The organism is Dermacoccus sp. BD5 (assembly GCF_044878485.1).
GTDB lineage: Bacteria > Actinomycetota > Actinomycetes > Actinomycetales > Dermatophilaceae > Dermacoccus > Dermacoccus nishinomiyaensis.
Genome location: NZ_JANJER010000004.1, coordinates 113,997 through 170,081 on the forward strand (window position 1 = coordinate 113,997; position 56,085 = coordinate 170,081).

General features: G+C 70.0%; 51 protein-coding genes, 1 tRNA gene and 3 pseudogenes (2 of these 55 running past the window's edge). 36 read left to right on the plus strand and 19 right to left on the minus strand.

All coding sequences use genetic code 11. The features are described 5' to 3' along the window. The 3 genes in view from NQ706_RS04945 to NQ706_RS04955 are tightly spaced (at most 13 nt apart) and all read left to right on the plus strand, a layout consistent with a single transcriptional unit that may run on beyond the window. Window positions 1-230, plus strand: the 3' portion of a protein-coding gene (locus tag NQ706_RS04945) for a RidA family protein (RefSeq protein ID WP_038569573.1). It extends 235 nt beyond the left edge of the window; only the last 230 of its 465 coding nucleotides appear in the window; the start codon falls outside the window, past its left edge; the stop codon is at window positions 228-230. 8 nt (window positions 231-238) lie between these two features. Then, window positions 239-1,135, plus strand: a complete 897-nt coding sequence (locus NQ706_RS04950) for an NUDIX domain-containing protein (RefSeq protein ID WP_051806203.1) — start codon at window positions 239-241, stop codon at window positions 1,133-1,135. A 13-nt stretch (window positions 1,136-1,148) separates the two neighbouring features. Then, window positions 1,149-1,970 carry an MBL fold metallo-hydrolase gene (locus NQ706_RS04955; RefSeq protein ID WP_051806201.1) on the plus strand — a complete coding sequence of 274 codons (822 nt, stop codon included), beginning with the start codon at window positions 1,149-1,151 and terminating at the stop codon, window positions 1,968-1,970. A 72-nt stretch (window positions 1,971-2,042) separates the two neighbouring features. Here NQ706_RS04955 and NQ706_RS04960 read toward each other — a convergent pair whose 3' ends face one another. Next, window positions 2,043-2,720: a Crp/Fnr family transcriptional regulator gene (locus NQ706_RS04960; protein ID WP_006943962.1), complete on the minus strand. Its 678-nt coding sequence runs from the start codon at window positions 2,718-2,720 to the stop codon at window positions 2,043-2,045. A gap of 215 nt (window positions 2,721-2,935) precedes the next feature. On the opposite strand from NQ706_RS04960, the gene nth reads away from it, so the two are divergent. Then, complete coding sequence (gene nth / locus NQ706_RS04965) at window positions 2,936-3,769, plus strand: endonuclease III (RefSeq protein ID WP_038569571.1); 834 nt, start codon at window positions 2,936-2,938, stop codon at window positions 3,767-3,769. Continuing rightward, window positions 3,769-4,449: a CoA pyrophosphatase gene (locus tag NQ706_RS04970; protein ID WP_038569568.1), complete on the plus strand. Its 681-nt coding sequence runs from the start codon at window positions 3,769-3,771 to the stop codon at window positions 4,447-4,449. The genes nth and NQ706_RS04970 overlap by 1 nt, the downstream gene beginning before the upstream one ends. 127 nt (window positions 4,450-4,576) lie before the next feature. Here NQ706_RS04970 and NQ706_RS04975 read toward each other — a convergent pair whose 3' ends face one another. The 3 genes from NQ706_RS04975 to acs all read right to left on the minus strand — a co-directional run bounded on the left by NQ706_RS04975 (window position 4,577) and on the right by acs (window position 8,759). After that, window positions 4,577-4,981 carry a phage holin family protein gene (locus NQ706_RS04975; RefSeq protein ID WP_006943992.1) on the minus strand — a complete coding sequence of 135 codons (405 nt, stop codon included), beginning with the start codon at window positions 4,979-4,981 and terminating at the stop codon, window positions 4,577-4,579. A 152-nt stretch (window positions 4,982-5,133) separates the two neighbouring features. Continuing rightward, the gene (gene nhaA, locus NQ706_RS04980) at window positions 5,134-6,501 is read right to left on the minus strand and encodes a Na+/H+ antiporter NhaA (RefSeq protein ID WP_081873747.1); all 1,368 of its coding nucleotides are present in this window, start codon (window positions 6,499-6,501) and stop codon (window positions 5,134-5,136) included. A gap of 308 nt (window positions 6,502-6,809) precedes the next feature. After that, window positions 6,810-8,759, minus strand: a complete 1,950-nt coding sequence (gene acs, locus NQ706_RS04985; RefSeq protein WP_200874220.1) for an acetate--CoA ligase — start codon at window positions 8,757-8,759, stop codon at window positions 6,810-6,812. A gap of 223 nt (window positions 8,760-8,982) precedes the next feature. Here acs and NQ706_RS04990 point away from each other — a divergent pair, with 223 nt between their 5' ends. From NQ706_RS04990 to NQ706_RS05025, 8 genes and pseudogenes are all read left to right on the plus strand, one after another. Then, complete coding sequence (locus tag NQ706_RS04990) at window positions 8,983-9,843, plus strand: hypothetical protein (protein ID WP_038569563.1); 861 nt, start codon at window positions 8,983-8,985, stop codon at window positions 9,841-9,843. Between the two features lie 401 nt (window positions 9,844-10,244). Next, window positions 10,245-11,219: a hypothetical protein gene (locus tag NQ706_RS04995; protein ID WP_051806197.1), complete on the plus strand. Its 975-nt coding sequence runs from the start codon at window positions 10,245-10,247 to the stop codon at window positions 11,217-11,219. Further along, window positions 11,210-12,328: a TadA family conjugal transfer-associated ATPase gene (locus NQ706_RS05000; protein ID WP_235181950.1), complete on the plus strand. Its 1,119-nt coding sequence runs from the start codon at window positions 11,210-11,212 to the stop codon at window positions 12,326-12,328. Before NQ706_RS04995 ends, NQ706_RS05000 begins: the two co-directional genes overlap by 10 nt. After that, entirely contained in the window at window positions 12,325-13,023 is a 699-nt protein-coding gene (locus NQ706_RS05005) for a type II secretion system F family protein (protein WP_051806195.1), read from the plus strand. Before NQ706_RS05000 ends, NQ706_RS05005 begins: the two co-directional genes overlap by 4 nt. Then, window positions 13,020-13,640 (plus strand): type II secretion system F family protein, encoded by a 621-nt coding sequence (locus NQ706_RS05010; RefSeq protein ID WP_006943927.1) that lies wholly within the window; start codon window positions 13,020-13,022, stop codon window positions 13,638-13,640. Before NQ706_RS05005 ends, NQ706_RS05010 begins: the two co-directional genes overlap by 4 nt. 78 nt (window positions 13,641-13,718) lie before the next feature. Next, window positions 13,719-13,931 carry a DUF4244 domain-containing protein gene (locus NQ706_RS05015; RefSeq protein WP_006943941.1) on the plus strand — a complete coding sequence of 71 codons (213 nt, stop codon included), beginning with the start codon at window positions 13,719-13,721 and terminating at the stop codon, window positions 13,929-13,931. Between the two features lie 209 nt (window positions 13,932-14,140). After that, entirely contained in the window at window positions 14,141-14,461 is a 321-nt protein-coding gene (locus NQ706_RS05020) for a TadE family type IV pilus minor pilin (protein ID WP_038569562.1), read from the plus strand. Next, a pseudogene (locus NQ706_RS05025) lies at window positions 14,458-14,961 on the plus strand (Rv3654c family TadE-like protein); the annotation flags it as partial. The gene NQ706_RS05020 and the pseudogene NQ706_RS05025, both read left to right, overlap by 4 nt. A 93-nt stretch (window positions 14,962-15,054) precedes the next feature. On the opposite strand, the gene NQ706_RS05030 reads toward NQ706_RS05025, so the two are convergent. Beyond that, the gene (locus NQ706_RS05030) at window positions 15,055-17,595 is read right to left on the minus strand and encodes a DEAD/DEAH box helicase (RefSeq protein WP_038569556.1); all 2,541 of its coding nucleotides are present in this window, start codon (window positions 17,593-17,595) and stop codon (window positions 15,055-15,057) included. Window positions 17,596-17,747: 152 nt separating this feature from the next. On the opposite strand from NQ706_RS05030, the gene NQ706_RS05035 reads away from it, so the two are divergent. Together NQ706_RS05035 and NQ706_RS05040 are read left to right on the plus strand one after the other, a co-directional pair. Next, a complete protein-coding gene (locus NQ706_RS05035) occupies window positions 17,748-18,098 on the plus strand; it encodes an STAS domain-containing protein (protein ID WP_038569554.1) in 351 nt (116 codons plus the stop codon). Window positions 18,099-18,167: 69 nt separating this feature from the next. Next, on the plus strand, window positions 18,168-19,721 hold the full coding sequence (locus NQ706_RS05040; RefSeq protein WP_404360502.1) for a methyltransferase: 1,554 nt from the start codon (window positions 18,168-18,170) through the stop codon (window positions 19,719-19,721). 104 nt (window positions 19,722-19,825) lie between these two features. Here the strand turns inward: NQ706_RS05040 and NQ706_RS05045 are convergent, their stop codons facing one another. Further along, window positions 19,826-20,638, minus strand: coding sequence for a dioxygenase (locus NQ706_RS05045; RefSeq protein ID WP_038569549.1), 813 nt, complete (start codon window positions 20,636-20,638; stop codon window positions 19,826-19,828). 315 nt (window positions 20,639-20,953) lie between these two features. Here NQ706_RS05045 and topA point away from each other — a divergent pair, with 315 nt between their 5' ends. Next, window positions 20,954-23,776 carry a type I DNA topoisomerase gene (gene topA / locus NQ706_RS05050; RefSeq protein WP_038569546.1) on the plus strand — a complete coding sequence of 941 codons (2,823 nt, stop codon included), beginning with the start codon at window positions 20,954-20,956 and terminating at the stop codon, window positions 23,774-23,776. A 61-nt stretch (window positions 23,777-23,837) separates the two neighbouring features. Here the strand turns inward: topA and NQ706_RS05055 are convergent, their stop codons facing one another. Beyond that, entirely contained in the window at window positions 23,838-24,398 is a 561-nt protein-coding gene (locus tag NQ706_RS05055) for a dienelactone hydrolase family protein (protein ID WP_038569543.1), read from the minus strand. A gap of 95 nt (window positions 24,399-24,493) precedes the next feature. Here NQ706_RS05055 and NQ706_RS05060 point away from each other — a divergent pair, with 95 nt between their 5' ends. The 6 genes from NQ706_RS05060 to NQ706_RS05085 all read left to right on the plus strand — a co-directional run bounded on the left by NQ706_RS05060 (window position 24,494) and on the right by NQ706_RS05085 (window position 29,395). After that, window positions 24,494-25,141, plus strand: a complete 648-nt coding sequence (locus tag NQ706_RS05060) for a hypothetical protein (protein ID WP_038569541.1) — start codon at window positions 24,494-24,496, stop codon at window positions 25,139-25,141. A gap of 33 nt (window positions 25,142-25,174) precedes the next feature. Continuing rightward, window positions 25,175-25,411 (plus strand): MerR family transcriptional regulator, encoded by a 237-nt coding sequence (locus NQ706_RS05065; RefSeq protein WP_038569538.1) that lies wholly within the window; start codon window positions 25,175-25,177, stop codon window positions 25,409-25,411. 131 nt (window positions 25,412-25,542) lie between these two features. After that, window positions 25,543-26,367 carry a dTMP kinase gene (tmk, locus tag NQ706_RS05070; RefSeq protein ID WP_081873746.1) on the plus strand — a complete coding sequence of 275 codons (825 nt, stop codon included), beginning with the start codon at window positions 25,543-25,545 and terminating at the stop codon, window positions 26,365-26,367. Beyond that, complete coding sequence (locus tag NQ706_RS05075) at window positions 26,360-27,541, plus strand: DNA polymerase III subunit delta' (RefSeq protein WP_051806466.1); 1,182 nt, start codon at window positions 26,360-26,362, stop codon at window positions 27,539-27,541. The genes tmk and NQ706_RS05075 overlap by 8 nt, the downstream gene beginning before the upstream one ends. 23 nt (window positions 27,542-27,564) lie before the next feature. Continuing rightward, a complete protein-coding gene (locus NQ706_RS05080; protein WP_404360506.1) occupies window positions 27,565-29,130 on the plus strand; it encodes an alpha/beta hydrolase in 1,566 nt (521 codons plus the stop codon). Between the two features lie 191 nt (window positions 29,131-29,321). Then, window positions 29,322-29,395: transfer RNA gene (locus NQ706_RS05085), tRNA-Thr, on the plus strand. A gap of 117 nt (window positions 29,396-29,512) precedes the next feature. Here NQ706_RS05085 and NQ706_RS05090 read toward each other — a convergent pair. The 4 genes and pseudogenes from NQ706_RS05090 to NQ706_RS05105 form a co-directional block, all read right to left on the minus strand. Further along, a complete protein-coding gene (locus tag NQ706_RS05090) occupies window positions 29,513-31,234 on the minus strand; it encodes an AMP-binding protein (protein WP_200874219.1) in 1,722 nt (573 codons plus the stop codon). A gap of 54 nt (window positions 31,235-31,288) precedes the next feature. Next, window positions 31,289-31,426: a hypothetical protein gene (locus NQ706_RS05095; RefSeq protein ID WP_235181949.1), complete on the minus strand. Its 138-nt coding sequence runs from the start codon at window positions 31,424-31,426 to the stop codon at window positions 31,289-31,291. Beyond that, window positions 31,408-31,553, minus strand: a pseudogene (locus tag NQ706_RS05100) (DNA-binding response regulator); the annotation flags it as partial. The pseudogene NQ706_RS05100 and the gene NQ706_RS05095, both read right to left, overlap by 19 nt. A gap of 40 nt (window positions 31,554-31,593) precedes the next feature. Continuing rightward, window positions 31,594-32,478 carry an ABC transporter ATP-binding protein gene (locus NQ706_RS05105; RefSeq protein ID WP_235181948.1) on the minus strand — a complete coding sequence of 295 codons (885 nt, stop codon included), beginning with the start codon at window positions 32,476-32,478 and terminating at the stop codon, window positions 31,594-31,596. A gap of 161 nt (window positions 32,479-32,639) precedes the next feature. On the opposite strand from NQ706_RS05105, the gene NQ706_RS05110 reads away from it, so the two are divergent. Beyond that, window positions 32,640-33,767, plus strand: a complete 1,128-nt coding sequence (locus tag NQ706_RS05110) for a hypothetical protein (protein ID WP_051806188.1) — start codon at window positions 32,640-32,642, stop codon at window positions 33,765-33,767. A gap of 88 nt (window positions 33,768-33,855) precedes the next feature. Here the strand turns inward: NQ706_RS05110 and NQ706_RS05115 are convergent, their stop codons facing one another. Continuing rightward, window positions 33,856-34,890 carry a bile acid:sodium symporter family protein gene (locus tag NQ706_RS05115; RefSeq protein WP_038569536.1) on the minus strand — a complete coding sequence of 345 codons (1,035 nt, stop codon included), beginning with the start codon at window positions 34,888-34,890 and terminating at the stop codon, window positions 33,856-33,858. 203 nt (window positions 34,891-35,093) lie between these two features. Between NQ706_RS05115 and NQ706_RS05120 the strand changes: the two genes are divergently transcribed. Further along, window positions 35,094-36,482 (plus strand): nitrate/nitrite transporter, encoded by a 1,389-nt coding sequence (locus NQ706_RS05120; protein ID WP_038569532.1) that lies wholly within the window; start codon window positions 35,094-35,096, stop codon window positions 36,480-36,482. 38 nt (window positions 36,483-36,520) lie between these two features. Beyond that, the gene (locus NQ706_RS05125; RefSeq protein WP_051806186.1) at window positions 36,521-37,816 is read left to right on the plus strand and encodes a TerD family protein; all 1,296 of its coding nucleotides are present in this window, start codon (window positions 36,521-36,523) and stop codon (window positions 37,814-37,816) included. Window positions 37,817-37,852: 36 nt separating this feature from the next. Here the strand turns inward: NQ706_RS05125 and NQ706_RS05130 are convergent, their stop codons facing one another. Both NQ706_RS05130 and NQ706_RS05135 read right to left on the minus strand, forming a co-directional pair. Continuing rightward, the gene (locus NQ706_RS05130; protein ID WP_051806184.1) at window positions 37,853-39,112 is read right to left on the minus strand and encodes a CapA family protein; all 1,260 of its coding nucleotides are present in this window, start codon (window positions 39,110-39,112) and stop codon (window positions 37,853-37,855) included. A 307-nt stretch (window positions 39,113-39,419) separates the two neighbouring features. Further along, window positions 39,420-40,010: an inorganic diphosphatase gene (locus NQ706_RS05135; protein WP_006943947.1), complete on the minus strand. Its 591-nt coding sequence runs from the start codon at window positions 40,008-40,010 to the stop codon at window positions 39,420-39,422. A gap of 126 nt (window positions 40,011-40,136) precedes the next feature. Between NQ706_RS05135 and dacB the strand changes: the two genes are divergently transcribed. Continuing rightward, on the plus strand, window positions 40,137-41,534 hold the full coding sequence (gene dacB / locus NQ706_RS05140) for a D-alanyl-D-alanine carboxypeptidase/D-alanyl-D-alanine-endopeptidase (RefSeq protein WP_038569529.1): 1,398 nt from the start codon (window positions 40,137-40,139) through the stop codon (window positions 41,532-41,534). Window positions 41,535-41,639: 105 nt separating this feature from the next. On the opposite strand, the gene NQ706_RS05145 is transcribed toward dacB, so the two are convergent. Beyond that, on the minus strand, window positions 41,640-41,873 hold the full coding sequence (locus NQ706_RS05145; RefSeq protein ID WP_038569526.1) for a YlcI/YnfO family protein: 234 nt from the start codon (window positions 41,871-41,873) through the stop codon (window positions 41,640-41,642). Window positions 41,874-42,308: 435 nt separating this feature from the next. Here NQ706_RS05145 and NQ706_RS05150 point away from each other — a divergent pair. The 9 genes and pseudogenes from NQ706_RS05150 to NQ706_RS05190 all read left to right on the plus strand — a co-directional run. Continuing rightward, window positions 42,309-42,482: pseudogene (locus NQ706_RS05150) on the plus strand (ferritin); the annotation flags it as partial. A 91-nt stretch (window positions 42,483-42,573) separates the two neighbouring features. Further along, entirely contained in the window at window positions 42,574-43,629 is a 1,056-nt protein-coding gene (locus NQ706_RS05155; RefSeq protein ID WP_038569522.1) for a zinc-dependent metalloprotease, read from the plus strand. Beyond that, the gene (gene tilS, locus NQ706_RS05160) at window positions 43,626-44,687 is read left to right on the plus strand and encodes a tRNA lysidine(34) synthetase TilS (protein ID WP_038569517.1); all 1,062 of its coding nucleotides are present in this window, start codon (window positions 43,626-43,628) and stop codon (window positions 44,685-44,687) included. Before NQ706_RS05155 ends, tilS begins: the two co-directional genes overlap by 4 nt. 73 nt (window positions 44,688-44,760) lie before the next feature. Next, window positions 44,761-45,312: a hypoxanthine phosphoribosyltransferase gene (gene hpt, locus NQ706_RS05165; RefSeq protein WP_038571717.1), complete on the plus strand. Its 552-nt coding sequence runs from the start codon at window positions 44,761-44,763 to the stop codon at window positions 45,310-45,312. A gap of 237 nt (window positions 45,313-45,549) precedes the next feature. Beyond that, on the plus strand, window positions 45,550-47,598 hold the full coding sequence (gene ftsH / locus NQ706_RS05170; protein ID WP_038569514.1) for an ATP-dependent zinc metalloprotease FtsH: 2,049 nt from the start codon (window positions 45,550-45,552) through the stop codon (window positions 47,596-47,598). Window positions 47,599-47,603: 5 nt separating this feature from the next. Beyond that, window positions 47,604-48,197, plus strand: a complete 594-nt coding sequence (folE, locus tag NQ706_RS05175) for a GTP cyclohydrolase I FolE (RefSeq protein ID WP_006944026.1) — start codon at window positions 47,604-47,606, stop codon at window positions 48,195-48,197. Between the two features lie 29 nt (window positions 48,198-48,226). After that, window positions 48,227-49,177: a dihydropteroate synthase gene (gene folP, locus NQ706_RS05180; protein ID WP_404360521.1), complete on the plus strand. Its 951-nt coding sequence runs from the start codon at window positions 48,227-48,229 to the stop codon at window positions 49,175-49,177. Next, window positions 49,174-50,145 carry a 2-amino-4-hydroxy-6-hydroxymethyldihydropteridine diphosphokinase gene (folK, locus tag NQ706_RS05185; RefSeq protein WP_038569508.1) on the plus strand — a complete coding sequence of 324 codons (972 nt, stop codon included), beginning with the start codon at window positions 49,174-49,176 and terminating at the stop codon, window positions 50,143-50,145. Before folP ends, folK begins: the two co-directional genes overlap by 4 nt. After that, a complete protein-coding gene (locus tag NQ706_RS05190) occupies window positions 50,142-50,675 on the plus strand; it encodes a DUF3180 domain-containing protein (protein WP_051806182.1) in 534 nt (177 codons plus the stop codon). Before folK ends, NQ706_RS05190 begins: the two co-directional genes overlap by 4 nt. A 182-nt stretch (window positions 50,676-50,857) precedes the next feature. Here NQ706_RS05190 and NQ706_RS05195 read toward each other — a convergent pair whose 3' ends face one another. The 3 genes from NQ706_RS05195 to NQ706_RS05205 all read right to left on the minus strand — a co-directional run bounded on the left by NQ706_RS05195 (window position 50,858) and on the right by NQ706_RS05205 (window position 55,103). Continuing rightward, window positions 50,858-51,985 carry a DUF6801 domain-containing protein gene (locus NQ706_RS05195; protein ID WP_051806181.1) on the minus strand — a complete coding sequence of 376 codons (1,128 nt, stop codon included), beginning with the start codon at window positions 51,983-51,985 and terminating at the stop codon, window positions 50,858-50,860. A 421-nt stretch (window positions 51,986-52,406) separates the two neighbouring features. Next, the gene (locus NQ706_RS05200; RefSeq protein ID WP_038569506.1) at window positions 52,407-53,582 is read right to left on the minus strand and encodes an NADH-quinone oxidoreductase subunit D; all 1,176 of its coding nucleotides are present in this window, start codon (window positions 53,580-53,582) and stop codon (window positions 52,407-52,409) included. Between the two features lie 435 nt (window positions 53,583-54,017). Then, window positions 54,018-55,103 carry a DMT family transporter gene (locus tag NQ706_RS05205; protein WP_051806179.1) on the minus strand — a complete coding sequence of 362 codons (1,086 nt, stop codon included), beginning with the start codon at window positions 55,101-55,103 and terminating at the stop codon, window positions 54,018-54,020. Between the two features lie 83 nt (window positions 55,104-55,186). On the opposite strand from NQ706_RS05205, the gene NQ706_RS05210 reads away from it, so the two are divergent. Beyond that, window positions 55,187-55,729 (plus strand): CGNR zinc finger domain-containing protein, encoded by a 543-nt coding sequence (locus tag NQ706_RS05210; protein WP_038569503.1) that lies wholly within the window; start codon window positions 55,187-55,189, stop codon window positions 55,727-55,729. A 33-nt stretch (window positions 55,730-55,762) separates the two neighbouring features. Here NQ706_RS05210 and NQ706_RS05215 read toward each other — a convergent pair whose 3' ends face one another. Further along, window positions 55,763-56,085 carry the 3' portion of a hypothetical protein gene (locus tag NQ706_RS05215; protein WP_038569500.1) on the minus strand. 265 nt of this gene lie beyond the right edge of the window, so only the last 323 of its 588 coding nucleotides appear in the window; its start codon lies off the right edge, out of view; the stop codon is at window positions 55,763-55,765.

Here is a 56,085-nt window from a genome sequence, read left to right on the forward strand (position 1 = left end):
AGAGCGTCATCGGCGACCTCGATCGCGTGACGCGCGTCGTCAAGGTCGTCGGGTTCGTCGCCAGCGACCCGTCGTTCACGGCCCAGCCGGGCGTCGTCAACGGCGCCTCGCACCTGCTCGGCGATGTCTTCGGCGACGCCGGCGTGCACGCGCGCTCGGCCGTCGGCGTGGCCGTCCTGCCCCTCGACGCACCGGTCGAGGTCGAGATCACCGTCGCCGTTCGCGACTGAGGGGCCTCGTGACCACGTCGTCGCAGGTGCGCGAGTTCCCGATCGGGCCGTTCCGCGAGTCGTCCATGCGCTGGCTCGACGCCGTCGGCCGGGGCGAGCCGGGCGACGAGGCGACGCCCTCGCAGGCGGCCACCGTCATGCTCGTGCGCGGTGAACCGCTTGAGGTCTTCATGATCGAGCGCGCCTCGACGATGGACTTCGCGCCGTCGACGTGGGTGTTTCCCGGTGGGCGGGTCGACGCAGCCGATGAGGACGTCGTGAAGGCCGGGTCGCTCGACGGTTTCGACGCCGAGGACGCGGGGCGCGACCTCGGGATCGACGCCGACGCGGCAGGCGCCGTCGTCGTGTGCGCCCTGCGGGAGTTGTTCGAGGAGGCGGGCGTGCTGCTCGTCGACACGAACGTACGCGGGAACGCAGTCGGCGACGGAGCCGAAGCTGGGCTCGCAGCTGAGACGGATGGCCCAGCCGAGGCTGCGGGGCCTGACGTCGAGCTACGCACGCGCCTCGAGGCGCACGAGGTGACGTTCGTCGACGTGCTCGCCGGGCGGCGACTGCGCGCCGACCTCGTCGCGGCCGTCGACCGCTGGATCACCCCGCCGTTCGAGAAGCGACGCTTCGACACGTGGTTCTTCACGGCGTTGCTGCCGGAGGGCGCCGTCGCCGATGCCGTCTCGCGTGAGTCGCAGCGTGGCCGCTGGGTGCGCCCGCGGGAGATGCTCGACGAGATGGCGGCCGGTCACGTCCGGCTCCTGCCGCCGACCCGCACCGCTCTGGTGCGGCTGACGCGCGCCGTGAGCGCGTCCGAGGCCCTGACGCAGGCGCGAGCTGCAGCGTTCGAACCGACCCGTCCCGAACCGCTCATGGGCCCCGACGGCCCGTACCTGCGAGCCCGTATCAACCTCTGAGGGAGCACCTTCCGTGACCGACCAGGCGACCACGCATCCACTGCCCCCTGGCGTGCTTCACGTGCGCTGCGACAACCCGAGCGCCATGACGCTGAGTGGCACGAACAGCTATGTCATCACGCGAGCTGACGGCGTTGCCGACGGCGGCGAGCGCGCGCTCGTCATCGACCCGGGGCCGGACGAGCACGGGCACGTCGGTGCACTCGTCGACGCGCTGCGCGGCGTGAGTAACGTCGACGTCCTGCTCACGCATCATCACGACGATCACGAGGGCGGCGCGGCGAGGCTCGTCGAGCTGCTGTCCGAGGCGGGGGGCTCGGCGCGCGTCTGGGGCGGCGACCAGGGTATCCCGCTCGTCGACGGGCAGATCTTCGACGACGTCCAGGTCGTCTTCGCGCCCGGTCATACTGCGGATTCGGTCGGGTATGTGCTCGAACGCGACGGCGATGTCGTGCTGTTCAGCGGCGACACGCTGCTCGGCGGCAGCAGTTCGTTCATCGCCCACCCCGACGGCGACCTCACCGACTACCTCGTGACGCTCGACGTGCTCGAAGCGGCCCTCGAGGCAACCCCCGGCGCCGTGCTGGCACCCGGGCACGGCGACGTCGGCGGCGACGCCCTCGCCGTCATCGACGCGTACCGGCATCACCGCAACGAGCGGCTCGACGAGGTGCGGGCCGCGCTCGCCCAGGCACCGTCCGACGCTGATGACGCCGCGCGCGTCGACGCCGTCATCGACGGTGTGTACGGCGGCGTCGACGCGGCCCTGCGCCCCGCCGTCGAAGCCGTCGTCGCGGCGCAGTTGGCGCATCTGACGCGTATTGGCGAAGTCTGAATCAAGCGCTGACGGACGTCGAAGGCCGCCCCACCGATTCGGTGGGGCGGCCTTCGCCGCGTGGGGGAAGCCTCAGCGAGCGCGACGCTGCAGACGCTCGACGTCGAGCAGCGTGACGGCGCGTGCCTCGAGCTTGAGCCAGCCGCGTCCGGCGAAGTCGGCGAGGGCCTTGTTGACCGTCTCGCGCGAGGCGCCGACGAGCTGCGCCAGCTCCTCCTGCGTCAGGTCGTGTGCGACGAGGACGCCACCGTCGACCTGACGGCCGAAGCGGCTCGCCAGGTCGAGCAGCGCCTTGGCGACGCGGCCGGGAACGTCGGTGAAGACGAGGTCGCCGAGCGCCTCGTTGGTGCGGCGCAGGCGGCGCGCGATCGAACCGAGCAGCTTGACGGCGACCTCGGGGCGCGTCGAGACGAACTCGGTGAGCTCGGCGTGCCCGAGCCCGACGAGGTCGGTGCCGGCGACGGCGGTCGCCGTCGTCGTGCGGGCGCCCGGGTCGAAGAGGCTGAGCTCACCGAACATCTCGCCGGGGCCGAGTACGGCGAGCAGGTTCTCGCGGCCGTCGGGGGAGCGGCGGCCGAGCTTCACCTTGCCGGAGGTGATGACGTAGAGCCGATCGCCGGGCTCGCCCTCCTCGAACAGCACGTCACCACGTTCGATGCGCGCACGCGACATGCGCTGAAGAAGAGCCTGCGCATCCTCGTCGCTCAGCGCAGCGAAGAGGGGGGCCTGACGCACAACATCGATGTCCACCTCTCCATCCTGCCACGTTTCGCGTGACGGGCCGCACAGCACAGCTGTTTACTGCTGGGCGACGTGATGTGACGGCCCCCACCCACGGGCCGTCGGAGGGGGTTGTCAGCGCTGCGTTCTAGGGTGTGAGCATGAGTTCTTCCCCGTCCGTTCCGGCCGGCGACGCTGGCCCGGCGGCCTCCTCGTCAGGGCCCTCGACGTCGCCCGCGCGCAGGATGCCGCGTCGTGCTGCCGCGCGCCCCGAGACGCACACGGCGCTCGTGCGACAGGCGCGTCGCATCTACCGCACGCTGATCGCCCAGTACCCGTACGCGCGAGCCGAACTCGACTTCGAGTCGCCGCTCGAACTGCTCGTCGCCACCGTCATCTCGGCGCAGACCACCGACGTCGGCGTCAACAAGGTGACGCCGGTGCTGTTCGCGCGCTACCCCGACGCCGCGGCGCTCGCGGGCGCCGATCCGGCCGAGATGGAGGAGATCCTGCGTCCGACGGGGTTCTACCGGGCCAAGACGCGCGCCGTCATCAAGCTGAGCCATGACATCGTCGAGCGCTTCGACGGTGAGGTGCCCGGCCGGCTCGACGACCTCGTGACCCTGCCCGGCGTTGGCCGCAAGACGGCGAACGTCGTGCTCGGCAACGCGTTCGGCGTGCCCGGCATCACCGTCGACACGCACTTCGGGCGGCTCGCGCGCCGGTTTGGGTGGACGACGTCCGAAGACCCCGTCAAGGTCGAGGCCGAGGTAGGTGCGCTGTTCCCGAAGAAGGACTGGACGATGCTCAGCCACGTCGTCATCTTCCACGGCCGGCGCATCTGCCACGCCCGCCGCCCGGCTTGTGGGGTGTGCCCGGTGGCGCAGTGGTGCCCGTCGTTCGGCGAGGGGGAGATCGACGCCGATGCAGCCCGCAAGCTGCTCAAGTACGAACTGGCCGTGCCGAAGGGCGGTGAGGCCCACGTAGGCCTCCTCGTCGACGGCGCTGAACCCGACGCCTCGTTCTCGACCGGGCATCGGGGCACTCCGACCGTCCCGCGGCACTCGGGGCTCGCGTGATGACGGACGCGCCCGAGGCGCCGGCTTGGTTGCATCGCGTCCACGAGCTCGGCTCCTCGGACCGGCTGCGCGGTGCCTGGCCGTCGCCCGAGCCCGGGGCCCGTGAGTCGGCCGTCCTCATCCTCTTCGGGCCGACGGACGGCGCGATGGCGGGGCTCGAGTCGCTCGACGAGCAGGGCGGTGGGGTCGATGTCGTCCTCACTCAGCGCGCGGATGCGATGCGCACGCATGCGGGGCAGGTCTCGTTTCCCGGCGGGGGAGTCGAGCCCGACGACGCGGACGCCGTCGCCACGGCGCTGCGTGAGGCGCACGAGGAGATCGGTCTGTCGCCGGCGGGCGTCGAGGTGCTCGGAGCGCTGGCACCCGTCGCGCTGACGGTGACGAACTTCGCCGTCACGCCGGTGCTGGCGTGGTGGCAGCAGCCGTCACCGGTCGCGGCGCTCGACCCGATCGAGGTGGCACACGTCGCGCGGGTGCGCGTCAGCGACCTCATCGATCCGGCCAACCGTCACACCGCGACGCATCCGCGCGGTTTCGCCGGGCCGGCGTTCACCGTCGACGGGCTGTACGTGTGGGGTTTCACAGCGTTCCTGCTTGACGCCGTGCTCACCGCTGCGGGGCTCACCCGCGCCTGGAACACCGACGATCGCCGTCAGGTGCCGCAGCGGTTCCTGCGCTGACGTCGGCTGTCGCCTGGAGCGGTGGCGTTCCTGGGGGCGTCCAGATCGTGCGGGTATGACGAAGGCGGCCCCCCGCATGGGGAGCCGCCTTCGTCGAGCGTCCGACGCGAGCGTCAGACGTGGTGGATCACTTGGCGGGCTTGATGGCCGCGACCGTCGCCTGCGCGTTCTCGATCGTCTTCTCGGGCTTGCCCTTGATCTTCTTGAGGGCCTTGATGCCGATGAGCGCGAGCACCGCGGCGACGACGGCGAGGATGCCGGCGACGATGAGGAATCCGGCCCACGGGTTCCAGCCGAAGATGTTCGACAGGCCGTAGGCGAGGGACGTCAGCAGGAAGCCGAGCATGAAGAGTGCAAGGACGCCCGCCGCAGCGAGCATCCCGCCGCCCTTGCCGGCCTTCTGCGCATCCGCCTTGATCTCGACCTTCGCGAGGTCGATCTCACCCTTGACGATGTTCTGCAGGTCGGTGGTGGCGTCCGAGACGAGCTGACCCAGCGTGCGCTCGGTGCCTCGCGTGGTGTTGAGAGCCATGGGGTTTTCTCCTGTCAGCAGGCACTCGCTCGAGCTCGAGTGAGGTGGCCTGGCGCGTCAGACAATTCGTACTTGCCCCACAGACTACCGATTCGTGGGGTTTCGCGCCCACCGGGCCACAGGATGTGGCGTGTCGGTGGGCTGCGGGCGGGTCAGGCCGTGCTGGGGCGCTGGTAGACGTCGGGGATGCCGTCGTGGTTGTCGTCCCGCTCTTCCTCCTCGGCGAGCTGGGCGTAGACGCGGTTGCGTCGTGCCAGCACGATGCTGGCGAGCGCAGCCGACAGCAGGCTGCCGAGCAGGACGCCGATCTTGACGTGGTCGTCGGCGGAACTGCCTGATCCGAACGCGAGTTCACCGATGAGCAGGCTGACGGTGAAGCCGATGCCGCCGAGCAGGCTGAGGCCGAAGACGTCGCTCCACGTGAGGTTGTCGTCGAGTTCGGCGCGTGTGAACTTGCTGACGAGGAACGTGCTGCCGAAGATGCCGACCGCCTTGCCGAGCACGAGCCCGGCGATGACGCCGATCGTCACGGCGTCCGTCAGCGTGTCGGTGATGCTCGTGCCGACGACGGTGACGCCCGTCGAGAAGAACGCGAAGACGGGCACCGCGAAACCGGCGGAGTAGGGGTGCAGGCGCTGCTCCATGCGGTCGGCGATCGCGTGCTTGCCCTTGACCGGCACGAGCAGGCCGAGGACGACACCGGCGATCGTCGCGTGGATGCCCGAGTTGAGCACGCACACCCACGCGGCGATGGCGAGCACTCCGAGGACGACGGGGTTCTTGAGGCCCCGCTGAACGGCGACGCCGAAGAGCGCGATCGGCACGATGGCCGCGACGAGCCACGTCAGCGAGAAGCCGTGGCTGTAGAAGATCGCGATGATCGTGATGGCGATGAGGTCGTCGACGACCGCGAGGGTGAGCAGGAACGAACGCAACGCCGTCGGCAGGTGCGAGCCGATGACGGCGAGCACCGCCAGCGCGAACGCGATGTCGGTGGCCGTCGGGATCGCCCACCCCTGCGCGCCGTCGCCACCGGCATTGATAGCGGCGTAGATGAGAGCGGGGACGGCGACGCCGCACACGGCCGCGATGACGGGAACCGCCGCAGCCGAGGGGTTCTTGAGATCGCCGACGACGAACTCGTGCTTGAGCTCGAGGCCGACGACGAAGAAGAACAGTGCGAGCAGACCGTCGGCCGCCCAGTGCGCGACGGACATGTTGAGCCCGAGGAAGTGCGGGCCGATGTGCGCGTCGCGCAGCACCTCATAGCTGTGGCTCCACGGCGAGTTCGCCCACGTCAGCGCAGCCACGGCAGCCATGAGCAGCAGGACGCCACCGATGGTCTCCGTCTGGAGCAGTTCCTTGACGCGCCTCGCCTCGGGCCACGTGCCGCGGGTGAACATTCGCTTGGCCATGCGACCTGCCGTCGCGACGGGGGCTTGGTGCGCGTAGGTCTTGAAGTCCTCGAACTCCGGCGGCTCGTCACTCATCGGAGGGAGGGGGTTCTTGTTGCCGGGCATGGGCGGCTCCTCGGGGGTAGCGCTGAGCAGGGGCACCCGGTGGCTCGTGAGCACTTCTCGGGCGGCCGACCAGACTTCCCGGCACACCAATTGCTGAGAATTCTACGGGAGTTCGCCCCACGTCCGATCCGACGTCCGGTGCGCGGGACGCCCCTGCCCCCGCCAAGCAGCCCCGTCCAACTGGCCCCACCACGCGATGGCGGGTAACTCACACGCCGGCAGGCAAGTGCCCGCCTACCTGTGAGTTACCCGTCATCGTGAGCCGGTGAGCCGGTGAGCCGGTGAGCCGGTGAGCCGGAGGCGAAGAGCTACTTCTTCAACCCCGCCTGGATCTGAGCCATGACGCTCGGGTCGGCCAACGTCGTGGCGTCACCGGCTTCACGGCCCTCGGCGACATCCTTGAGCAGGCGTCGCATGATCTTGCCCGAACGCGTCTTCGGCAATTCGTCGACGACGAGCACCTGTCGCGGCTTCGCGATCGGCCCGATCTGACGACCGACGTGCGTGCGCAGCTCCTGGACGAGCTCTTCGCGGGCTGCGTCTTCGGCGTAGTTCTCCCGCGATTCTTCGCGCAGGATGACGAACGCGCAGACGGCCTGGCCGGTCGTCTCGTCCGCGGCGCCGACGACGGCGGCCTCCGCGACCGTGTCGTGGCTGACGAGCGCCGACTCGATCTCGGAGGTCGACAGGCGGTGACCGGATACGTTCATGACGTCGTCGACGCGGCCGAGCACCCAGATGTTGCCGTCCTCGTCGCGCTTCGCGCCGTCACCGGCGAAGTACATGTCGGGGAAGCGCGACCAGTACGTGTCCTCGTAACGCTGACGGTCGCCCCAGATGCCGCGCAGCATCGACGGCCACGGGTCGCGGATGACGAGGTAGCCGCTCTCGCCGTTCGGCACGCTCCTGCCCTCCTCGTCGACGACGTCGGCGGTGATGCCGGGCACGGGCGCCTGCGCCGAACCGGGCACGAGCGCCGTAACGCCGGGCAGCGGCGACATCATGATCGCGCCAGTCTCCGTCTGCCACCACGTGTCGACGATCGGGGCCTCACCCGCGCCGATGACGTCACGGAACCACATCCACGCCTCAGGGTTGATCGGCTCACCGACCGAGCCGAGCACCCGGATGCTCGACAGGTCGTACTCCTGCGGGATCTCCTCGCCCCACTTCATGCAGGTGCGGATCGCCGTCGGCGCCGTGTAGAAGATCGACACCTTCTTGTCGGCGATGATCTCCCACCAGCGACCCTGATGCGGGGTGTCGGGCGTGCCCTCGTACATGACCTGCGTCGCGCCGTTCGCGAGCGGGCCGTACGTGATGTAGCTGTGGCCGGTGATCCAGCCGACGTCGGCGGTGCACCAGTAGACGTCCGTGTCGGGGTGGACGTCGTGGACGACGGCGTTCGTGTACGCCGCCTGCGTCAGGTAGCCGCCCGAGGTGTGGAAGATGCCCTTCGGCTTCCCCGTCGTCCCCGAGGTGTAGAGGATGAACAGCGGGTGCTCCGCATCGAAGCTCTCGACCTCGACGACGGGTTCGGCTGCCTCGAGCGCCTCGTCCCACCACATGTCCTTGTCACCCATCGTGACGTCCTCGCCGGTGCGCTTGACGACGAGTACGCGCTGCACGCTCGTCTCCCCGCTGACGGCCTCGTCGACGTCCGGCTTGAGCGCGCTCGGCTTGCCCCGACGATAGCCGCCGTCAGCGGTGATGACGACCTTCGCCTCACCGTCGGCGATGCGGGTGCGCAGCGCGTCCGCCGAGAAGCCGCCGAAGACGACGGAGTGGACGGCGCCGATGCGCGCGCACGCGAGCATCGAGATGACGGCCTCGGGGATCATCGGCAGGTAGATCGCGACGCGGTCACCCGCTTCGACGCCGGCGGCGCGCAGAGCTCCGGCGGCGCGCTGCACGCGCTCGGTGAGGTCGGCGTACGTGATGGCCTGCTCGTCGCCCGGCTCGCCGACGAAGTGGATGGCAACGCGCTCGCCGTTGCCCGCCTCGACATGGCGGTCGGCGCAGTTGTAGGCGACGTTGAGCTCACCGCCGACGAACCACTTCGCGACGGGCGCGTCGGACCAGTCGAGGACCTCGTCGAAGTCCTTGCTCCAGGTGAGGCGCTCGCGGGCCTGCTTCGCCCAGAACGCGAGGCGGTCGGCGCCGGCATCTTCGCACAGCGACGCCTGGCCCACGGCCTGGGCCGTGAAGGCCTCGCTCGGGGGGAAGGGGCCGGGCGTGGGGTCGGGGGTTTCGCTCATGGCGGGCGCTCCTTGCTTCGTCTCGGACACTCCGGCGTCGGCCGCCGAGCGGGCGGGCGCCGGGCCTGCTCGCGCTCGGATCGGGGGAGGCCCCGGATCGTCGGCGCGATGAGGTGTGGATCACAGGCGTCAACCCTTTTCTATCGCATCGCCCGGGTGGCGCGTCGAGGGCGGTTCGCATACTGACGGGTAGCAAGCGTGGGGCGCTGAGTACGCTTGCGCCATGACTGCGACCGTCGACGCCGTGCGTGCCCTTGCCGACCTGCCCGAGGTGGGCGAGAGCGTCGATCGTGCCCGTGAAGCCTGCACCGAACTGCGCTGGCACAACGCGTTGCGACGGCGCATCCCGCAGGCCGCCGCCGAGTCGCGTGTGCGCGGGGCGCGGGCCAGCGCCGCGCTGGACGGCGCCGAGGTCTCCGTCGACGTCGTGCGTGAGTTGGTCGTCGGGCTGACGTCGTGGCCCGAGGAGCCCGACCCGCTCGAGCGGGCGCTGCGCGGCGCGGTGCAAGCCACCGCCGAGACGGAGCATGCCCGAGACCTCGTGCTGACGTCCCCCGCTCAGGCCCTCGCACGCCTCCACGTCGCCGTCGCGGGGTCTTCGGCGGGTGTCGATCTGCCGCCCGACGCCGTAGGACGCCCCCGTCGCGATGACGAGGTGTGCGCCGAACTCGTCGAGGTCGGAGCGCCCGTGCCGGCACTGGAACTTCCCGCGCGGCTCGGAGGGCTCTACGAACTCGTCGCGTGCCATGACAAGGCACCGGTGGCGGTGGTCGCCGCCCTCGCTCATGCCGAGATCGCGACGATGCGCCCCTTCGTGCGCGGGAACGCGATCGTGGCGCGAGGTTTCGAGCGGGCCCTCGTGCAGGCCGCCGGGCTCGACCCGACGGGAGTCTGCGTGCCCGAGGTCGGCCACCTGCGCGAGGCGAGCGCGGGATACGTCGGGGCGCTCGCGGCGTATGCGACCGGCTCCGCGGACGGGGTTCGCCTGTGGCTGACGTTCTGCGTCGGCTCGTACGAGCGGGGCGCGCGTGAAGGCATGCGCATCGCGGACGCCGTCCTCGCCGGGCGGCTCGGCGGATCATAGGCAATGGTCACCCACTCCAGGGTGGAGTCTTGGCGTAGTGTGGGTGAAGTCTCAGTAAATCAACAGGTTCCGGCTTGGATTGGCGTGCCCACCGTGACATATTGATGGAGTGCGCTCCCTTCGGGTTGAGCGCTGGCGTGCATGCCGCACCCCCAAGGGTATGCACGCATAGACAGCCCCCGTCGTCCCCCCGACGGGGGCTGTCGCTGTTCTCGGTCGGTGGGTGCAACGGGGCCGGAATCCGGCGGGCCCCGACGGAGGCGCTGAGGCCGCGGCGAGCGGGTGCGTCATCCACAGGCTGTGACGGCTACGGCCGGTTTTTGCCCTCGCCTGCAGGCTGATCCACAGGTTCGGCTCTCGCGACCTTGGCCCGGGCTGGTGCCGGCGGTGACGGTGGAGCCATGAACGCATGGGACGACGTGGGGGCGAGATTCGAACTCCCCGGGCGGCATCGAAGCCGCCGTGAAGAGCAGTCCGTCGAGTCGGCGCGGGGCGACGGAGCGCGTGATGCATGGCCGGATGGCGAGGTAGTCGCCGACGACGTCGATGATCTGGTCGGTTCGGGCGGTGGCATCGTCGGCGTCGGGGATGGGGCCCTCGAGGCCCCGCTCGTGCGTGGACGTCGCATCGCGGTCATGTGCCCCGATTCGAGCATCGACGGTGCGTGCTTCGGGGCTGCGCTCGCGGGCTATCTGGCGAAGGTCGCGGCGGGCAGCGGCTCGTCGAGACCGCCGGTGGCCCTCGTCGACGGTCAACCCGGGACGGGTGGGCTCGACGTGCTGCTCGACCTCGAGACGGCGCCCGGTGCGCGCTGGCCGGCCCTGCGTGGTGCAGGATCTCACATCGACGGTGAGCGGCTGCTCGCCGCCCTGCCGCAGCGCGACGGGGTGGCGGTGCTCAGCCACACCGCCTCTCCCGCCGTCGTCGACGAGGAGTCGAGGCGCGCGACGCACGAGGCGCTCGCCCACGTCGCGGGGGATGTCGTGCACTGCCTGGCCGCGCATCCGCTGCCACGCCCGGGAGAGTTCGACGTCATCGTGCTGCTCGTGCGCGGCACGCTCGCGTCGACGGCTGCAGCGCAGCACACGGTGCAAGCGCTCACGGAGCTCGCGCTGGACGAGCCGGGCGGCTCGGGCATCGCGCCGGTCGCGCTCGTCGCGCTCGAGACGCCGGTGCGTACGCGCTCCGTGCTCGCCGAATCGCTCGGTGCCCCGCTCGTCGCGGCCGGCCCGACGCGGTGGCGCATGAGCGCCCACTGCCCGGCCGACCTGCTCGCGGGCCGATGGCCGGGGCAGCGTGAGACGACGATGACCCGCCTCGTGCGCGACGTGTCGATGTTCGTCGCGCGCCTCGAACGGGAGCCGTCATGGGCGTAGCCGAAGGCATGTGGAAGGAGATCCACGCCGGGCGTGCACCGAGCGCGCGCTCGCTCGAATCGCTCGTGAAGCTCGACGCGCCGGTGTTCGGGCAGGAGCAGCGCGTCGCACTCGAGGCGCGCCTCGACGCCGATGTCCTCGGCGCCGGGCCGCTGCGTGAAGCCCTCGAACTGCCCGGGGTGAGCGACGTGCTCGTCAACGGCACCCGGGGTGTCTGGGTCGATCGCGGATGCGGCGTCGAACGGATCGCGCTCGACCTCGGCGGCGAGGAAGACGTGCGGCGACTCGCCGTGCGCCTCGCTGCCGCAGCGGGCCGGCGCCTCGACGACGCGAGCCCCTACGTCGACGCCGTCCTGCCCGGCGGGGTGCGACTGCATGCGGTGCTGCCGCCGCTCGTCGACCACGGCGCACACCTGAGCCTGCGTGTGCCGGGCGGCTTGCGAATCGGTCTCGGCGACCTCGTCGCCCGCGGCGCGATGGACGACGAGGTGGCCGCGCTGCTGCTCGCCCTCGTGCGGGCCAAGGTGTCCTTCGTCATCAGCGGTGGCACCGGAACGGGCAAGACCACGCTGCTCGCGGCGCTGCTGCGTCACGTGCCACACGATGAACGCCTTCTCGTCGTCGAGGACGTACGGGAGCTCGCCGTCGAACACCCGCACGTGGTGCGACTCGAGGCGCGCTCCCCGAACGTCGAAGGGGTCGGCGAGGTGCCGCTGGCAGCGCTCGTGCGGCAATCGCTGCGCATGCGGCCCGACCGCATCGTCGTCGGCGAGGTGCGCGGCGCTGAGGTGCGTGAGCTCATGACGGCGCTCAACACGGGCCACGAGGGCGGGTGCGGCACTGTCCACGCCAACGCCGCGGCCGACGTGCCCGCGCGGTTCGAAGCGCTCGGCGCCCTGGCCGGCATGAGCCCCGAAGCGGTGCGCACGCAGCTGCGACCGGCGATCAGTGTCGTCATCCATGTCGAACGCGTCGACGGCATGCGCCGCGTCGCGAGCGTCGGGGTGATGGACGGCGATCACCATGGGCTGCGGGTCGAGGCAGCCTGGCAGCGCGGTGTGCGCGCGGGTGCCTGGTCCGCTCTGTGCGACCTGGGCGGTGTGCGATGAACGTCATGACGTTGGCGCTCGCGGCCGCCGTCGCCGTCATCGCCTGGCCGGCTCGGGTGCAGGCTCTTCCGGGGGCGCCCAGACGGGCGGCGCACGGGGTGCGGCGCCTGAGCAGCAGCGATCCCGAGGCCGAATGCCTGCAGGTCGTCGACGCTCTCGTGACCGTGCTGCGCGCCGGGTCGGCCGTCACGCCGGCCCTCATCATGGCGCTCGATGGTGTGGGGGCCACCTCGGCGGGTGGGAGCGCGACGAGTGCCGGGTGGCAGCGGCTGCGTCTCGAAGCGGTGCGCGACGGTGATGTCGTGCAGGTCTGGCGCGACCTCGGACGCTTGTGGCGCAGCGCCGCGTTCGAGGAGGTCGCCGCGGCCTGGCAGCTGTCGGCGCGGCACGGATGCCCACTCGCCGACGCGATGGAGGGTGCCGCCCGCAGTGTGCGAGCACGGCGCTCGCATCGTGCGTGCGTGGACGGTGCGACGGCGGGTCCGAAGGCGAGCACGTCGGTGCTGCTGGGCCTGCCGGTGCTCGGGGTGGGCCTCGGGATGCTGCTGGGCGTCGACATGCTCGGTTGCTACAGCGGCTTCTCCGGGCTGGTGACGCTGTGGCCCGGGATTGCGCTCATGTTCGTCGGGGCGCGGTGGTCGCGTCGCATGACGGCGTCCGCGCTCAAGGCACCGACCGAGGCGGCGACGTCATGACGGTGTGGGTGCTGGTGGCGGCGAGCGCCGCTGCGATGGCGTTGTGGCCGAGTTCGACGCGGGCCGAGCGGCCCGTCCTCGTCACGAGCGACGAGAGCGACACGGCGGATCATCCGTTGGCGGTCGCCTCCTCCATCGATCTGCTCGCCCTCGCACTGGAAGGCGGGGCGCCCGCCGTCGTCGCGCTCGAGGCCGTGGGAGCGGCGCAGCGGGGAGGGCCGTCGACGGAGACGGCGTTTCGGGATGCCGGCGGGCTCGAGCTGCCGAACAGCGCAGGCTCGCCGGGGAACGCGGCCGGTGGCGTCAGTACGGTCAGCCGCGTCGCGGCGGCGCTGCGCTGGGGCGTGGACGAACGTAGCGCTTGGGCGCTCGCGCCGCCCGTCTGGCGTCCCGTCGCGACAGCCTTCGAACTGGCCGGACGTTGCGGCGCGGCGCCGAGCTCGCTGCTGCGGCAGGCGGCCGACGACCTGCGTCGCTCCGAGGCCGAACGTGTCACGCAAGCGGGCGCGAAGGCCGGCGTGCGCATCGTCCTGCCGCTCGGCTTGTGTTTTCTGCCCGCCTTCATCCTCATCGCCATCGTTCCGCTCGTGCTCGGGCTCGTGAAACTGCCCGCCTGAGCGCCCACACACTCCGTCGCCGCCGGCGCCGGGACGTCCACTCCGGACGACAACCGCACCACCTTCAAGGAGACAACCATGATCGCCACCACCCGCCGTACCCGTGACGAGCTGCTGCGCCGCTGGCGCGCCGCGAGCGAAGCCGCCGAGCACGGCATGTCGACCGCGGAGTACGCCGTCGGCACCATCGCCGCCGTCGCGTTCGCCGCTGTGCTCATCGCCATCGTCAAGTCCGACACCGTCCGATCCGCGCTCGAGGGCATCTTCTCCTCGGCACTGTCGACGCGCTGACGGCGAGGGCGACGATGACCACGCGGGCGACGGCGCTGGGGGTGGCGAGGGCGACCTCGTCGCGGGCGACGCTCACGGCGACGAGTGCTCCATCGACTCGAACGGCTCGGCCTGCGGCCGGTCGGGCGTCGACGAAGCCTGCGTCCGCGACCATGGGATGCAATCTGGCCACATGGTTGCGCCGTCGTTGGTTGGTCGACGAATCAGGCATGGCTACAGCGGAATTCGCCGTTGCGCTGCCCGCCGTGGTCGTCGTCGTCTCGCTCGTCGTCGCCCTCACGCAGTTGTTGTTGACCCATCATCGGACGTGGAACGCGGCCTCCGTCGCCGCCCGTTCGGCCGCCAGGGGTGACGGCGACGACGCCGTACGTCGCGCCGTCGCCGCGACGGGCGTACCGGCGACGTTGAGCGTCGCTCGCGACGGCGGGTGGGTGACGGTCTCGCTCGTCGCCCGCCCGCCGTCGCCCCTCGGCTGGGTGCTGCCCGATGTCACGGCCCGTGCGGTGGCCGCTCAGGAAGAGGGCCCATGATCTGGCGATCCCGACAGCCGCGTCTACCCCAGCACGGGTCGACGCGTTCGTCGCAGCCGTCCCATCTGTGGCGCCGGCTGCCGCGCGCGTGTCCACGGACGTGGTCGCGGTCGTCCGCGCAAACACAAACACCGACACCGGCAAGGTCACGGACACCTGATCCGCGCGCACCTCGGACTCCGAGCGAGCGTGGTGGTGCGAGCGTCGTCATGGTGGGCGTCGTCGGGATGCTCGTCGCGCTGTTCGCGGGTGTCGCGACGTATGCGCGCATCGCCGTCGACGCCGAGCGCGTGAGGCTCGCGGCGGATCACGCGGCGCTGGCGGGTGCGTCCGTCGTGCTCGGCGCAGCGCGCCTGCCGGCAGGGGACGCCTGCGCGGCCGCCGGGCACAGTGCTCGCCTCAACGATGCGACGCTCACGACCTGCACCGAGTTGTCGACGGGGGTGCAGGTGACGGCGCGTCGTGCCTCGGCCCTCGGGCACGAGGTGACAGCGACCGCCCGAGCCGGCGCGCCCGAAGACCACTCGGCCAGACAGACGTCGGCACCCCCGTCGCCGGTGTCAGGGCCGCACTCGACGGGTCGACAACCGGCCTCAGCCGCCCGCGAGGCGACGCGAGTCGTCGTCAGGCGCGTCGGCGAGGACGCACTCGAGCAGCGTGAGGGCGCCGGCCTTGTCGAGCGGGGAGTTGCCGTTGCCGCACTTGGGCGACTGGATACAGGCCGGGCAGCCGTGTTCGCAGCCACAGGAGGCGATGGCGTCCTGTGTGGCGCGCAGCCACGTCGCCGCCCGTTCGTAGGCGCGCTCGGCAAAACCCGAGCCGCCGGGCAGGGCGTCGTAGACGACGACGGTGGGCATGTCCGTGTCGGGGTGCAGCGCGGTCGAGACGCCACCGACGTCCCACCGGTCTCCCTGCGCGACGAGCGAGATCAGCCCGATCGAGCAGTGCTCGGCCGCGTGCAGAGCCCCGGGCGCGCTCTCTGGTGTCACGCCGGCGTCGAGCAGGTGCTCCTCGGGAACCGTCCACCACACACCCTTCGTCATGAGGGTGCGCTCGGGCAGATCGAGCGGGTGCTCACCGATGACCTCGCCCGAGGGCAGCCGTCGCAGAAAGCTCGTCACCTGCGTGCGCACCCGAATGGTGCCGTAGTGGACGCCGACGGCACCCCATGTCTGCGACCGATCCTCCTCGAGGATGTCGAACGAGCTGACGGAGCGAGCCGCCGTCGACCACCCCGGGTTGCCGCGCACGACGTGCGCGCTGCCGTCGTCGAGGTCGAGGGACGTCACGACGAACGTGCGCCCTTGATGGACGTACACCGCGCCCGCGAAGACGCTCGAGTGGACGCGCTCCCCGTCGACCGTGCCGAGCACGGCCCCGGTGCGCGACTCGACGATGCGCACGTCACTGCCGCCGTCGCCCCGCAACGAGACGTGGTCGCCGGGCCGGTCGTCGCGCGCCCAGTACCAGCCGCTCGGACGCCGACGCAGGACGCGCTGGGCGACGAGCGCCTCGACGAGCGGCCACATGCCCGCGCCGAAGAGAGCCTCGTCGGCGGCCGTCAGGGGCAGTTCGGCAGCGGCGCTCGCGAGCTGCGGCCCGAGCACGTACGGGTTGCTCGGATCGACGACGGTCGCCTCGACCGGGCGGTCGAAGAACACATCGGGATGATGGACGAGATAGGTGTCGAGCGGATCGTCGGCGGCGACGAAGACGGCGAGCGCGTCACGCCCCGAGCGCCCCGCCCGCCCGCTCTGCTGACGCAGCGACGCGACCGTCCCCGGCCACCCGGCGAGCAGGACGGCGTCGAGGCCGCTGACGTCGATGCCGAGCTCGAGCGCGCTCGTGGCGGCCACCCCGGCGAGGGTGCCGTCGCGCAGCCCGCGTTCGACGGTGCGGCGTTCCTCGGGCAGGTAACCCCCGCGATAGGCAGCGACGAGGTCGGGGTCGAACCCGTGGTTCCACAGGCGGTTTCGCGCCATGTCGGCCATCACCTCGACACCCACACGTGAGCGCGCGAACGCGAGCGTCTGCACGCCGCGCCCGACCAGTTCGCCGAACAAGTCGGCCGTTTCGGCGACGGCACTACGACGCCCGAGGTCTTCGACTGTGAGGCCATCGTCCGCGCCGCCTTCCTGGGCGGCGCCACGATCCTGGGCAGAGCCAGGAGCAGCCTGGGCCGCGTCGCCATCCCGCGCGGCGTCGCCATCCTCGTCGCTCATCGCATCTGTGGCTGCCGCCACGGCCTCACCCATGGCCTCTGCCGCGCCCAGGGGCGGGCCGGGCTCCCACAGCGCGAACGTCAGGGCTGGGCTCGGCGAGCCGTCGTCGGTGACGGCGTCGACGTCGAGGCCTGTCAGAGCGCGGGCGTGTGCGGCGGGTTCACCGGAGGTCGCGGAGGCGAGCACGAACGTCGGGTGGCTGCCGTAGCGCGCGGCGACACGGCGCAGACGTCGGATGACGCCGGCCGTGTGGGCGCCGAACACGCCGCGATAGACATGGCACTCGTCGATGACCACGAGGCGCAGCGAGCGCCAGAAGATCGACCAGCGTTCGTGAGCGGGCAGCATCGAGTGGTGGAGCAGATCCGGGTTGGTCAGGATGATGCCGGCGTGGTCGCGGATCCAGCGTCGCTCGTCCGGGGGAGTGTCACCGTCGAGCGTCGCGATGCGTGCGCCCGGGATGGCGAGGGCGTCGAGGCGCGCGCGTTGGTCGGCGGCGAGCGCCTTCGTGGGCGAGAGGTAGAGCGTCGTGGCTCCGCGGATCGCCGCGAGCGCGCTGACGGGCGGGTCGCCGGGGCGGCGCGCGAAGTCGGCGCCGTCGACGGCAGCCGTCAGCATCGGCACCTGGTAGGCGAGCGACTTGCCCGAGGCGGTTCCGGTCGCGACGACGACGTGGCGGCGCTCGAACACGGCGTCGAGTGCGGTTCGTTGATGCGACCACAGGTGGTGGATTCCCTTGCCCTCGAACGCAGCTCGAACCACAGGCGCTACCGCGTCGGGCCACTCGGCGAGCGAGGCCTCACGGGCGGGGCGCGTGCGCACGTGGGTGACACCACCGGTGCCGGCGTCACGCAGCGCGTCGAGCCATTGCTCGGGGCCCGCACCGTCAGTGCGCGTGACTGCAGAACTCATGCGCACCCTCCACCCTGGATCTCAGCTCGAAGGAGATGAATGTGAAATCAACTTGCATTGACTTTTCGGCTTCCTGTGACAAAACTGAATCCCCAGAGAGCAGGCCTCGCCTGCGCCAGGATGAACCGTCGAGCAGCAGGAGCCCGGGCCGCGTGGAACTCAGAGTGAACCTTCGCCGGGACGACGGCATCGCCGTCATCGCCTTCGCCGGGGAGGTCGACGTGTACACCGCCCCCGTTCTGCGGGACGCCATCTCGAAGGTACTCGCCGCCGGTGACAAGGCGATGGTCGTCGACATGAGCGAGGTGAGCTTCCTCGATTCGACCGGCCTCGGTGTGCTCGTGGGCCGCCTCAAGGCCGTACGGATGCTCGAGGGGGTCATGCGGGTCGTCATCACCAATCCCCGGGTGCTCCGCAACTTCCAGATCACCGGCCTCGAGAAGATCTTCACCATCGATTCCACCGCCGCTGACGCCGTCGCGGCGGTCAAGGCGGGCGCCTGACGCTCCGCCGGCGCGCGCCGGTCCTCATGGGGTCGGCGGCTTGCACCACGTCAACGTCATACTGGGGTCATGTCTTCCCCGGCCCCTCACGTCGACGATTCCACGCGCGATCAGCTCGCCGCTCTGCGCGCTGACCTCGCTGCGGCGCCCTACACCGTCGAGGCGGTCGCCGACGTCCTCGGCCCGAGTGCGTCGGCCGCGCTGCACCGCGAACAGCCGACGGCTGCTCGCCGCATCCTGGCCGACGACGACAGTCCTGTCGCGACGATGGTGGCACTGTTCACGCTCGGTGGGCGCATGAGCCCGGCGCTGATCGAGGCGGCCTTCCCCGCCGCGGGGGTCGACGGTCTCACGGCGCTCGGGCTGCTCGCCGACGACGACACCCTCGAGCAGATGCGCGGAGACGGGGACGACCGCATTCTCGTCGCTACGTGCGACCTGCGCCCGTACGGCGACGAGACGTCGTCATGGTGGCTGGCATCGGATCTCTCGGAGATCGCGACGGGCCAGGTGCTCGAACCCGATCATGTGCTCGGCATCGGTGGCGCGTCGACGACCCTCGCAAGATGGACCCCGCGACGCACCGTCCGCAGCGCCCTCGACCTCGGCACCGGCTGCGGTGTTCAGGCCGCGCACCTCGCGGGCCACGTCGAGCACATCGTCGCCTCGGACCTCGCGACACGCGCGCTCGCCTTCGTCTGCTTCAACGCCGCCCTCAACGATCTCGACGTCGAGGTGCTCGCCGGTTCGATGCTCGAACCGGTCGCCGGCCGCCGATTCGACCTCATCGTGAGCAACCCGCCGTTCGTCATCACGCCGCGTCGCCCCGGCATGCCCGAGTACGAGTACCGCGACGGCGGTGCGGTGGGTGACGCCGTCGTGCGCAACCTGGTTCGCGACGTCGGCGCCCACCTCGAACCCGGTGGTGTCGCACAGTTCCTCGGCAACTGGGAGATGCGCGACGGCGAGACGTTCGAAGACGTCTGGGAGCGATGGCTCGACGGCGTCGACCTCGATGCGCTCGTGGTGCAGCGCGAGGTGCAGGATCCGTGTGAGTACGCCGAACTGTGGGCGCGTGACGGTGGCGCGCCCGTCGGGTCGCCCGAGTACGACGCCATGTACTCGGCCTGGCTCGACGACTTCGCGGCGCGCGGCGTCGAGCGCATCGGCTTCGGCATCATCACACTCCAGAGGCCGGCCGAACCCCGTCCCCGGTTCACCGATCTGCTCGACGAGCGCGGCTCTGTCGCCACCGCCATGGGCCCGACGATCGACGCAGGTCTCGCCGCGCGGGCGTGGATGGCGCGTGTCGGAGACGACGCGGTGCTCGACTCGTTCTGGCAGGCCGCGCCGGACGTCACGGAGGAGCGTCACACGAAACCCGGAGCGAGCGACCCGAGCGTCATCATGATCCGTCAGGGCGGCGGGTTCGGCATGTCGATCCAAGCCGACACCGTGCTCGCCGCGTTCCTGTCGGTCTGCGACGGATCGATGACGGCGCGCACGGCGCTGGAGGCCATCGCAACGCTCGTCGACGTGCCCGCTGACGACGCCGTCCGCGGCACGCTGCCGCTGCTGAAGCGCCTCGTCGCCAACGGTTTCCTCACCCGCGTCGAGCGCTGAGCACTTCTGCGATCCCTGTCCCCTTCTGCGCTTTTCGTCCACATTCGAATGTGGACGAAAAGCGCAGAAGGGTACGTAGATCGCAGTTGGGTACGGCCGGGGCGTCAGGCCAGCTGCCAGCTGCGCTTGCTCAGGCCGTACCAGAAACCGTCGACGGTGGTCTGCGCTGACGCCGACGCAGCTCCGTCCGGGTTGGCGGCGCCGAGCGCGACGTAGAGCGGTGCCCAGTGCTCGGTGCGCGGGTGCGCCTCATGGGCGGCGGGGGCCTTCGTCATGAAGTCGAACAGCGCGTCGAGGTCGCCGCTCGCCATCGTCTCGGCGGCCCAGTGGTCGAACTCCGACGACGGCGCTGGCGGGGCGCCGTCAGCGTCACCACTCGGACGGAACCACCGCAGGTTGTGGGTCGTGAACCCGGAACCGATGATGAGCGTCCCCTCGTCGCGCAGCGGCGCGAGCTTGCGGCCCAGCTCGAACAGCTCGACGGGGTCGAGCGTCGGCATCGACATCTGCAGGACGGGCACGTCGGCGTCGGGGAACATCTCGACGAGGGGGACGTAGGCGCCGTGGTCGAGACCGCGTGATGGGTCCTGGTGCACGGGCCGCTCGGGTGTGCCGACGAGGCGGGCCACCGATTCGGCGAGTTCGGGCGCGGCGGGCGCGTCGTACGTCACCTCGTAGTACTTCTGCGGGAATCCCCAGAAGTCGTAGGTGAGCCCGGCGCCGCTCGTCGACGACACCGTGACGGGCGCGTTCTCCCAGTGCGCCGAGACCATGAGGATCTGCTTCGGCTTGGGCAGTTCCTTGCCCCAGGCGGCCAGTTCGGCGGTCCAGGTCGCATCGTCCGCGAGGGGCGGCGCGCCGTGGCTGAGATAGGTGACGGGGAGTCGGTCGTCGGTGGCCTGTGTCGAGGTGCTCATACTGACGAAACTAGTTGACGTATCAACTTTATTCCAGTGGGTTCCTCGAGTAGCCGGAACACCGCTCTCGGCCGTCCTCGACATTCCGCTCCGCCCTCGGGCGTCGGTGCAGGGCAGCGCTGTGGGTGCGGGGCCGGGGCGGCGTCACGCGGCCGGACCCGTCACGTCTGGGTCGCGGTGCCCCTCCCGCGTCGCGACGGAGGTGCTCCCGCTGCCCCACGACCGGCTGTCGGTCCCGTCGGGTACGGTCTAGACGACCGCACGCGAAGGCGACGACGAATCCGTGGCCCGTGCGCGAACCGAAGGAGCACCCCAGTGGCGTCAGGCAAGAAACTCGTCATCGTCGAATCGCCCTCGAAGGGCAACAAGATCGCGTCTTATCTGGGCAGCGACTACGTCGTCGATGCCAGCGTCGGGCACATCCGTGACCTGCCGACGCCGAGCGAGATGCCGGCCGACATGAAGAAGGGCCCGTACGGCAAGTTCGCCGTCGACGTCGACAACGGTTTCGCGCCGTACTACGTCGTCGACGCGAACAAGAAGAAGAAGGTCGCCGAGCTCAAGCGCGCTCTGAAGGACGCCGACGAGCTCTACCTCGCCACCGATGAGGACCGCGAGGGCGAGGCCATCGCGTGGCACCTGCTCGAGACGCTGAAGCCGAAGGTGCCGGTCAAGCGCATGGTCTTCCACGAGGTGACGAAGGAAGCCATCCAGCGCGCCGTCAATGACACGCGCGAGCTCGACATGCAGATGGTCAACGCGCAGGAGACGCGCCGCATCCTCGACCGTCTCTATGGCTACGAGGTGTCGCCGGTGCTGTGGCGCAAGGTGCGTGCGGGCCTGTCGGCAGGGCGTGTGCAGTCGGTCGCGACGCGCATGGTCGTCGAGCGTGAGCGGGAGCGCATGGCGTTCCGCGCCGCGTCGTACTGGGACGTCGAGGGCGAGTTCGAGGCGAAGTCGAGCCAGGCGTTCACCGCCAAGCTGACGGGCGTCGACGGCGAGCGGGTCGCCTCCGGCCGCGACTTCGGCGACGACGGGCGCCTCAAGAGCTCGGGCGTGCGCCACCTCGACGGTGCGGCGGCCGAGAAGATCGCTGAGGCGACGCGAGCCGGCCACGCCGAGGTCAGTGCCGTCAGCGAGAAGCCGTACTCGCGCAAGCCGAGCGCGCCGTTCATCACCTCGACGCTGCAGCAGGAGGCCAGCCGCAAGCTGCGTCTGGGCTCGAAGGACACGATGCGCGTCGCGCAGCGCCTGTACGAGAACGGCTACATCACGTACATGCGTACCGACTCGGTGGCCCTGTCCGAGCAGGCCATCAGCGCCGCGCGTCAGCAGGCGCGCGACCTGTACGGCGCCGAATACGTGCCGGACGCTCCCCGCCGTTACGCGGGCAAGTCGAAGAACGCGCAGGAGGCGCACGAGGCGATCCGCCCGGCCGGTGATCGCTTCCGCACGCCCGCCCAGGTCGCCGGTGAGCTGCGCGGCACCGAGTTCGCGTTGTACGAGCTGATCTGGAAGCGCACCGTCGCCTCGCAGATGGCGGACGCGAAGGGTTCGACGGCGTCGGTCAAGGTCGCCGTCGGCATCGAGAGCTCGGGTATCGCCAAGCGCGCCGAGTACTCGGCGAGCGGCACCGTCATCACATTCCGGGGCTTTCTCGCCGCCTACGAGGAGGGCCGCGACGCCGATCGTTACTCGAACGATGACGGCGAACGTCGCCTGCCCAAGCTGTCCGAGGGTGTCGGCCTCGACGTGCTGCGCGCCGAGGCGTTGGGGCACGAGACGTCGCCGCCCGCGCGTTACACCGAGGCGACGCTGACGAAGGCACTCGAGGAGCGCGGCATCGGCCGCCCGTCGACGTACGCCGCGACGGTCGGCACGATCCAGGATCGCGGGTATGTGCGAACGCGCGGCAGCGCGCTCATCCCGACATGGCTCGCGTTCGCGGTGACGAACCTGCTCGAGACGCACTTCCCCAGCCTCGTCGACTACGACTTCACCGCCTCGATGGAGGAGGGGCTCGACCGCATCGCCGCCGGTGACGAGGAGCGCGCGGCCTGGCTCACGCGCTTCTACTTCGGCGACGAGGGTGAGTCGGCCGAGGGCCTCAAGCAACTCGTCGACGACCTCGGCGACATCGACGCACGCGGAATCTCCACCATTCCGATCGGCGAGGGTCTCGTCGTGCGCGTCGGGCGGTACGGGCCGTACGTCGAGGAGGAGGTGCCGAACGGCATCGATCCGGCGACGGGTGAGGTCAAGGAGGGCTTCGACCCCGAGAAGGTCGGCGAGAAGCCGCGGCGCGCGTCGATCACGGACGACATCGCGCCCGACGAGATGACGCCTGCGAAGATCCGCGAGCTGCTCGACGCCTCCGACGACGACGGCCGCGTCCTCGGCACCGACCCCGAGTCGGGCCACGAGATCGTCGCCAAGTCGGGACGCTACGGCCCGTACGTCACCGAGGTGCTGCCGGAGGTGACGCCTGCCGACGGTGAGAAGCCGAAGAAGAAGGCGGCGAAGCCGAAGCCGCGCACGGCGTCGCTGTTCAAGGACATGGATCTCGCGACGATCGAGCTCGACACCGCCCTCAAGCTGCTATCGCTGCCGCGCGTCGTCGGCGTCGTCGAAGAGAAGGCGACGGCCGAAGACGGCACGGAGACGACGAAGCAGGTCGAGATCACCGCGCAGAACGGGCGCTACGGGCCGTACCTGAAGAAGGGCACCGACTCGCGCTCGCTCGAGAACGAGGCGCAGCTGTTCACGATCACGCTCGAGGAGGCCGAGGCGATCTACGCCCAGCCGAAGCAACGTGGCCGCGCCGCCGCGAAGCCGCCGCTCAAGGAGTTCGGCGCCGACCCGACGTCCGGCAAGCCCGTCGTCGTCAAGGACGGCCGCTTCGGCGAGTACGTCACCGACGGCGAGACCAACGCGACGCTGCGCAAGGACGACGACGTCGAGACACTGACGGCCGAGCGGGCTTACGAGCTGCTCGCCGAGAAGCGCGCCAAGGGCCCCTCGACGCGCAAGAAGGCCGCCAAGAAGTCGACGAAGAAGGCTGCGACGAAGAAGACCGCCGCCAAGAAGACGACGACGAAGAAGACCGCTGCGAAAAAGACGACGGCCAAGAAGGCCTGACGACTCGCAGCAGCGTCATGACGCCCCGGTTCGAGTGTTGCTCGAGCTGGGGCATCGTCTGTCAGCGGATGAACGCGTCGAACGCGGCGATGCTCGCGTCGCATGCGGCGGCGTCACCGTCAGGGGTGGCGAGGTCGGTGAAGAGGTGGCCTTCGCCGGGTACGACGACGTCGTCGAACGGCGCGCCCGAGGTGGTGACGGCGTCGCGCAGCGCGGTGACGTCGGGTTCGCTGATGAACGGGTCGACGGCATGGCGATGCACCTGGACGGGGACGCCGTTCCATGTCCCGTCGCGCGGCGCCTCGACGTTGTGCAGGAGCACAGCGGCACGCGCGTCGGGTCGCTTCGCCGCGAACGCCTGAGCGAAGAACGCGCCGAGCGAGAAACCGGCGAGGACGGCGTCGGCCGGCGCGTCGTGGAGGGAGGTGCGCGCACGATCCATGAGGGCGCGAACGCCGACGGCGTCGCGGTGGGCGAGCCCGTTGTCGGTCGAGTCGAACACGCGCCTGTCGTAGTAGTCGGGGGTGACGACGACGTGGCCGAGCCCGCGCAGGGCGTCAGCGAAGTCGAGGACGGCCGTGCGCAGGCCGAGCGCTGAGTGGAACAGGACGATGTGAGCCATGGTCCCAGTGTCGTTCTTGAACGTGTTCAAAACACGGGAGGATGGGTGAGAGATGCGGCGCCGATGGGCGCGGCAGGGCGACTGGGAGAGGCATCGTGGCGAAGATGCTCGGCGGAGGAATGACGGGGGCGGGCGCGTCGAGCGCCGGCTCGCTTTCGGGGTCGCGAACGTCCGTGTGGCACACGGGCGGGCGGGCCGCCGTCATCGGTGTGGGGTCGGTGGCAGCGGGCTTCGCGGTGTCGTTGATCGCCGTCGCTGTCACTTGGATCGGCGGTCCAGCGGATACCTCCTCGCCCGCGAACTGGTTGAGTGACGCCGGGCTGGCGCTGGCGCTGCCGTGCGCCGTCATTGCGTGGGGCCTCGCGGCCTGGTCGCTGCACCTGACGCGGGGGCTCACGATGGGTGCGCGGCAGTTCTCGCTCGTGCTGTGGGGCGCGGCGACGCCGTGCGTCTACGGCTTTCTCGCGATGCTCTCGTTCGGTGTGTTCGGTGGCGACTGGGCCGGTGGCGGGCTCTTCTGGTCGGCGACGACCCTGATCGGCTTCTGCATCTGGTTCGTCACGTTGACGCCGATGTTCATCATGCTCATCGCACGGCCTCTGCTCTCGCGCGACCCGGCGACGGTGCCCGCCTCGCCCGGGGCCGCTGCAGTGAACGGTCGTGACGAGCGCGACGAGGACATCGAAACCGGGATGATCGGCGCGCGCGCCTCCCTGCGAGAGGTCTTTCGGCGCGAACCTTGACCCTGACGTGACGTGAGGCGATGGAGTGGGGTCATGACCGACGAACTGACGGTGGGGCAGGTGGCGGCACGTTTCGGCGTCACCGTCCGCACGCTGCATCACTACGACGCGATCGGGCTCGTGCGGCCGAGCGAACGTGGCTGGAACGGATACCGGCTGTACACGCCGGCGGACGTGCAACGCCTCGCTCGGGCCGTGCTGCCGGCGGGCGTGGACCGCTGCCCGACTTTTGTGCGTCTGCACGAGGAATGTGCCGCATATTCCTCGTGAAGACGCACAAAAGTCGCGCAGCTAGCAGGCGGCGCTTGTCGCGACCCCGTGCGGTGGCCCAGCGACGCTCCCCAGCAGGCGATTTCCGCGAGTTTCCGGGGTTGTCGGACGCACTGGGTAGGGTGAGCGCCATGCCCGACGACCTGCGCCTCGACGTCGAAACGCTGCGCGCCTCGAGTGACGTCATCAGCGACGCCACGACCGACGCCGTCGCCGATGTCGACGCCAACACCAAGGGCGCACCACGCGCCAACACCGCAGCCGGCGACGAGGTCGCGGCCGAGGCTGCCGCGCACGGGCTGTTCGTCACGTTCGAAGGTGGTGACGGCGCGGGCAAGACGACGCAGATCGAGCGTGCCGCTGCGTGGCTGCGTGAACTGGGCCGTGAGGTCGTCATCACGCGTGAACCGGGCGGTACCCCGCTGGGCGTGGAGATCAGGCGGCTCCTGCTCCATGGCGACGACGTCGCGTCGCGCGCCGAGGCCCTGCTCTACGCCGCCGACCGGGCGCACCACGTCGAGACGCTCGTGCGACCGGCCCTCGCGCGCGGTGCGGTAGTGCTGCAGGATCGCTACATCGACTCCTCGATCGCCTACCAGGGCGCCGGTCGTGCACTGGCCGCCGACGACGTCGAGTCCATCTCGCGCTGGGCGACACGCGGGCTGACGCCGGACGTCACGGTGCTCATCGACGTCTCGCCCGAGGTCGCGCGCGAACGTCGCGGCGCACGCGGTGCCGAAGACAGGCTCGAACGCGAGGCCGACGACTTCCACACCCGCGTGCGCGAGCACTTCCTCCGCCTCGCCGCGCGCGACGAGGCGCGCTACCTCGTCCTCGACGCCGGGCGTTCGCGCGACGACCTCACCGCCGCCGTCCGCACACGACTCGAGCAGGTCCTCGACGGCGGGCATGGCACACCGCGATCAGCCGCCGACCAAGCGGGGCGTCATGACTGACGTCGCCACGACCCGCCGGGTGCCGGGCGTCGGCGAGGGCGTGTGGCGTGATCTCGTCGGTCAACAGGAGGCGGTGCGCACGCTGAGCGAGGCCGTCGGGGACGCCCGTCGCATGACGCATGCGTGGCTCATCACCGGCCCGCCCGGCTCGGGCCGTTCCAACGCGGCTCGCTCGTTCGCTGCCGCGCTCGAGTGCCCGCAGGGCGGGTGCGGGGAGTGTCGCGAGTGCCGGACGACGATCGACGGCTCCCACGCCGACGTGCAGATCGTCTCGACGAGCGGCCTCACGATCCAGGTGCGCGAAGCGCGCGATCTGGCGTTGCAGGCGCAGTCGTCGCCGACGGTCGGGCGCTGGCGCGTCATCGTCATCGAGGACGCCGACCGTCTCACCGAACGCGCCGCCGACGCGCTGCTCAAGGCGCTCGAGGAGCCCGTCCCGCGCACCGTGTGGCTGCTGTGCGCGCCGAGCGTCGAGGACGTCATCGTGACGATCCGCAGCCGTTCGCGCCACGTCCGCCTGCGCATCCCGCCGCCTGACGACGTCGCCGAACTGCTCGTGCGCCGCGACGGCGTCGACCCCGCCATGGCGGCGTACGCGGCGCGCGCGGCGCAGTCGCACATCGGCATCGCGCGGCGCCTGGCGCGTGACGAGGGGGCGCGCATCCGGCGGCGCGAGACGATCCTGCTCGCGCTGCGCATCCGCGGGCTCGGCGACGCGATGAAGGCGGCAGCCGATCTCGCCTCGATCGCCGAAGACGAATCGGGCGCATCGTCGGGGGAGCGCAACGCCGCCGAGAAGGCCAAGCTGATGGAGCAGCTCGGCGCCGACCCGAGCGCGCGCACGCAGCCGCCGCACGTGCGCTCGGCGATCAACCAGCTCGAGAAGGAGCAGAAGACGCGGGCGACGCGCTTCGGGCGTGACGTCATCGACCGCGCCCTCGTCGATCTCGCCTCGATGTACCGCGACGCGCTCGTCGTGCGCTGGGGCGATCCGGTGCCGCTCGTCAACGCCGACATCGTCGACGACGTCGGCCGGCTCGCGCGCGCGTTCACTCCCGAAGGTCTGCTGCTCGCGCTCGACGCCATCAGCACCGCGCGTGAGCGCATCGCCGCCAACGTCCCCCCGCTGTTGGTCCTCGAAGCCATGTGCATCTCGCTCGAACTGCCCTCATGAGGCAGCCGGATAGGAGTCGCCCCGTGAAGAACATCGCGCGTTCGCGCCTGACGCAGGTGGCCGCGCTCGCGGCTGCGTCGATGCTCGCCGTCGGTGGGTGCAGCACGTCGTCTCCCACCTCGTCGGCGTCGTCGGACTCATCGGGCGGCGGCGCTGCGTCCGCCTCGTCGGCCGCGGGAGCGGCCGCGACCGGTCCGCTCAGTGCGTTCTACACGCAGAAGCTCGACTGGAAGAGCTGCGACGAGGGTGAGTGCGCGAAGCTGCGCGTGCCCATCGACTACGCGAAGCCGAGCGGCCCGAGCATCGAGGTCGCCGTCAACCGCATGAGGGCGACGGGGACGAAGAAAGGCTCACTTGTCGTCAACCCCGGCGGCCCCGGTGGCTCGGGCGTCGACTATGCCGCGGCGGCCGACCAGATCGTCAGCAAGTCGGTGCGCGAGAGCTACGAAATCGTCGGGTTCGACCCGCGCGGTGTGCAGCGTTCGGCCGCGATCACGTGCGTCGACGACGCGACGCTCGATCAGTTCATGGGCTCCGACCCCTCGCCCGATGACAAGAGCGAGCAGAACGCGCTGCTGGCGGGCGACAAGAAGTTCGCCGATGCGTGCAAGAAGAACGCCGGCCCGCTGCTCGGCCACGTCAGCACCGAAGAGGTCGCGAAGGACATGGACGTCCTGCGCGCGGCTCTCGGCGAGCAGAAGTTGAACTTCCTCGGCAAGTCGTACGGCACGATGCTGGGCGCGACGTACGCGGACCTTTTCGCGAAGAAGGTCGGGCGCATGGTGCTCGACGGCGTCCTGCCGCCCGATCTGTCGATGCAGCAGATCAACGAGGGGCAGGCGACCGGCTTCGAGAAGGCGCTCGATGCCTACCTGGCCGACTGCGCCTCGGGCGGCAAGTGCCCGCTCGGGTCCGACGCCGCGTCCGCGAAGAAGAAGCTGCAGACGTGGCTCGCCGGTCTCGACGCCAAACCCATCAAGGCGAGCGGCGACAAGCGCCTCAGCACCCTGACGGAGGGCTGGGCGATCAACGGCATCGCCGCGTCGCTCTACAACCAGGCGCAGTGGGGCGACCTGACGGAGGCGTTGCGCAGCGCCCTCGAGGGCGATGGTACGCAGCTGCTCAACGCCGGCAAGAGCTACGCGGAGCGCAACGATGACGGCACCTACCGAAGCAACGTCATGCAGGTCATCAATGCCGTGACGTGCCTTGATCGCCCCGCCCCGGCCGGCGGCGTGGCCGCGTACGAGAAGGACGCGGACGCGTTCTCGAAGAAGGCGCCGACGTGGGGTCGGCAGATGGCGTGGGCCGGCGCGGTGTGCGCCGACTGGCCGGTCAAGGCCACGGGTAAACCCCACGAGGTGAAGGCGTCCGGGTCGGCGCCGATCGTCGTCGTCGGGACGACCCGTGACCCCGCGACGCCGTACGAGTGGAGCGAACGCCTCGCCGGTGAACTGCAGAACAGCCGTTTCATCAGCTACGACGGTGACGGCCACACCGCCTACGGGCGCGGCTCCCAGTGCGTCGACGATGCCGTCGACCATTACCTCGTCGACGGCTCCGAACCTGCGAAGAAGACCACCTGCTGAATCGGGCTGACGGCGAACTGGCCGCGTCCTACGCCGTGCGCACCGAGCCGCCGTAGGCGCCCAGCCATGGGGAGGCGCTGCGGCTGCTGGGGTTGGTGCCCCCTGGGGGCAGCGAGCGGCGCGGGATTGGCGCCCCCCGCGCCGCTCGTGTAAAGTTTTGCCTCGCTGCCGGAGATATCCGATCAGCGGTTGCCGCTTTAGCTCAGTCGGCCAGAGCGTCTCACTCGTAATGAGAAGGTCGTCGGTTCGATTCCGACAAGCGGCTCCGAAGAAAGGCCCCCGAAGATTCGGGGGCCTTTCGCGTGCCCGGGCCCGGCCGACGATACGGCCCGCCCACGACAGGCACCGCCACCGCGGCGAGCGCCGTGCCGTCCGTCGCAGGTCAGTGCTCGAAGTCGTCGTCGCGGAACTCGCCGTCGGGGCGCACGTCGTCGCGGGCGAGGTCGTTCTCGCGACCGCGGAGTTCGACGCGGCGGATCTTGCCCGAGATCGTCTTGGGCAGTTCGGCGAACTCGAGTCGGCGCACGCGCTGCCACGGCGCGAGGCGCTCGCGGGCGAAGGTGAAGATGCTCTCGGCGGTCGCCGCGTCCGGCGAACTGCCTTCGACGAGAACGAGATACGCCTTCGGGACGGCGAGTCGCACGGCGTCGGGTGAGGGCACGATCGCCGCTTCGGCGACGGCAGGGTGCTCGATGAGCACCGACTCCAGCTCGAACGGGCTGATCTTGTAGTCGCTCGCCTTGAACACGTCGTCGGTGCGCCCGATGTAGCTGATGTGCCCCTCGTCGTCGATCGCGGCGACGTCGCCCGTGTGGTAGAAACCGCCCGCCATCGCGTCGGTGTTGCGGGCCTCGTCGCCGAGGTAACCCGTCATGAGTGGCAGGGGGTGGGCGGCGAGGTCGAGGCAGATCTCGCCCTCACCGGCGCCGTCGAGCCGTTCGCCGCTCAGCGGGTCGACGATGACGACGGGCACGCCCGGCAGCGGGCGCCCCATCGACCCGGGCTTCACCACCGAGCCGGGCGTGTTGCCGACGGCGGCCGTCATCTCAGTCTGGCCGTAGCCGTCGCGGATCGTCAGGCCCCACGCGCGTTCGATCTGCGTGATGACCTCCGGGTTGAGCGGTTCACCCGCGCCGATGAGTTCGCGCAGCGCGCCGCGCCCACCGGTCAGGTCGGCGTTGATGAGCATGCGCCACACCGTCGGCGGCGCGCAGAACGTGGTCACCTCGCGGGCACGCAGTTGCTGCAGCAGGGCGGAGGGGGAGAAACGCGTGTAGTTGTAGACGAAGATCGTCGCCTCGGCGATCCACGGCGCGAAGAAGCACGACCAGGCGTGCTTCGCCCATCCCGGGCTCGAGAGGTTGAGGTGGACGTCACCGGGGCGCAGACCGAGCCAGTACATCGTCGACAGGTGACCGATCGGGTAGGAGGCCTGTGTGTGCTCGACGAGCTTGGGGCGGCTCGTCGTGCCGGAGGTGAAGTAGTACAGCAGCGGATCGCTCGGTGCGGTGCCCGGGTGCTCGGTCGGCGCCACATCACCGACGCGGCGATACGCCCCGTGCAGGTCGGACCACCCGTCCGCGGCGCCGACGCTGAGCCGCGTGTACTCGCCCGGCACGCCCGAGAACTTGTCGACGTCGCCCGCGTTGGCGACGACGTGCCGCACCCCGCCGCGCGCGATGCGGTCGCGCAGATCGGCGGGCCCGACGGCCGTCGTCGTCGGCATGATGATCGCGCCTAGCTTCATGACGGCGAGCATGAGATCCCACAGTTCGATCTGGTTGCCGAGCATGAGGACGACGGGGTCACCGCGCTTCACGCCCTGCTCTGCGAGCCACGTGGCGACGGCGTCGGAGCGGCGCGCCATCTCGTCGTACGTCACCTCAAGCGACGAGCCGTCCTCCTCGACGATGACGATGGCTGTGCGGTGGTTGCCGCGCGCGACGGCGTCGAACCAGTCGATCGCCCAGTTGAACCGTTCGCCGACGTCGGGCCAGGTGAACGTCGCGAGGGCGTCGTCATGGCGTCCGCGCAGCTCGAGAAGTGAGTCGCGCGCGGCGCGGTAGGCCTCGGTGGGGGAGATGTCGGAGGCGGTGGTCGTCATGAGACGACATTGCCAAACACAACCAGGGTTACTGCGCGGTACGTATGAAGTGGGTCACGCTCGCACCCGCCCGTTCTCCTGCGCGATGCGGACGGCGTCGGCGCGGGTGCGTCCGCCCGTCTTGCCGATCGCCGACGACAGGTGGTTGCGCACCGTGCCCTCCGACAGGAAGACGGCGCGTGCTCGCGGCACGCGTCGAGCACCTCGTCACCCCGCCCGACCTCGGCGACGACCTCGAGTCGCTCTCCAGATCGAGCAGCGCCGCGAGCGCGCCACGCACCATCGCCTGGTCGTCGGCGATGAGAAGTCGGATCGTCATGGTCGGCCTTTCGTCGATGTTCGGGTCGATTCTGGGATGGTCAGCGCGCCCGCATGATGAGGGCGAAACCGGGGCCGCTGCCCGTCTCGACGACGGCGCCGCGTCCGTCGTCGACGACCGAGACGGGTGGGTTCGAGGGTGGCGTCCACGTGCGTGGCCCCCTGCGGCGGATGACGTTCGTCGCCGCCTCGCGCACTGCCCAGGCGAACAGTCCGTGTCGGGCAATGTCGCGATCACGCACCTGCCGCCACCTGCTGCGGATGTCGCTGCTCGAGCCGCCTGCGACGATCTCGCCGTCACGCATGACGACGACGCGGTCGGCCCGCGCGTCGGTCTCCTCGAGGTAGTGGGTGGCGAACAGGATCGTCCGGCCGCGCGGCGTCGGCATGGATGGCTTCCAGAAGGCCCGGCGGGCGTTGACGTCCATACCTGTCGTCGGCTCGTCGAGCACGATGAGCGCGGGGTCGGGCACGAGCGCCATCGCGAACCGCACGCGCTGCTGTTCGCCCCCGGAGCACTTGCCGACGCGTCGGTCGGCGAGGTCGGCGAGGTCGGCGACGCCGGCGGTCGTGAGGACGTCGTCGACGGGCCGGGCGTCGGGAAACAGGGCGGCGACGTACTCGACGCTCTCGCGCACCCTCAGTTCCTCGAGCAGTCCGCCGGTCTGCATGACGGCGGCGAGGAGGCCACGCGCGACGGCCGCGTGCGGCGTCATGCCGAAGACGCTGACGCTACCCGTCGTCGGTTCGCTCAGGCCGAGGATCATGTCGGTCGTCGTCGTCTTGCCCGCATCGTTCGGGCCGCGGAACGCGACGACCTCGCCGGGCGTGATCTCGAGGTCGCTCCCACGGACGTCCTCGACGCGCCCGTGCTTGCCGGGGAAGGTCTTCGTCACGCCGGTGAGGGTGATGGCTGCGTTGCTCATGCCTCCAGCCTCGTCGCGGTAGGGCATGCGTGCCTCGGGCGGGCGTCACGACGGTGCCACGACAAGTGTCACGAGTCGACGTTCCGGCGAGGATCGGCGGTCGGTACTGACAGTTGAGGGGTCACGCGCCCCCGCGCGGGGACGCATGACAGAGTGAAGGCATGCCCAGTTCGCCGACGAAACCGACGCGTAGCCCCGTGACGAAGGCGGGCGCGGGCACCGCTGTCGGCTGGATGAGTGTCGCCGCCGTCGTGACGATCCTCGTGACGCGCGGCTACCTGCTCGCGACGGGTTACCCGCAGGTTGGCGGCGAGATCTTCCACATCGCACACGCCGTGTGGGGTGGGTTGCTGCTCATGATCGCGTTGACGGTCGTGCTGTCCCTGGCCAATCGGTGGGCGACGGCGTTCGCCTCGATCGCGGGTGGCATCGGCATCGGGTTGTTCGTCGACGAGATCGGCAAGTTCATCACGAAGGACAACGACTACTTCTTCCCTCTCGCCGCGCCCCTGTGCTACGCGATTCTCGCGGCGCTCGGGGTGGCCGCGATGCGGGTGGGTTCGCAACGGCCGCCCCACGCTCGCAATCACCTCTACGCCGCGCTCGAACTCATGAAACCGGCGGCTGACGGGCCGCTCACGCGCAGCCAGGTCGAGACGATCGAGGGTCACCTCGACGCCGTCATGCGCGACGAGCCGACGGGGCAGGAGCGCGCCATCGCCGAGGGGCTGGCGCAGGCTCTCGACGTGGCGCGAAGCCAGGCCGTCCCCGATGACGAGCGTCGCGTCGGGCGGATCATGGAGCGTCTCGATGCGGTCGAGGAGCGGCTGCTGCCGCCGAGCCGTCAGCGCAAGCTGAGCCGTCTCGCGCTGGGCGTGCTCGCTGTCGTCGGTGTCTTCGCCGGGCCGGGCGTGTTCGTCTATTCGCTGTGGCAGGCCTACGGCCCCGGCGCGGTGAGCGGCCACAACAGCCTCCTCGGCGACCACCCGGGCAAGGTCGCGTGGACGGCCGCGAGCGTCGCCGCGCTCATCGGCACCGTCGCCGCGTTCTTCGCCTGGCGAGCGGTGAAGCGACTCGGTGACGACAGCAGCAGCCTCGCCGACGGCGCCCGCTGGGGCATCGCGGCGCTGTTGCTCATGCTCGGCGGCGTCAACCTGCTCAACGCCTACTTCAACCAGTTCCTCGTCTTCATCAACGCCTGCCTCGAGGCGGGCGTCGTAGGGCTGCTCGCCCGCGTGAAGAGCCGCGCCGACAAAGCCGCGAAGACGTTGGGGCACGACCACTCCTGACGGCGGCCGGACTCCGTGGTCGCGCGCTTGCACGCACGAACAGAGACGGCCGGGCGCACTTGCCCGACACGCCCGTGGGCCGAGGGTGTCAGCCCCGTGACGGCTCGCGTTCGCCGACCGGCCGGCGCGCGAACCACGCCGCGAGGATGGCGCCCGAGACGTTGTGCCACACCGAGAACACCGCCGACGGCAGCGCGGCCAGCGGCGAGAAGTGCACCTTGGCCAGCGTCGCGGCGAGGCCGGAGTTCTGCATGCCGACCTCGAACGCGAGCGCGCGTCGCGCCTTCACGTCGAGGCCCGCGAACCGTGCGGCGAGGTAGCCGAGCAGCAGCCCGAAACCGTTGTGCAGCACGACGGCGAGGAAGACGATGCCGCCAACCTTCGCGAGCTTTCCGGCGCTGCCGGCGACGACGATCGCGACGATCCACGCGATGACGAACGCGCTGATCCACGGCAGCGCGGGCGCGATGGCGCGTACGCCCTTGTCGCGGATGACGAGCCTGACGACGACGCCGAGCACGATCGGCACGAGCACCGTCTTGACGATGTCGACCATCATCGACCCCGCATCGACGTGCAGGTACGACCCGGCGAGGAACGCCGTCAGCAGGGGTGTGACGACGGGAGCGACGAGCGTCGAGACCGTCGCGACGGAGACGCCGAGGGCGACGTCTCCCTTCGACAGGAACGTCATGACGTTCGACGCCGTCCCGCTCGGCGCGCAGCCGACGAGGATGAGCCCGACGGCGAGCTCGGGGGAGAGGTTGAGTGCGTGCGCGATGATCCAGCCCGCTCCCGGCATGATGACGTAGTGCGCGGCCAGCCCGATGAGCACGGCCCACGGGCGGCGCAGGACGGCGGCGAAATCGCGCGGCGTCAGCGTCAGCCCCATCGTGAACATGACGACGCCGAGCAGGTACGGCACCCACGACGCGTGTGACGTGAACGTTGACGGGCTGTTGTACCCCCACAACCCGGCGATGACGACGACGATCGGCAGCACCGTCACCGCGATCATGGCGGCGCGACGCTGCGCGGGCGTCTCGACGGCGTCGGCGCCGCTCGTCGAGTGGGTGGTCGCTGAGTCGGTGGTCGCGGGAGTGGGGTGCTGCTCGTTCGTCACATTCGTCAGAGTAGAGGCGGGCACCGGCAGCAGTTGTCGATGTTCACGCAGCGGGCCCAGCCGTACCGACGATGCGAGGTGGGAGGGGCGCGAAAAGCGTTGCCGACGGGGCCCGCTCAGAGCGTCGTGGCTGCGGCGGGGTCGCTCGCATGCGTAGAAGCGCTGGCGGGCAACATCGAGAACCGAACTAAACTGGCGTCACCATGACGTCCCACACCGCCGCGCCCGTTGACACGCCCACCTCGAAACTTGTCGCCCCGCTCGGTGGGCGACGCGCCTGGGCGATCTGGACCGCGGCGGTGAGCGTCTACGTCCTCGCCGTGTTCCACCGCACGTCGCTCGGCGTCGCGGGCATCCTCGCGGCGCAGCGCTTCGGGATCTCGAGCGGACAACTCGCGACGTTCGCGATGGTGCAGTTGCTCGTTCACGCCGTCATGCAGGTGCCCGTAGGCGCGATGCTCGACCAGTTCGGTTCGAAGAAGCTGCTGGCCGCCGGCACGCTGACGATGACGCTCGGGCAGGCGTGGTTCGCGTTCGCGTCGACGTTCGCGCAAGGCATCGGCGCGCGCGTCCTCGTCGGCATGGGCGACGCGATGATCTTCGTGTGCGTCCTGCGCATCGCGGCGTTGTGGTTTCCGGTGCGACGCGCGCCGATGGTCACGCAGATCACCGGGTTCGCCGGCCAGCTCGGCTCGCTCCTCGCGGCAGGGCCACTCGCCGTCAGCCTGCACAGCCTCGGGTGGCGCACGACATACCTCGGCGCGGCGGCGTTCGGCGTCGTCCTCGGCGTCGTCATGTGGTTCGTCGTCATCGACTCGCCGACGCACGACGAGCGCCGCGACTCGATTCGCCTGCGCGCTGTCGGGCAGACACTCGCGCAGGTGTGGCGCGAGCCCGGCACGAAGCTCGGCCTGTGGGCGCACTTCACCGCGCAGTTCTCGATGAACGTGTTCATGCTGCTGTGGGGTTTCCCGTTCCTGACGAAGGGGCAGGGCCTGTCCGAGGGCGCCGCCAGCACGCTGCTCAGCATCATGGTCGTGACGATCATCGTCACGAGCCCACTCATGGGCACGTTCACCGCCCGCTTTCCGCACCGACGCTCCGTCGCCGTGTTCGCCGTCGTTCTCACCGTCATCACGCTGTGGACGATCGTGCTGCTGTGGCCCGGCCGTGCACCGTTGTGGTTGCTCGTGCTCCTGTGCATCGCCATGGCGTTCGGCGGACCAGGCTCGATGGTCGGCTTCGACGTCGCCCGCTCGTTCAATCCCGCCGCACGCATCGGCAGCGCCAACGGCATCGTCAACGTCGGCGGCTACGTCGCGTCCGTGACGTGCATCGTCCTCATCGGCCTCGTGCTCGACCACGTCGCCCCCGGCGGCCCGGCGACATACGACGTCGAGGCGTTCCGCAAGGCGATGAGTGTGCAGTACCTCGTGTGGGCACTGGGCCTGGCGATGATGTGGCACTACCGCCGCCGCACCCACGACGTCGTCCTCGCCGACGACGACTACGCGCACCTGCGCGCAGGCGTCTCCCGCCGACGCACCGAGCGCGCCGGGGCGGCCGAACACCGAGGTGCTACCCGCGCGTAAGCCCCTCCGCCGTCGCGAGCCTGTGCCAGGGTGGCGGAATGAACGAGTTGAGCAAGGGGGCCAACGCGCCCCTCGGCGGCACCGGCCTCGCCATCACGGTCGTCGGCACCCAGCCGGGCACGGTCGACCTCATGGTGCTGCAACTGACCGCAGACGGGGTCGTGCGCACCGACGACGACTTCGTCTTCTACAACCAGCCCCGCTCACCCGAGGGCGCGGTGCGTCTCGATGGTGGTGACATCACCGTCGACCTGTCCGCACTCCCGCCGCAGATCGAACGTCTCGCCGTCGCCGTCGCGATGGATGACGCGGCGCCGGGCTCGCTCGCCTCGTCCCCGCAGCTCGCCGTCACGATCGACGCGCACGGTGAGCAATACGCCGTCACCGCAACCGGATTCACGAGCGAGCGCGCGGCGGTGCTCGTCGAGATCTACCTGCGAGGCGGCGCGTGGAAGGTGCGCAACGTCTCCGCAGGATGGGACGGCGGGCTGCCCGCGCTCCTGCGCGAGCACGGCGTGAGCGTCGAGAACGACACGCCTCAGACGCCCCTTGCCGCCGCCTCGACAGCTGGACCGCTCCCCGCCACGCCTCCTGTGGCTGCGCCTCTTGTTGCTGCGCCGCCTGCCGCTGCGCCTCTTGTTGCTCCGCCGCCTGCCGCTGCGCCGACGTCGTCGAGCGGCCCGGTCGATCTCGGCAAGCGCACGGGGGCGATCAGCCTCACGAAGGGGCAGCGTGTCTCGATCGAGAAGTCGCCCGTCATCACGGCTCGCATCGAGTGGCCGGCCGCCACCGACTACGACGTCTTCGCCCTCGTGCGCTACGCCGACGGGCACGACGAGACGGTCGCGACGTTCGGGACCAAGGAGGAGCCCCAGGCCACGCAGCGCTCCTCGGACGGCGCCGTCACGCATCTCGGCGACGTCGGACGAGCACGGACGGCACGCACCGGTGGGGGACTGTTCGGGCGCAAGAAGCAGAGCCCGCCTGCGCCGATGGCGAGTGAGACGATCGAGATCCGTCTCAACCCGAAGGTCGTGGCGGTGCTGCCCGTCGTGTACTCGGCGCAATCGAACGGCACGGGGTCGTTTCGCCGCTACCAGGTGTCCATGTCGATCGACAACGGCGCCGGCACGAGTGTCCGCATCGACGCGAGCAACGCGAGCGATCACGACAACATCTACACCTGCGTTCCGGGGATCGTCGTCAACAGCCCCGACGGGGTGATCGTCGACTCGCTCGAGTTGTACTCTGCGCCGACCTCGGAACTGCGCCCCGTCCTCGACGACCACCTCACCGTGCACATGGACGCCGGGGGGCTCAACCTCTACAAGTGAGAGTGGAGCGCTCGCTCAGCTGGGCGACACGTCGAGTCAGCTCGCGGGGGTGGCGTCGCACTTGCTACCGAGCTGCGTCATCGCAGCCTTGACACGGCCGTAGGCGTCGGCGTTCTTCGTCGGCGTCGCGAGTTCGATGACGTGCCCGGCGAAGTTGACGTGCGTCGGCTGGTAGGTGAGCTGCTGCGTCACCTTGCCGTCGGCACCCTTCGTCAGCTTCACGTCGACGATCATGCCGTCCTGCGTCGACGGTTTGAGGCTCGAATTGACGCTCGGACCCTGGTTGCTCAGGAAGTTGCCCATGCCGTAGACGACGTACTTGCCGTTGATCTTCTCGCACGACTGCGGCACGTGGACGTGCGTGCCGAGGATCGTGTCGACGTCGTCGCTCACGAGCAGTTTCGCTGCGAGTGCGCGTTGCTCGGTGGAGGCCGGGATGCTGTACTCCTCGCCCCAGTGCATGCTGAGGACGACGATGTCCGCGCCCGCAGCCTTCGCCTTCTTCGCGTCGGCCAGGATTCCCTCGGCCTTGACGACGGGGAACTGCCAATACTTGAGCCAGGGCCACTCGGGCGGCACGACGGTGTTCGAGGCGTCCGCGTTTGCGGTCGTGTACGAGTACGCGAGCTGCGCGACCTTGACGCCCTCGACGTCGTACATCACGGCGCTCTGGCCGGTGCTCGGCGTCGGCGTCGGGCCCTGGTTCTTCAGACCCGCGTCGTCGAGCGATTTCTTCGTCTCGCCGACGCCCTGGATGCCGCGGTCGACGACGTGGTTGCCGACGCGGTCGCAGCCGTCGAACCCGGCACGCTTCAACGATCCGGCGACCTCGTGCGGGACGTTGAAGCTGAGCGTCGCGGGGATGGAAAGGTTCGTGTTCGTCGTCGACAGCGGCGTCTCCATGTGGCAGATCGCGAGATCGAGCGCGCTGATCGGCTTGGTGACGTTGGCGAACATCTGGTCGAAGTCGTAGCCCGTTGCGCCCCTTGCCGCCGCGTTGTGCGCGGCGTCGTCGCGCACGGGCACGTGGACGAGGATGTCGCCCGAACCACCGATGTCGATGCTCTTGCCGGCCGCGAGACCCGGCGCGTTCGACGAGCCGGGTTGCGCCGACGACGCGCCCGAGGCGCCCTGAGAACCGCTGGACCCTGACGAGTTGGACGACCCGGCGCCTGACGACCCGCTGCTCTTCGATCCGTCGTCGTTCGATGAGCATGCCGCCGCGCTCAACGTCATGGCCACCGCGAGCACTGTCGCGGCCTTCCGCATGCCGTGGTTCCTCGCCCCCTGGTTCATGTGCCAACGATAGACGGGGTATTGACCGCCGCAGCAGCAATTGAAGGCGTTCCGGTGATGCAGCACTCTCGTGCCCCCGCGGGTCGCGCAGACCCGCCTGCGCCCCTGCGATTCATGTCCACATCGGCGAACGGCGTCCACCTTCGCCATCTACGTCCACATTCGCGCAGGTTGGTTGACGCTGCCGAAAGCACGTCGGATCTCATCTCGCATCGTCAACCCTGCCCAACAGCCAGAACGCGCCGCAGCCCCCGTCCGAACTCGGACGGGGGCTGCGGCGTCGCTGAGCGTGACGCTCAGGGGTGGGTCACTTCGTCGGCTTCTCGGCCTGGGAGTCGCCGGGTGCCTTGTCGATGGAGCGCTCGGTCTCGTGCGCGTCGTGGCCCGGCATCGCCCAGCGCGCCGTCGTCATGCCCTCGGCCTTGGCGCGCTCGAGCGCTTCCTCGACGGTCTTCTGCGCGGCCGCGGCGTCGACCCAGTGCGAACCCTCTTCGACGGACTTGCCCGGCTCGAGCGCCTTGTACGTCTCGAAGAAGTGCGACATCTCCTTGAGCGTGAAGTCGGAGACGTCCTTGATGTCCGTCACGTGGTCCTGACGCGGGTCGCCCGCGGGGATGCACAGGATCTTGTCGTCGCCGCCGGCCTCGTCGACCATGCGGAAGACACCGATGGCGCGGGCGCGCACGACGCAGCCGGGGAACGTCGGCTCGTCGATGAGCAGCAGCGCGTCCAGCGGGTCGCCGTCCTCACCGAGGGTGTCCTCGATGTAGCCGTAGTCGGCCGGGTAGTGCATCGCGGTGAACAGGATGCGGTCGAGGCGGATGCGGCCCGTCTCGTGGTCGACCTCGTACTTGTTGCGTGTGCCGCGCGGGATCTCGATGGTGACGTCGAACTCCATGGTTCGTGCCCTCCGGATAGCTGGTGTAATGGTCGTTCCTTAGTGTTCCGTACCGGGGCGCGGATGAAAAACTCGTCATCGACGTGCGATGGCGCGGCAGCAGGACGCGATTAAGGTGGTGCCCCGATGAAGAAGCGGACGTGGGCCGTCAGCGGTGCGCTCGTGGCGGCGCTGGCGGGGTACGGCGCGCTCGATGCGTACGACGTGGTGCCGGGCGTCCTGACGCTCGCGCCCACGAACAGCCCCAAGGCCGTGACGGTGGAGGGCAAGACGTATGAGCCGTTGCAGAAGGCCGCGTCGGCGCCGTTGCCGTCGGCGAGCGTCGGGGCAGCGCCGAGCGCGAACGAGGTGAAGAAGTCGGTCGAGGCGTCGCTGAAGAACCCGTGGTTCGGTTCGCCGACGGCGGTGACGGTACGCGATGCGTCGACGGGAACCGTTCTCTACGAACACGATTCGAGCAAGGCGACGACGCCCGCGTCGGTGACGAAGCTCGCGAGTGCGTTCGCGATCGCCCATAGCGAACTGGACCTCGACAAGGGGCTGACGACGCGGGCGACGCTCGAGGGCAGCACCGTCGAGCTCGTCGCCGGCGGCGACATGACCCTCGCCGAGGGGGCGGGCGATGCGACGAAGGTCGCCGGCCGCGCCGGCCTCGGCGACCTCGCGGCGCAGAGCGCGGCGGCGCTCAAGAAGCAGGGCGTCACGAAGGTCACCGTCGACACGAACACCTCATACGCGCCCGGGCCGAACAAGGCGAAGGGGTGGGAGGACGCGCTGTTCGACTACGGTTTCACGGCGCGCATCACGACGTTGGCGCTCGCCTCCGAGCGCGCCGACAACCGCACCCCGGCCGTCGCCGACCCGACGAAGGACGCCGCGCAGGCGTTCGTCAAGGAACTCGGCAAGCGCGGTATCACGGCGACGTACGGCAAGAACGTGACGACGCCGGTGGCGGGGCAGCAGCTCGGGTCGGTGACGTCGGCGCCGGTGCTCGACCTGCTCGGTCTCGCCTTGCAGGATTCGGACAACTCGATGGTCGAGTCGCTCGCCCGTCAGGCTGCGGCGCTCGACGGCGTGCACGGCGATTCGGCCGCGGCGGGCACGTGGGTGACGTCGGTGCTCAAGCGTGAGGGCGTCGACGTCAGCGGCGTCAAGCTCGTCGACACGAGCGGTTTGTCGTCGGGCACGACGCTGCCGGTGCGAGTGCTCGGCGACGTGCTGACGCGCGCATCGACGGGCAAGGATGCGACGTATGCGCGCGTCATCGAGCGGTTGCCGGTCTCGGCGTGGAACGGCACCCTGCACGATCGATACATGCGCGCCGAGTCGCAGGACGGCGCCGGTCTCGTGCGGGCGAAGACCGGGTCGTTGCCTGACGCGTCATCGCTGGCGGGCCTGGCGACGACGAAGAACGGCCACCCCCTCGTGTTCGCGGTGACGACGAACGGCACGTTCTCCGACGGTGCCATCGGCGCCAAGACGGCCGTTGATCACCTCGTCACCGAGTTGACGAAGCTGCCCTGAACTCAGCACGTGTTGACGCTCGGCAGCATGCGTTGTCGAATCGCCGGCTGTCGCGTCGCCGCTCATGTTGACCGTGGATTCAGGCTGCCAGAACGGACGCACCGCTCAGGCGCTTCGGCGCAGTTCGTGCTCGACGGCTCGGCGGATCCAAGCCGAGACCGACCGATCGTCAGCTCGAGCGGCGCTCCTGACCTCTTCGAGCAGCTCGGGCGGGAAGCGGACCGGAACGGGTGTGCTCAGCCGTTCCTTCCGCCGACGAGGCGTGCCTTGGGGCTGCTGGTTGGCTGCGTCGGCATAGAAGTCGTCTTCCTGCTGCGCGCTCATGGGTTCAGACGTCATGACGGTCCTTCCGGTAGGTCGCGGCCAACGCTCACGAGGCGACGTAGCACCCGATGGGGCGGCACCTCGATGGGTCGCCCGAACGAGATGGCGCCGGCGCCACCATGGGCACCTCTCCGGCCGCCTCGGCGATCATCGGCGCCGCCCTCGGCATCGGTCGCCAAGCCGCGCAGCAGTGCTTCGCGTCGTAGGCGACGACCCTGACGCTCACAGTGACTTCGGCGGGCATCGTGCTCGCCGTTGGCCGCTGTTCTTGCTGCCACGGTGCAACAGCCCTCACCGAACAACCTCGACGCAGAGGTGCTCGTGACGGCGAGGGACGTCGCCTCTCTACGGGATCTCACGCCCTACCGCTGGCCCGTCGACTGACCTCGGTGCGCGAACCGTGTCGGGGCGTCACGCGATGGAGTCCGTCGAGGGTGGCGGGCTCACATCGGCGACCTCGACTCCCGTCCAATGCTCAACTGGTTCCTGTCCGAGCAGATCGAGGAAGAAGCCACCGTCTCGCAGATCGTCGGGCGTCTGAAGTTCATCGACGGCGACGGTCCCGGCCTGCTCCGTCTCGACGCCGAACTCGGCGCCCGCCCCGTCAAGACGACGGAGGTCTGAGCGTGCCGCCCCGTCGTGGGCTCTCGGACTCGACGCCGGGCGATTCGCGACCGTCAAGGGGCTGTCAGCGCCGCGCGGTAGCGTGAGCAGCATGGGTGAACCGAGCTACATCGACTGGCGTTTCGCCGCGACGACGGGCAAGAAACTGCATCGCGGCGGCCCGCGCCTCAGTGCCGCCGAAGCGAGCGACGCCGTCGCCGAACTGCGTGACGCCGCCTGCCGCGCCCACGATCCAGTCGCGCAGACGGCACAGCTCGTCACGCCCGACGACATCGGCGCGGTGCGCGTCGTCGACCGCAGCGCGTGGGTCGACGTCAACATCGCCTCCCTCGACGGCATGATCGCGCCCGTCGTCGACAAGATCACCGCCAAACGCGCCGCCGGGCCGGTCGCGCGCGCCATCACCGCCAAGGTGAGCGGGGGAGAGGTCGGCGGGCTCATGGCGTTCATGTCGAGCAAGGTGCTCGGTCAGTACGACATCGCACCCGGCGGCACGCCGTCGCTCCTGCTCGTCGCGCCCAACATCGTCCAGGTCGAACGCGAACTCGACGTCGACCCGCACGACTTCCGCCTCTGGGTGTGCCTGCACGAAGAGGCGCACCGCGTGCAGTTCACCGCCGTGCCCTGGCTACGCGAGCACGTCGTCAGCGCCGCCCGAGACCTGCTGGTCGACATGGCGCCGACGCCCGAGGAGATGGCGACGCGCGTCGGCGAGATCGCCAAACGTGTGCCCGAGGCGTTCAAGGAGGGCTCGATGGGGCTGAGCGACATCTTCGCCACCCCCGAACAACGCACGCGCATGGCCGACCTCGCCGCCGTCATGTCCCTTCTCGAAGGCCACGCCGACGTCGTCATGGACGACGTAGGCCCGCAGATCGTGCCGAGCGTCGAGACGATCCGCGCCCGCTTCGGCGACCGCCGCGCCGGCCTCGGCAACATCGACAAGCTGCTGCGACGCCTCATGGGCCTCGAGGCCAAGATGCGCCAATACCGTGACGGCGCAGCATTCGTGCGCGGCGTGCAGGAAAAGGTGGGAATCGACGGTTTCAACGCCGTCTGGGCCGCCCCCGAGAACCTGCCGACGCCCGCCGAGATCCAGCGCCCTCAGCTGTGGGTCGAACGCATCCACGGGTCGCTGTTCCGATGAGTGGCCCGCACCCCAGCGTCGCTCTGACGCGCCTTGCCGTCCGCACCGCGCTGCAGCGCACGTTCCCGAGTGATGCCGCGGGTGAGCGGCGCGTCGTCGCCGGCGTCAGCGGGGGAGCCGACTCCCTGGCGCTCGCCGCGGCCCTCGCGTTCGAGGCGCCGAAGCAGAGCGTCGCGGTCGACGTCGTCATCGTCGACCACGGGCTGCAGGCGGGCTCGGCGGACGTCGCCGAACGCGCGCGCCGCGCCTGCGTCGACCAGCTCGGCTTCGCGGACGACGACGTGCGCACCGTCGCCGTCATCGTCGACGCCGACGCGCCGGAAGGGCTCGAAGCGGCGGCCCGCGCGGCCCGTCGTCGAGCGCTGTTCGACGTCGCGGACGCAGTGGGCGCGGCGCGCGCGGTGCTCGCGCACACGGCCGACGACCAGGCCGAGCAGGTGCTGCTCGGCCTCATGCGAGGTAGCGGCACCCGAGCCCTTGCCGGGATGCGCGCCGACCGAGCGCGGCTGCTGCGGCCTTTTCTGCTCGGCCCCGAGATCGTGCCCGGCGGGCCGGTGCGGCGCGTCGACACCGAGCTCGCCTGCGAAGCGCTCGGGCTCGAACCATGGCACGACCCGCACAACGACGACCCGGCCTTCAGCCGGGTGCGCGCGCGCCACACCCTCGCGGCACTCGAACGTGAACTCGCGGCACCGACGCTGCGCCGCAGCCTGTTCCGCACCGCGGCCGCAGCCGGCCGCGACGCCGACCTGCTCGACCGCCTCACTGACGAGGCGCTCGCGCGCTCCGCGGGCACCGACGACGCCCGGGCCTGGCCCGCGACGTGGAGCGTCGAGGCGCTGGTCGGGCTCGACCCGGCGCTGCGCATCCGCGCGCTGCGCCGCCTCCTCGTCCTGCACGGCGCCCGCGACGCCGAACTGTCGAGCGGGCACCTGTTCGACGTCGAACGGCTGCTCGTCGCCTGGTCGGGGCAGGGGCCGATCGACGTCCCGGGTAGCGTTGAGGTTCGACGCGTCGGGGGCGAGATGACCATCAGCCCACGCCGCAAGGGAGAATGACGTGGACGGCCGCCCGCGAGCACGCGCGGTGGCGAGCGCCGGCAAGACCGGCAGAGACGACGAGGAGCCGGTGATGGACTCTTCCCAGATGGGAAACGACCTCGAGAACGTGTTGTTCACCGAGGCACAGATTCACGCGAAGCTCGAAGAGCTCGCTGCGCAGATCTGGCGTGACTACGAGGGCAAGGACGTGCTGCTCGTCGGCGTGCTCAAGGGCGCGATCCTCGTCATGGCCGACCTCATGCGAGCGCTGCCGGGCTCGGTGCCGATGGACTGGATGGCCGTCAGTTCCTACGGCTCGGGGACGAAGAGCTCCGGCGTCGTGCGCATCCTCAAGGATCTCGACGCGGACATCTCCGGCCGCCACGTCCTCATCGTCGAGGACATCATCGACTCCGGGCTGACGCTGAGCTGGATCCGCAGCAACCTCGAGTCGCGCAACCCCGCGTCGGTCGAGATCTGCACGCTGCTGCGCAAGCCGGAGGCCGCGAAGGTCGAGATCGACTGCAAGTACGTCGGATTCGACATCCCCAACTCCTTCGTCGTCGGCTACGGGCTCGACTTCGACGAGAAGTTCCGCAACCTGCGCGACATCGGCACGCTCGCGCCGCACGTGTACTCCTGATCGAGCGTCCTCGCGGCGCTGGCGCCGGCGACGCCACCGGCCGCGCCGGACGAGGCACGGTTGCGCTGTGCGCGAACCCGCGGCGCAGCGGCGCGTTCAGTGGGTCACACTGTCCTATCGAGACGCATCTGCTGTCGTCGCGCGCGGGGAGCGGGAACATCGCCGCCGCGCCGCGCGTTGGCGGTTTGTTGACTGGCACTTCTTCGATGAGAGGGTCGGGGCTCGCCCCGCAAACAGATGAACGCTAAGAAAATCATGCGCACGCCGGGCCTGTACGTGGTCCTCGCGCTCGCCGTGGCGCTGCTGTTCTACATGTTCAGCAACATCGGCGGGTATTCGCGCATCGACACCTCGCAGGCCATTTCCCTCATCAACGCCGAAAAGGTCGAGAGTGCGAAGGTCACGCCCGACAGCGTCAGTCTGACGCTGAAGGACAAGCAGGACATCGGCAAGCTCAAGGACGTCAAGCGTGTCGAGGCCGACTACGTCGACGCGCGCGGCAAGCAGGTCGTCGACTCCCTGAGCGCGCACACGCCCCCGAAGGGATACACGGACGACCCGCAGCGTCAGGGCATCTTCGTCACCCTGCTGATGAACATCCTGCCGATCCTGCTGCTCGTCGGTCTGTTCTGGTTCCTCATGAGCCAGGCCCAGGGCGGCGGTTCGAAGGTCATGCAGTTCGGCAAGTCGAAGGCGAAGCTGCACAGCAAGGACATGCCGACGACGAAGTTCAGCGACGTCGCGGGCGCCGACGAGGCCGTCGAGGAACTCAAGGAGATCAAGGACTTCCTCGCCGACCCCGAGAAGTACGAGAAGATCGGCGCCAAGATCCCCAAGGGCGTGCTGCTGTACGGCCCGCCCGGCACGGGTAAGACGCTGCTCGCACGCGCCGTCGCCGGCGAGGCGAACGTGCCGTTCTACACGATCTCAGGTTCTGACTTCGTCGAGATGTTCGTCGGTGTTGGTGCGAGCCGTGTGCGTGACCTGTTCGCGCAGGCCAAGGAGAACAGCCCCGCCATCATCTTCGTCGACGAGATCGACGCCGTCGGCCGCCACCGCGGCGCCGGCCTGGGCGGAGGCCACGACGAGCGTGAGCAGACGCTCAACCAGCTCCTCGTCGAGATGGACGGCTTCGACGACCGCACGCGCGTCATCCTGATCGCGGCGACCAACCGCCCCGACATCCTCGATCCGGCGCTGCTGCGTCCCGGCCGTTTCGACCGTCAGATCGCGGTGGAGGCGCCCGACATGGGCGGCCGCCACCACATCCTGCAGGTGCACGCCCAGGGCAAGCCGATGGCGAAGGACGTCGACCTCATGTCGGTCGCGCGCCGCACACCGGGCTTCTCCGGTGCCGAGCTCGAGAACGTGCTCAACGAGGCTGCGCTGCTCACCGCGCGCACCAACGGCACGATCATCACGAACGAGGCCCTCGACGAGGCGATCGACCGCGTCATGGCCGGCCCGCAGAAGAAGTCGCGCCCGATGAGCGCGAAGGAGCGCAAGGTCACCGCGTACCACGAGGGTGGCCACGCCCTCGTCGCCGCGGCGATGAACAACACCGACCCGGTCAGCAAGATCACGATCCTGCCGCGCGGGCGCGCGCTGGGCTACACGATGGTGCTGCCGACCGACGACAAGTACTCGACGACGCGCAACGAACTGCTCGACCAGCTCGCGTACGCCCTCGGCGGCCGTGTCGCCGAAGAGATGGTGTTCCACGACCCGAGCACCGGTGCGAGCAACGACATCGAGAAGGCCACCGACATCGCCCGCAAGATGGTGACGCAGTTCGGCATGAGCGAGAACGTCGGCGCCGTGCACCTCGGCAACTCCGGCGGCGAGGTCTTCCTCGGCCGCGACATGGGCGGCAACAACCGCGAGTACTCCGAGCAGGTCGCCGCGATGGTCGACGTCGAGGTCCGCAAGCTCATCGAGGCCGCACACGACGAGGCCTGGCGCGCGCTCAACAACAACCGCGACATCCTCGACGCCCTCGTGCTCGAACTGCTCGAGAAGGAGACCCTCGAGGCGCCGCGCCTGGCTGAGATCTTCTCCGCCGTGCGCAAGGAGCCGGTGCGTGAGGTGTGGCTCTCGAGCGAACAGCGCCACGTCAGCACGCGCGGCCCGGTCATGACGCCCGCCGAACAGCGCGCCATCGACCTCGGCAAGAACCCGCACGCCGACGAGCGTCCCGACGGCGAGATCAGCCTCTACCCGCCGCAGCCGCCGGCCGGCCCTGGCCTGCAGGGCCCCAGCGACGTCGGGCCTGGCCTGGGTGACTGAGCGCCGTGGCTGAGACGCACGACGTGGTCGGCGCCGAGGTCGACCTCGCGCGCCTCGAAGCGGCCGTCCGCGAGATCCTGCTCGCGGTCGGGGAGAACCCCGACCGCGAGGGGCTCGTCGAGACGCCCGCCCGCGTGGCACGCGCCTACGCGGAGATCTTCGCGGGCCTGCGACAGAACCCCGAGGACGTGCTCGTCAAGACGTTCGACGTCGACCACGAAGAGCTCATCCTCGTGCGCGACATCGAGGTCTACTCGACGTGTGAGCATCACCTGGTGCCGTTCCACGGCGTCGCGCACGTCGGGTACATCCCGTCCACGTCCGGCCGGGTGACGGGGCTGAGCAAGCTCGCGCGGCTCGTCGACGTGTTCGCGAAGCGCCCGCAGGTTCAGGAGCGGCTGACGACACAGATCGCCGACGCGCTCGTCGAACACCTCGACGCGCAGGGCGTCATCGTCGTCATCGAAGCCGAGCACCTGTGCATGTCGATGCGTGGCATCCGCAAGCCGGGCGCGCGCACGATCACCTCGGCCGTCCGCGGCCAACTGCGCAACCCCGCGACCCGCGCCGAGGCGATGAGCCTCGTCATGGGCAAGTGACGCACTCGTCGGAGGAACGCATGAGTGAGATGCGCACGGATCGTTCGTCTCCAGGTGATTCGAACGGCAATGCGCTCGACGGTTCGTCGCCGCGTGCGGATGGACCGGTGCGGCGTCCGCTCGTCATGGCAGTCGTCAACGTCACGCCCGACTCGTTCAGCGACGGCGGACGCTGGTTCGACGCGGCCGCCGCGGTCGAGCACGGCCTGCAGCTGGTGGCGCAGGGCGCCGACATCCTCGACGTCGGCGGCGAGTCGACCCGTCCGGGAGCCCAGCGTCCCAGCGCTGACGAGGAGGCCCGACGCGTCGTCCCCGTCGTGCGTGAACTGGCCGCCGCGGGTGCGCGCGTGAGTGTCGACACGATGCGCGCGAGTGTCGCCGAGGCCGCCGTCGCTGCCGGAGCGGACATCATCAACGACGTCAGCGGCGCGCTCGCCGACCCAGCGATGCGCGACGTCGCCGCCGCGAGTGACGCGACGTTCGTCGCGATGCACTGGCGCGGGCACTCCGTTGACATGCAGCAGCACACCGCGTACGACGACATCGTCACGGATGTGTGTCGCGAGCTGGCCGAGTCCGTGGCCGCGCTGCGGGAGGCCGGCGTCCGCGACGGCAGGCTCGTCGTCGACCCCGGCTTCGGGTTCGCGAAGACGGCCGAGCAGAACTGGGAACTGCTCGCGCGCATGGGCGAGTTCGACGTCGACGGGCTGCCGGTGCTGTGGGGCACGTCGCGCAAGAGTTTTCTCGGAGTCGCAGGGCGGACGCCGCAGCTCATCGCGGACGGCGCGTCCGTCCCGCCCGCCGCGCGCGACGCCGCGACGGCGGCGACCAGCGTCCTCGCCGCCCAGCACGACGCATGGGGGGTGCGCGTGCATGACGTCCCGTCGACGCTCGCAGCGCTCGACGTCGTCGCCGCGGCGCGCGGGGCCGTGGCGCCCCGGTCGTCCGGGGAGCGAGTGGGCGGAGGCATGCCCCGATGAGTGACCGAATCACCCTCACCGGCCTCGCCGTGACGGCGTGCCATGGCGTGCTCGACTTCGAGAAGCGCATCCCGCAGCCGTTCATGCTCGACATCAGCCTCGAGGCCGACCTGGGCCCCGCGGGCCGCAGCGACGATCTCGAGGCGTCGCTGTCGTACGCCGACGTCGCCGCGCGCGCCGTCGAGGTGTGCTCCGGCGAGCCGGTCGATCTCATCGAGACGCTCGCCGAGCGCGTCGCCGACGCTTGCCTCGCGTGGGAGATCGTCGAGGCGGTCGACGTCACCGTCCACAAGCCGCACGCTCCCGCAGGTGTCGCGTTCACCCCGTCGACCGGGGCGTTGGCAGGCCCGTCGGTGAGCGTTCGCCGCGAGCAGCGCCGCCGCGTCGTCGTCGCGATGGGCACGAACCTCGGACGGCGGGTCACGACGTTGCGCGCGGCGCTCGACTCGCTGCGGGCGCTCGAGGGGTTCGAGGTGACCCAGGTGTCGCCCCTCGTCGAGACCGACCCCGTCGGGGGCGTCGCGCAGCCCGACTACCTCAACGCCGTCGTCGTCGGCGTCACCCGGCTCGCGCCGGGGCACCTCATCCGCGAGCTGCATCGCATCGAAGCCGATCACGGCCGCGTTCGCGGTGAGCGCTGGGGCGCGCGCACCCTCGACCTCGACGTCGTGACGCTCGGCGAGGCCGGTCGCGAGGACGAGATCGTGCTCGCCGACGAGCGCGACGGGGTGCAGGCCGGCGCGGCGGACGCGTCGTGGTCGCCCCTCGCCCTGCCGCACCCGCGGGCCCATGAGCGCGCGTTCGTGCTCGTCCCGTGGGCCCAGGCGGCGCCGTGGATGGCGGTGCGCACCCCTGACGGCGTCTTGCCGCTGCTCGACGCCGTGCAGCGCGTCGATGCGTCCGGGGTGCGCCGCGGCCCGTCGTGGGACGACGACGACCACATCGACCTCGAGGAAGGCCTGACATGAAGCCCGTCCGACCGGTCACCGCCGTCGTCGCGGGGCTGCTCGTCGCGCTCATCAGCGGCGGCCTCCTGCAGCTGATGCGCAACAGTGGGCGCGCCGTGCCGCAGCACTCGTGGTGGGAGGTGCTCGTCGTCCTCGCGGCGTGCGGGCTGCTCGTCGCAGGCGGATGGCGCATCCGCGACGAGGTGCGCGCCCGCACGAAGGCGAAGAAGGAAGCGGACGCCGCGCGCCGCGCCGGGTCCGACGAGAGCGAGATCCGCGCGGCCGCCGCAGCCGTCGTCCAGGGGCGCGAGACGGTGGCGCCCGACACGGCCCGACGTATCGTCGTGCTCTCGCAGACGGCCGCCATCGGTGGCGGCATCCTCGCCGGATGGTATGCGGGGCAGGCCGTCACCCAGCTCGCGCGCCTCAGCGTGCCGTCCGTTCGGTCGGCCGTGCTGCTGCTCGGGGTGCTTGTCGTCAGCTCTGTCGTGCTCAGCGTGCTGGGGTTCGTCGTGCAGCGTTGGTGCATGATTCCCGACGACGAACGCTGACGCGCAAGCCCGCTCCCTTGCAGGCTGGATCGGTGGACGGCTGCACGCGTCGACCGTGAACCGCGCAGGTGGTCAAGAGTTCGCGGCCGCTTCACAGCTGGCCGCATGACGATGGGGCCCGTTCGTGGTGAACGGGCCCCATCGTCATGCGGGGCGCGGGTGCTGAGGCCCGCCGGCCGGCGTCAGTTCTCTCGACGTCCGGCGAACGCCGCGCCACCGATGGCGACGACACCCGCCGCAGCGAGGCCGATGCCGGCGAGGTTCATCGAGTCGTGACCGACGTAGTCGGTCTCGACCTTCGGGCCCTGACCGCCGCCCGTCGTGTGCGACGGCGACGGCATCGCCGTGGAGCTGGCCGTGTTCGTGGACGGCGCCGTCGGGTTGGTGCTCGTCGTGGGGCTCGTCGACGTGGTGGTCGAGCTCGACGACGTCGGGCTGGTCGAGGTGGACGTCGACGGCGACGTGCTCGTCGACGTGGTGGTCGAGCTCGACGACGTGGTGGTCGAGCTCGACGACGTCGGGCTGGTCGAGGTGGACGTCGACGGCGACGTGCTCGTCGACGTGGTGGTCGAGCTCGACGACGTCGGGCTGGTCGAGGTGGACGTCGACGGCGACGTGCTCGTCGACGTGGTGGTCGAGGTCGAAGGGGCCGAAGCCGTCACCGTGATGGAGTCGACGACCTTCGTGCCGCTCTTGTAGGTGCAGGCGCTGTCGAGGGACGCAGTCGTTCCGTCCGCCTTGGTGCCCGTGAACGTGGACGTGAACCTGTCAGGCGCCGAGATCGTGTACGTACCGGCGTTCTTCGGCGTCATCGTTGTGTCGGGCGAGCCTGCCAGGGGCAGCACGAGGTGGCCGTCGGGCCCGAAGCCGCCGTAGGTGCCGTCGTTGACCCAGCCGTTGTTGAAGATGTGCGTCTTCGCGGTCGTCAGCTGCACGTCCTGCGTGGTCGTGCCGTCGGGGCCCGCGATCGTCACCGTATTGGGCGTCGACCCGCTGACGTAGTTCCAGCCGAGGAAACCGGCCATCGCGTTGCCGAGGTCGCCCGGCAGCGTGATCTGGCCCGTGACCTTCGAGACGGTGATGGGCGAACCGACGGTGCCGCTCGTCGGAGCGTTGGTGTCGATGGCGACGGTGACGTCCTTGGCGCCGACGGCCGTGTCGCACGTGTAGACGAGTTCCGTGGCCGCGCTGGCGCTCGGCGCCATGGCTGCGACACCGATGAGGGAGGCACCGCCGACGAGGCTGAGAGCGCCGAGCGATGCAAGACCGCGGCGGGTGCGAGAGGCGGGGCGAACTGAGTGCTTGCTCATGGAAAACAACTCCTGAGGGTCGAAACAGGGGGTCGACGGGCGCAGGCCCTACCTGAGCGTAACCCCATGTAACGTGACACACATCGCTTTTGCGGCGGTTCACCTACGGAAGCGTAGGTTTTCTCGGTGCGCGAGACGAGGGCCGCGCGATCCGGCGTGGCTCGGACGAACGATGGGGCGGTGTCGCTGCCTGGCGCTCAGGCCGGGCCCGTACCGTGCGCAAGGGCTGCATCTACTTGTCGATATCTGATCGACAAGTAGAAGCACCCCGCCCCCGGCGCAGGCCCTCCGCAAGCTCCGCGCCCGTACCGTGCGCAAGGGCTGCATCTACTTGTCTATATCTGATTGACAAATGAGACCCACCTCGCTGCGCCGAGGCCGGCATGCTCCGCACGTCGGCCTCAGCTCCGCTCGGCGAGACTCATTTGTCTATGTCCCCGACCACAAAGAACATCGACCCCAAGATCGCCACCATGTCGGCCAAGAGTTGCCCCCTCATCACCTCGCCGAGGCACGCCATGTTGTTGAACGACGCCGAACGCAACTTCAACCGCCACGGCGTCTTCTCACCCCGCGACACGATGTAATACCCGTTGAAACCGAGCGGGTTCTCCGTCGCCACATACCCATCGCCCTCAGGCACCTTCAGCACCTTCGGCAACTTCACGTTCACCGGTCCCTGCGGCAGGCTCCGCAGCACCTCGATGCAGGCGTCCGCGAGATCGAGCGACACATGCGTCTGATCGAGCAATACCTCGAGACGAGCCAGCGAATCACCCTCGGAGCGCGTGATGACGCGCCCCGGCCCACCAGGAGCGAACAGCTCACCGTAGGCGAGATATGGGTCGTCGCGGCGCAGGTCGACGTCGACGCCCGACGCGCGCGCGATCGGCCCGGTGATGCCGTATTGCTCGACCATCTCGCGAGAGACGACGCCAACGCCCTTCGTCCGCGCATTCAAGATCGGATTACCGACGATGAAGCTCTCGATCTCCGGCATGCGTGAACGCACGAGAGAAACGGCCGCCGCGGCGCGATCGAGCCACCCGGCCGGAATGTCGTCGCGCAGGCCGCCGACGCGGTTGAACATGTAATGCAGGCGGCCGCCCGCGATTTCCTCCATGACGCCCTGCAGCTCTTCGCGCTCACGGAACACGTAGAACATCGGCGTGATGGCGCCCAATTCGAGTGGATACGAACCGAGGAACATGAGGTGATTGAGCACGCGATTCAACTCGGAGAGCAGCGTCCGCGTCCACGTCGCGCGCTCAGGCACCTCCATGCCCAGCATCTTCTCGACGGCTAGGGCCACGCCGATCTCACTGCTGAACGCCGACAGCCAGTCGTGACGGTTCGCGAGCACGAGGATCTGGCGGTAGTCGCGCACCTCGAACAACTTCTCGGCGCCGCGGTGCATGTACCCGACGATCGGCTCGCACTTCGTGATGCGCTCACCGTCGAGCGTGATGCGTAGGCGCAGCACGCCATGTGTCGCCGGATGCTGCGGGCCGATGTTGAGCACCATGTCCGACGTCGCGAGCCCACCCGCGCCCATGCCGACGGTGAGTTCACGCGGGGACGACGCAGGAGACGACATGCCCCCAGTTTGCCAAACGCGACGACGCCCGCCGCGGCGCCGCGCCCTGATGGAGTGGGGCACGTGGGCGGCGAGGCGTGACGACGTGGCAGACGACGACGTGGCGAGGTGACCTGGGGGCCGTGGTGGCCGAGTTGCGGCTGAGGACTGACGTCGCGAGTAGCGCCGGGGCCATCATGGCGGGGCCGTGCGCCGCGCGTCGGTATATGGGCGTGGTGGGGAGCCTCGGGCGCGTGCGCCCAGTGCGGTGCGCGAACGTCGGGTGGGGGCTGAAACTCCGCCATGCGGGCTTTCGGCTCTCAGCACGGTCCTTCCGGGCTGTAATCCCGCATGGCGGCGTTTCGGCGCTGAGGTGCGCAACCCCGGTGGGTTGCGCACCTCGTGTCGACGCCGGGCCGAGGCGACAGCGTCGTGCGGCCATAGGCCCTCAGCGGCTCAGCGCGTGACGCACTCTTCGTCGCGCGTGGGTCGGACGTCGTCGAGCCAGCGTTCGATCTCGGCGTCGTGCTCGGCCGCGACGACGGGGCCGAAGCTCTCCGCGTGACGCGACTCGTCGAGACGCACGAGCACGACACCGCCGACGATGAACACGCCGCCGACGACCTGGACGAGCGTCGGGGCCTCGCCGACGAACATCCACGCGAAGGCGACGGCGAACAGCACCTCGAGCAGCGAGATGAAAGACGCGACCGTCGTGCCGAGGGCGCGGGCGGCGTAGATGCCCGTCGCGTAGGCGAGGGCCGCAGCGATGAGCGCGAGGCCGAGCACCGGCACCCAGAACGGCATCTGCGAACCGGCGAACGTGACGTCGGCGGTGCTGACCGAGACCGGCTGCACGCCGAGTGCGCACATCGCGAGCAGGATGACGGCGCCGACGCTCATGCCGCCACCGGCGAGTGCGATCGGGGGCAGCTCCGACTCCTCATCGCCCGCGATGACGAAGTACACCGTCAGGCACAGCGCGGCGCCCAGCGCCCACGCGATGCCGATGGGGTCGACGCTGAAACCGTTGAACACGTCGAGCACGAACAGCAGCCCGACGATGGCTGCGGCCGTCCCGGCGATCGTCAAGCGACGCGGCGTGCGGCCGTAGCGCGCCCACGCCCAGCCGACGAGCAGCATCGGCGCGAGGTACTCGATGAGCAGTGCGACGCCGACGCTGACGTGCGTGACGGCGTTGAAGTAGAACAGCTGGCAGCCGGCGACGCCGAAGATGCCGTAGAGCACGATCGGCTTGATGTTGTCGCGCAGCACGTGCCAGCGCCCACGCAGCGCCATCGCCGTCGGGATGGCGAGCGCGAGCGCTGCGATGCTGATGCGCGCCGCGACGGCCGTGACGGGCGTCCACCCGGAGCCGAGCAGTGCCTTCGCGAACGAACCGGACGTGCCGAACGCCGCACACGAGACAATGGCGATGATGAGGCCCATGCTCGTGTGGGACATCGCGCCGGATCGGCCCGGGCGCCTGCGGGTGGCGACGGGGATGGGCTCGATGTCGTGTGCGATCTGGCTGGGAGCCATGGGGGAACACCTCCAACTCTCGTGTAAGTGGTCAAAACCAGGAACACCGGTTACGTTAGACCTGGAAGAGGTCAGGAGTCAAAATGCCCTTTGGTCATGACACGGAGGACGGTCTGCTGTCCGTCGCCGCGCTCGTCAACACCGCCACGCCCGACGACACCCTCACCGAGATCGCCGACCTCGACGCCTTCGTCGAGTCCTGGGGGTACACCGGCACGCACGAGCGCACGCACGCCGAACTCGACGAGGTGCGCGTCCTGCGCCCCCGATTCCTCGAGGCGTGGTCACTGTCGCGCGACGAACTCGTCGCGTTCGTCAACGAGGTGATGCTGCAGTACCGTGCGCTGCCGCAACTCGTGCGTCACGACGAGTGGGATTACCACCTGCACGCGACGCCGTCCGACGCGCCACTGGCGAGTCGCATGGCGGTCGACGCCGTCATGGCGTTCGTCGACGTCATCCGCGCCGACGAACTCGACCGCCTCAAGATGTGCGCCGGTGACTGCGGGGGAGTGCTCGTCGACCTGTCGAAGAACCGCTCCCGCCGCTACTGCGATCGCGGGTGCGGAAACCGCGCCAACGTCGCCGCCTATCGCGCGCGCAAGGCGGCCGAATCGGTGTCCTGACGCTCGGTTCCGCTCGGCCCTGTCGATGCCGCGTCAGTCGTCAGCACCTTCGCCGAGGTCGGGCAGCCCGTTGCGCGCGAGGCGCCGTCGCCCGATCTCGTAGCCGACGTTCGTGCCGACGAGCATGAGCACGCCCGCGACGAGGGTGTAGTACCAATTCGCCGAACTGAAGTCGGGCATGACGTAGAGCGCGACGGCGACGAGGGAGACGATGCAGATCCACGTCGTGACGGGCGCGCCGGGAAGGCGGAAGTCGACGGCGTGAGCGTCGCCGCGCGCGACCGCGCGCCGGTAGCCGAGGGCCGTGACGAACGGTGACTGCGATCCCGAGTACGCACTGGTCGCCATGAGCATCG

Excerpts from the sequence above, each read along its gene's own strand:
- nth (WP_038569571.1), top strand. The coding sequence starts at position 2,936 with ATGCCGCGTCGTGCTGCCGCGCGCCCCGAGACGCACACGGCGCTCGTG.
- NQ706_RS04970 (WP_038569568.1), top strand. The coding sequence starts at position 3,769 with ATGACGGACGCGCCCGAGGCGCCGGCTTGGTTGCATCGCGTCCACGAG.
- NQ706_RS04975 (WP_006943992.1), bottom strand. The coding sequence starts at position 4,981 with ATGGCTCTCAACACCACGCGAGGCACCGAGCGCACGCTGGGTCAGCTC.
- nhaA (WP_081873747.1), bottom strand. The coding sequence starts at position 6,501 with ATGCCCGGCAACAAGAACCCCCTCCCTCCGATGAGTGACGAGCCGCCG.
- acs (WP_200874220.1), bottom strand. The coding sequence starts at position 8,759 with ATGAGCGAAACCCCCGACCCCACGCCCGGCCCCTTCCCCCCGAGCGAG.
- NQ706_RS04990 (WP_038569563.1), top strand. The coding sequence starts at position 8,983 with ATGACTGCGACCGTCGACGCCGTGCGTGCCCTTGCCGACCTGCCCGAG.
- NQ706_RS04995 (WP_051806197.1), top strand. The coding sequence starts at position 10,245 with ATGAACGCATGGGACGACGTGGGGGCGAGATTCGAACTCCCCGGGCGG.
- NQ706_RS05000 (WP_235181950.1), top strand. The coding sequence starts at position 11,210 with ATGGGCGTAGCCGAAGGCATGTGGAAGGAGATCCACGCCGGGCGTGCA.
- NQ706_RS05005 (WP_051806195.1), top strand. The coding sequence starts at position 12,325 with ATGAACGTCATGACGTTGGCGCTCGCGGCCGCCGTCGCCGTCATCGCC.
- NQ706_RS05010 (WP_006943927.1), top strand. The coding sequence starts at position 13,020 with ATGACGGTGTGGGTGCTGGTGGCGGCGAGCGCCGCTGCGATGGCGTTG.
- NQ706_RS05015 (WP_006943941.1), top strand. The coding sequence starts at position 13,719 with ATGATCGCCACCACCCGCCGTACCCGTGACGAGCTGCTGCGCCGCTGG.
- NQ706_RS05020 (WP_038569562.1), top strand. The coding sequence starts at position 14,141 with ATGGCTACAGCGGAATTCGCCGTTGCGCTGCCCGCCGTGGTCGTCGTC.
- NQ706_RS05030 (WP_038569556.1), bottom strand. The coding sequence starts at position 17,595 with ATGAGTTCTGCAGTCACGCGCACTGACGGTGCGGGCCCCGAGCAATGG.
- NQ706_RS05040 (WP_404360502.1), top strand. The coding sequence starts at position 18,168 with ATGTCTTCCCCGGCCCCTCACGTCGACGATTCCACGCGCGATCAGCTC.
- NQ706_RS05045 (WP_038569549.1), bottom strand. The coding sequence starts at position 20,638 with ATGAGCACCTCGACACAGGCCACCGACGACCGACTCCCCGTCACCTAT.
- NQ706_RS05055 (WP_038569543.1), bottom strand. The coding sequence starts at position 24,398 with ATGGCTCACATCGTCCTGTTCCACTCAGCGCTCGGCCTGCGCACGGCC.
- NQ706_RS05065 (WP_038569538.1), top strand. The coding sequence starts at position 25,175 with ATGACCGACGAACTGACGGTGGGGCAGGTGGCGGCACGTTTCGGCGTC.
- tmk (WP_081873746.1), top strand. The coding sequence starts at position 25,543 with ATGCCCGACGACCTGCGCCTCGACGTCGAAACGCTGCGCGCCTCGAGT.
- NQ706_RS05075 (WP_051806466.1), top strand. The coding sequence starts at position 26,360 with ATGACTGACGTCGCCACGACCCGCCGGGTGCCGGGCGTCGGCGAGGGC.
- NQ706_RS05090 (WP_200874219.1), bottom strand. The coding sequence starts at position 31,234 with ATGACGACCACCGCCTCCGACATCTCCCCCACCGAGGCCTACCGCGCC.
- NQ706_RS05105 (WP_235181948.1), bottom strand. The coding sequence starts at position 32,478 with ATGAGCAACGCAGCCATCACCCTCACCGGCGTGACGAAGACCTTCCCC.
- NQ706_RS05110 (WP_051806188.1), top strand. The coding sequence starts at position 32,640 with ATGCCCAGTTCGCCGACGAAACCGACGCGTAGCCCCGTGACGAAGGCG.
- NQ706_RS05120 (WP_038569532.1), top strand. The coding sequence starts at position 35,094 with ATGACGTCCCACACCGCCGCGCCCGTTGACACGCCCACCTCGAAACTT.
- NQ706_RS05125 (WP_051806186.1), top strand. The coding sequence starts at position 36,521 with ATGAACGAGTTGAGCAAGGGGGCCAACGCGCCCCTCGGCGGCACCGGC.
- NQ706_RS05130 (WP_051806184.1), bottom strand. The coding sequence starts at position 39,112 with ATGAACCAGGGGGCGAGGAACCACGGCATGCGGAAGGCCGCGACAGTG.
- NQ706_RS05135 (WP_006943947.1), bottom strand. The coding sequence starts at position 40,010 with ATGGAGTTCGACGTCACCATCGAGATCCCGCGCGGCACACGCAACAAG.
- dacB (WP_038569529.1), top strand. The coding sequence starts at position 40,137 with ATGAAGAAGCGGACGTGGGCCGTCAGCGGTGCGCTCGTGGCGGCGCTG.
- NQ706_RS05145 (WP_038569526.1), bottom strand. The coding sequence starts at position 41,873 with ATGACGTCTGAACCCATGAGCGCGCAGCAGGAAGACGACTTCTATGCC.
- NQ706_RS05155 (WP_038569522.1), top strand. The coding sequence starts at position 42,574 with ATGGGTGAACCGAGCTACATCGACTGGCGTTTCGCCGCGACGACGGGC.
- tilS (WP_038569517.1), top strand. The coding sequence starts at position 43,626 with ATGAGTGGCCCGCACCCCAGCGTCGCTCTGACGCGCCTTGCCGTCCGC.
- hpt (WP_038571717.1), top strand. The coding sequence starts at position 44,761 with ATGGACTCTTCCCAGATGGGAAACGACCTCGAGAACGTGTTGTTCACC.
- ftsH (WP_038569514.1), top strand. The coding sequence starts at position 45,550 with ATGAACGCTAAGAAAATCATGCGCACGCCGGGCCTGTACGTGGTCCTC.
- folP (WP_404360521.1), top strand. The coding sequence starts at position 48,227 with ATGCGCACGGATCGTTCGTCTCCAGGTGATTCGAACGGCAATGCGCTC.
- folK (WP_038569508.1), top strand. The coding sequence starts at position 49,174 with ATGAGTGACCGAATCACCCTCACCGGCCTCGCCGTGACGGCGTGCCAT.
- NQ706_RS05190 (WP_051806182.1), top strand. The coding sequence starts at position 50,142 with ATGAAGCCCGTCCGACCGGTCACCGCCGTCGTCGCGGGGCTGCTCGTC.
- NQ706_RS05195 (WP_051806181.1), bottom strand. The coding sequence starts at position 51,985 with ATGAGCAAGCACTCAGTTCGCCCCGCCTCTCGCACCCGCCGCGGTCTT.
- NQ706_RS05200 (WP_038569506.1), bottom strand. The coding sequence starts at position 53,582 with ATGTCGTCTCCTGCGTCGTCCCCGCGTGAACTCACCGTCGGCATGGGC.
- NQ706_RS05205 (WP_051806179.1), bottom strand. The coding sequence starts at position 55,103 with ATGGCTCCCAGCCAGATCGCACACGACATCGAGCCCATCCCCGTCGCC.
- NQ706_RS05210 (WP_038569503.1), top strand. The coding sequence starts at position 55,187 with ATGCCCTTTGGTCATGACACGGAGGACGGTCTGCTGTCCGTCGCCGCG.